Source organism: Pseudoalteromonas sp. TAB23 (assembly GCF_000498075.1).
In the GTDB taxonomy this organism is placed as follows: domain Bacteria; phylum Pseudomonadota; class Gammaproteobacteria; order Enterobacterales; family Alteromonadaceae; genus Pseudoalteromonas; species Pseudoalteromonas arctica.
In genome coordinates this window covers 1-40651 of the sequence record NZ_AUTP01000205.1, presented here as the reverse complement: position 1 = coordinate 40651, position 40651 = coordinate 1, and the positions used below count along the sequence as shown (strand labels likewise).

The 40651-nt window shown below is 40.6% G+C and carries 38 protein-coding genes, 1 pseudogene and 1 riboswitch; of the genes and pseudogenes, 21 read left to right on the top strand and 18 right to left on the bottom strand.

What is annotated here, in order from left to right; translation table 11 throughout:
- The first annotated feature begins 82 nt into the window (after window positions 1-82).
- Window positions 83-949 (top strand): archaetidylserine decarboxylase, encoded by an 867-nt coding sequence (asd, locus tag L654_RS0110830; RefSeq protein ID WP_024608018.1) that lies wholly within the window; start codon window positions 83-85, stop codon window positions 947-949.
- A gap of 395 nt (window positions 950-1344) precedes the next feature.
- Here the strand turns inward: asd and L654_RS0110825 are convergent, their stop codons facing one another.
- From L654_RS0110825 to L654_RS0110790, 8 genes are all read right to left on the bottom strand, one after another.
- Window positions 1345-2094 (bottom strand): HesA/MoeB/ThiF family protein, encoded by a 750-nt coding sequence (locus tag L654_RS0110825; RefSeq protein ID WP_024608017.1) that lies wholly within the window; start codon window positions 2092-2094, stop codon window positions 1345-1347.
- A 35-nt stretch (window positions 2095-2129) separates the two neighbouring features.
- Entirely contained in the window at window positions 2130-3665 is a 1536-nt protein-coding gene (gene thiE, locus L654_RS0110820; RefSeq protein ID WP_024608016.1) for a thiamine phosphate synthase, read from the bottom strand.
- Between the two features lie 10 nt (window positions 3666-3675).
- Entirely contained in the window at window positions 3676-4467 is a 792-nt protein-coding gene (locus tag L654_RS0110815) for a thiazole synthase (protein ID WP_010555272.1), read from the bottom strand.
- A gap of 5 nt (window positions 4468-4472) precedes the next feature.
- A complete protein-coding gene (thiS, locus tag L654_RS0110810) occupies window positions 4473-4667 on the bottom strand; it encodes a sulfur carrier protein ThiS (RefSeq protein WP_002960781.1) in 195 nt (64 codons plus the stop codon).
- Window positions 4668-4673: 6 nt separating this feature from the next.
- Window positions 4674-5684 carry an FAD-dependent oxidoreductase gene (locus L654_RS0110805; RefSeq protein WP_024608015.1) on the bottom strand — a complete coding sequence of 337 codons (1011 nt, stop codon included), beginning with the start codon at window positions 5682-5684 and terminating at the stop codon, window positions 4674-4676.
- Window positions 5685-5813: 129 nt separating this feature from the next.
- On the bottom strand, window positions 5814-7766 hold the full coding sequence (thiC, locus tag L654_RS0110800; protein WP_024608014.1) for a phosphomethylpyrimidine synthase ThiC: 1953 nt from the start codon (window positions 7764-7766) through the stop codon (window positions 5814-5816).
- 143 nt (window positions 7767-7909) lie between these two features.
- Window positions 7910-8024: riboswitch (TPP riboswitch) on the bottom strand.
- Between the two features lie 107 nt (window positions 8025-8131).
- Window positions 8132-8530 (bottom strand): META domain-containing protein, encoded by a 399-nt coding sequence (locus tag L654_RS0110795; protein WP_282569959.1) that lies wholly within the window; start codon window positions 8528-8530, stop codon window positions 8132-8134.
- 126 nt (window positions 8531-8656) lie between these two features.
- Window positions 8657-9055: an acyl-CoA thioesterase gene (locus L654_RS0110790; protein ID WP_024592343.1), complete on the bottom strand. Its 399-nt coding sequence runs from the start codon at window positions 9053-9055 to the stop codon at window positions 8657-8659.
- Between the two features lie 84 nt (window positions 9056-9139).
- Here L654_RS0110790 and L654_RS0110785 point away from each other — a divergent pair, with 84 nt between their 5' ends.
- The gene (locus L654_RS0110785) at window positions 9140-11257 is read left to right on the top strand and encodes a TonB-dependent receptor (RefSeq protein WP_024608012.1); all 2118 of its coding nucleotides are present in this window, start codon (window positions 9140-9142) and stop codon (window positions 11255-11257) included.
- A gap of 480 nt (window positions 11258-11737) precedes the next feature.
- On the opposite strand, the gene epmA is transcribed toward L654_RS0110785, so the two are convergent.
- Entirely contained in the window at window positions 11738-12712 is a 975-nt protein-coding gene (gene epmA / locus L654_RS0110780) for an elongation factor P--(R)-beta-lysine ligase (RefSeq protein ID WP_024608011.1), read from the bottom strand.
- Window positions 12713-12768: 56 nt separating this feature from the next.
- Complete coding sequence (efp, locus tag L654_RS0110775) at window positions 12769-13335, bottom strand: elongation factor P (RefSeq protein ID WP_024608010.1); 567 nt, start codon at window positions 13333-13335, stop codon at window positions 12769-12771.
- 41 nt (window positions 13336-13376) lie between these two features.
- Here efp and epmB point away from each other — a divergent pair, with 41 nt between their 5' ends.
- Window positions 13377-14390 (top strand): EF-P beta-lysylation protein EpmB, encoded by a 1014-nt coding sequence (gene epmB, locus L654_RS0110770; protein ID WP_033026995.1) that lies wholly within the window; start codon window positions 13377-13379, stop codon window positions 14388-14390.
- 8 nt (window positions 14391-14398) lie between these two features.
- On the opposite strand, the gene L654_RS0110765 is transcribed toward epmB, so the two are convergent.
- Window positions 14399-14608, bottom strand: coding sequence for a hypothetical protein (locus tag L654_RS0110765; RefSeq protein ID WP_002960797.1), 210 nt, complete (start codon window positions 14606-14608; stop codon window positions 14399-14401).
- A 71-nt stretch (window positions 14609-14679) separates the two neighbouring features.
- Between L654_RS0110765 and L654_RS0110760 the strand changes: the two genes are divergently transcribed.
- Window positions 14680-14970: a hypothetical protein gene (locus L654_RS0110760; RefSeq protein WP_007585044.1), complete on the top strand. Its 291-nt coding sequence runs from the start codon at window positions 14680-14682 to the stop codon at window positions 14968-14970.
- A gap of 47 nt (window positions 14971-15017) precedes the next feature.
- Here L654_RS0110760 and L654_RS0110755 read toward each other — a convergent pair whose 3' ends face one another.
- Window positions 15018-15509: a DUF3016 domain-containing protein gene (locus tag L654_RS0110755; RefSeq protein ID WP_010555263.1), complete on the bottom strand. Its 492-nt coding sequence runs from the start codon at window positions 15507-15509 to the stop codon at window positions 15018-15020.
- A 279-nt stretch (window positions 15510-15788) separates the two neighbouring features.
- On the opposite strand from L654_RS0110755, the gene galE reads away from it, so the two are divergent.
- Complete coding sequence (galE, locus tag L654_RS0110750; RefSeq protein ID WP_007585049.1) at window positions 15789-16805, top strand: UDP-glucose 4-epimerase GalE; 1017 nt, start codon at window positions 15789-15791, stop codon at window positions 16803-16805.
- Window positions 16806-16981: 176 nt separating this feature from the next.
- Here the strand turns inward: galE and L654_RS0110745 are convergent, their stop codons facing one another.
- Window positions 16982-17662 carry a Fe2+-dependent dioxygenase gene (locus L654_RS0110745; protein WP_024608009.1) on the bottom strand — a complete coding sequence of 227 codons (681 nt, stop codon included), beginning with the start codon at window positions 17660-17662 and terminating at the stop codon, window positions 16982-16984.
- A 77-nt stretch (window positions 17663-17739) separates the two neighbouring features.
- A complete protein-coding gene (locus L654_RS0110740; RefSeq protein WP_024608008.1) occupies window positions 17740-19920 on the bottom strand; it encodes a TonB-dependent siderophore receptor in 2181 nt (726 codons plus the stop codon).
- A gap of 217 nt (window positions 19921-20137) precedes the next feature.
- On the opposite strand from L654_RS0110740, the gene L654_RS0110735 reads away from it, so the two are divergent.
- The 6 genes and pseudogenes from L654_RS0110735 to L654_RS0110710 all read left to right on the top strand — a co-directional run bounded on the left by L654_RS0110735 (window position 20138) and on the right by L654_RS0110710 (window position 25127).
- Window positions 20138-20911: a DUF3450 family protein gene (locus L654_RS0110735; RefSeq protein ID WP_024608007.1), complete on the top strand. Its 774-nt coding sequence runs from the start codon at window positions 20138-20140 to the stop codon at window positions 20909-20911.
- Window positions 20911-22236: a MotA/TolQ/ExbB proton channel family protein gene (locus L654_RS0110730; RefSeq protein WP_024608006.1), complete on the top strand. Its 1326-nt coding sequence runs from the start codon at window positions 20911-20913 to the stop codon at window positions 22234-22236. Before L654_RS0110735 ends, L654_RS0110730 begins: the two co-directional genes overlap by 1 nt.
- Window positions 22229-22609 (top strand): MotA/TolQ/ExbB proton channel family protein, encoded by a 381-nt coding sequence (locus L654_RS0110725; protein ID WP_002960812.1) that lies wholly within the window; start codon window positions 22229-22231, stop codon window positions 22607-22609. Before L654_RS0110730 ends, L654_RS0110725 begins: the two co-directional genes overlap by 8 nt.
- Before the next feature lie 4 nt (window positions 22610-22613).
- Window positions 22614-23022, top strand: a pseudogene (locus tag L654_RS01000000125915) (biopolymer transporter ExbD).
- A gap of 1 nt (window position 23023) precedes the next feature.
- Window positions 23024-23680: an energy transducer TonB gene (locus L654_RS0110715; protein WP_024608005.1), complete on the top strand. Its 657-nt coding sequence runs from the start codon at window positions 23024-23026 to the stop codon at window positions 23678-23680.
- A gap of 19 nt (window positions 23681-23699) precedes the next feature.
- Window positions 23700-25127: a tetratricopeptide repeat protein gene (locus tag L654_RS0110710; protein ID WP_024608004.1), complete on the top strand. Its 1428-nt coding sequence runs from the start codon at window positions 23700-23702 to the stop codon at window positions 25125-25127.
- Window positions 25128-25499: 372 nt separating this feature from the next.
- On the opposite strand, the gene zapE is transcribed toward L654_RS0110710, so the two are convergent.
- Window positions 25500-26609 (bottom strand): cell division protein ZapE, encoded by a 1110-nt coding sequence (gene zapE, locus L654_RS0110705; protein ID WP_024608003.1) that lies wholly within the window; start codon window positions 26607-26609, stop codon window positions 25500-25502.
- Between the two features lie 59 nt (window positions 26610-26668).
- Here zapE and rsuA point away from each other — a divergent pair, with 59 nt between their 5' ends.
- The 3 genes from rsuA to L654_RS0110690 all read left to right on the top strand — a co-directional run bounded on the left by rsuA (window position 26669) and on the right by L654_RS0110690 (window position 29173).
- Window positions 26669-27367 (top strand): 16S rRNA pseudouridine(516) synthase RsuA, encoded by a 699-nt coding sequence (rsuA, locus tag L654_RS0110700; protein WP_024608002.1) that lies wholly within the window; start codon window positions 26669-26671, stop codon window positions 27365-27367.
- 120 nt (window positions 27368-27487) lie between these two features.
- Window positions 27488-28141 (top strand): bifunctional tRNA pseudouridine(32) synthase/23S rRNA pseudouridine(746) synthase RluA, encoded by a 654-nt coding sequence (gene rluA / locus L654_RS0110695; RefSeq protein WP_024608001.1) that lies wholly within the window; start codon window positions 27488-27490, stop codon window positions 28139-28141.
- Between the two features lie 81 nt (window positions 28142-28222).
- Window positions 28223-29173, top strand: coding sequence for a DUF3530 family protein (locus tag L654_RS0110690; RefSeq protein WP_024608000.1), 951 nt, complete (start codon window positions 28223-28225; stop codon window positions 29171-29173).
- On the opposite strand, the gene djlA is transcribed toward L654_RS0110690, so the two are convergent.
- From djlA to L654_RS0110675, 3 genes are read right to left on the bottom strand one after another with little or no spacing between them, the layout of a single operon-like run.
- Window positions 29156-30022 carry a co-chaperone DjlA gene (gene djlA, locus L654_RS0110685; protein ID WP_024600316.1) on the bottom strand — a complete coding sequence of 289 codons (867 nt, stop codon included), beginning with the start codon at window positions 30020-30022 and terminating at the stop codon, window positions 29156-29158. The genes L654_RS0110690 and djlA overlap by 18 nt on opposite strands.
- Before the next feature lie 31 nt (window positions 30023-30053).
- Window positions 30054-30710, bottom strand: coding sequence for an N-acetylmuramate alpha-1-phosphate uridylyltransferase MurU (gene murU / locus L654_RS0110680; RefSeq protein WP_024607999.1), 657 nt, complete (start codon window positions 30708-30710; stop codon window positions 30054-30056).
- Window positions 30707-31708 (bottom strand): phosphotransferase, encoded by a 1002-nt coding sequence (locus tag L654_RS0110675; RefSeq protein ID WP_024607998.1) that lies wholly within the window; start codon window positions 31706-31708, stop codon window positions 30707-30709. Before L654_RS0110675 ends, murU begins: the two co-directional genes overlap by 4 nt.
- Before the next feature lie 111 nt (window positions 31709-31819).
- Between L654_RS0110675 and lptD the strand changes: the two genes are divergently transcribed.
- From lptD to L654_RS0110640, 7 genes are all read left to right on the top strand, one after another.
- On the top strand, window positions 31820-34072 hold the full coding sequence (gene lptD, locus L654_RS0110670; RefSeq protein WP_024592325.1) for an LPS assembly protein LptD: 2253 nt from the start codon (window positions 31820-31822) through the stop codon (window positions 34070-34072).
- A 39-nt stretch (window positions 34073-34111) separates the two neighbouring features.
- Window positions 34112-35407: a peptidylprolyl isomerase SurA gene (gene surA, locus L654_RS0110665; RefSeq protein ID WP_007585086.1), complete on the top strand. Its 1296-nt coding sequence runs from the start codon at window positions 34112-34114 to the stop codon at window positions 35405-35407.
- A 2-nt stretch (window positions 35408-35409) separates the two neighbouring features.
- On the top strand, window positions 35410-36402 hold the full coding sequence (gene pdxA, locus L654_RS0110660) for a 4-hydroxythreonine-4-phosphate dehydrogenase PdxA (protein ID WP_007585088.1): 993 nt from the start codon (window positions 35410-35412) through the stop codon (window positions 36400-36402).
- Complete coding sequence (rsmA, locus tag L654_RS0110655) at window positions 36399-37205, top strand: 16S rRNA (adenine(1518)-N(6)/adenine(1519)-N(6))-dimethyltransferase RsmA (RefSeq protein WP_024607997.1); 807 nt, start codon at window positions 36399-36401, stop codon at window positions 37203-37205. The genes pdxA and rsmA overlap by 4 nt, the downstream gene beginning before the upstream one ends.
- Complete coding sequence (apaG, locus tag L654_RS0110650) at window positions 37189-37578, top strand: Co2+/Mg2+ efflux protein ApaG (protein ID WP_007585091.1); 390 nt, start codon at window positions 37189-37191, stop codon at window positions 37576-37578. The genes rsmA and apaG overlap by 17 nt, the downstream gene beginning before the upstream one ends.
- Before the next feature lie 8 nt (window positions 37579-37586).
- Complete coding sequence (locus tag L654_RS0110645) at window positions 37587-38405, top strand: symmetrical bis(5'-nucleosyl)-tetraphosphatase (RefSeq protein WP_024607996.1); 819 nt, start codon at window positions 37587-37589, stop codon at window positions 38403-38405.
- Between the two features lie 136 nt (window positions 38406-38541).
- A complete protein-coding gene (locus L654_RS0110640) occupies window positions 38542-40557 on the top strand; it encodes a methyl-accepting chemotaxis protein (RefSeq protein WP_024607995.1) in 2016 nt (671 codons plus the stop codon).
- The last annotated feature ends 94 nt before the right edge of the window (window positions 40558-40651 follow it).

Genomic DNA, 40651 nt, shown 5'->3' with positions numbered 1-40651 from the left:
CAGCTACCACCGAATTTTAGAAACAATGGCCGATGGCCGTGCAGGCGCCCGTGCGCCTCGCGTATAATTTAGGAAAAATACTGTGAGTTTAGACAAATTTAAAATCGCAATGCAGTACGCAATGCCAAAACATTTTATTTCACGCGTAGTCGGAAAATTAGCTGCTGCAAAAGCGGGTGCTTTAACAACGACTTTAATTAAACTATTTATTAAGCAATATAAAGTAGATATGAGCGAAGCCCAATACCCAGATCCGGCTCATTATAAAAGCTTTAATGAATTTTTTACTCGCCCTTTAAAAGACGGCATGCGCCCAATGGTAGAAGATAGCAATATCATCATTCATCCAGTGGATGGCGCAATCAGCCAGCTAGGCGATATTGTTGACGGACAGCTAATACAAGCTAAAGGACACGATTACAGCTTACAAGCGCTACTAGGCGGCTCACAAGATGATACAACACCTTTTTTAGGCGGTAAGTTTGCCACTATTTATTTAGCGCCTAAAGATTACCACCGTATTCATATGCCAGTTGATGGCACACTAAGCAAAATGATTTATGTGCCAGGTGATTTATTTTCAGTAAATCCACTTACAGCGCAAAACGTGCCTAACTTGTTTGCACGTAACGAACGTGTGGTAGCAATTTTTGAAACTGAGATTGGTCCGCTTGCTATGGTACTTGTTGGTGCAACAATTGTAGCCAGCATAGAAACTATTTGGGCAGGTACTGTAACGCCACCAGCAGGTAGCGATGTATTTAGTTGGAAATACCCAACCACTGGCGATAACGCTATCACGCTTAAAAAGGGTGAAGAGATGGGTCGCTTTAAATTAGGCTCTACTGTGGTACTAGCATGGGGTGCTGATAAAGCTGAAATACTGGACGATCAACTACCAGAAGTGGTTACTCGCTTAGGTACTGCGTTTGCAAAAATTAACGACTAAAATCAATCGTTAATTAGAAATCAAAAAACCGCGTTATTTAAACGCGGTTTTTTATTTTTGTAGGCGTAAAGCCTGCTTACGCGAAAAGGGCCGCTTTTAATATTTATAACTGATACTTTACTTACTTATTGGCTTCTCTAAAGCGCAGCGCCCTCTTAGCATCTTTGTGGATAAATCACTTAAAATCTTATTGCACAAAGAGAAGCAAAAGAGGAGTAAATGAGAAGACACCAAAGCATAGAAATTACGAGCTTGAAGCTTAAAATGAGAGATGGTATCTACAAGTCTGGCGCAGAAGTTTAATGCGTTGTAGACGTAGAGCTTGCTCACGTGAAAAGCGCAGCTTTTAATTCTTTAACGCTACATTTAATAATATGCACAAACTTTTTCAATACCTATTTCCCACACTCTTTACACTCTAAATCTTTAATCACTTTAAAGTGCTGTTGTTTTAAAGTGAGCGCATCGAAGGTTATAAACACACATCCCTCTGCATAGCCCAGTAATAAGTTGAGCGTAAGTTGCGCCTGCATAGAGCCTATTACACCAAGTAGCGGGCTAATTACTCCTGCGTTACTGCAATTTATAACCGGTGTAGCTTCGCTTTGTGGAAAAACACAGCCATAACATGGGCTATCACTTTGCCTAAAATCAAAGCCCATTAACTGCCCTTTGGTTGCGAGTGCAGCACCCGAAATTAACGGTGTTTTATTAGCAATACAATAACGATTAACGCAATAGCGAGTGCTAAAGTTATCAGAGCAATCAAGTACGATGTCAGCACCTTTTAGCATGTTAACTGCATTATTCTCATCTAACTTTTGGCAATGCGTTACTATGTCTATTTGATTATTAAGACTCGCTAATACTTTACCCGCTGCAGCGACCTTGTTTTGCCCTAAGTGGTTTATTTTATAAAGCACTTGGCGCTGTAAGTTTGAAAGCTCAACTTCGTCATCGTCAATTAAAATAAGCGTTCCAATGCCCGCCGCAGCTAAATACAAAAGTGCTGGGCTACCTAAACCACCAGCCCCCACTACTGTAACCGTTGAGGATTTAAGTGCTAACTGCCCTTCAAGCCCTACTTCTTCAAGTAATAAATGGCGACTGTAACGCAGGGTTTCTTTATCGCTTAGCTCATTCACGTTTACCAGCCTTGTTAGTATTGCCCTTGTTAATATTAATGTGCACTGCTTATGGCCACTTGCAGAGCACTTATAGCCTCTACGTAATTATCAGCTTCGGTAATCGCACGCACTACGGCAACACTGCCTACTCCGGTTTTAGCTACCTGCTCAGCACGGCTTAAATCAATACCGCCTATTGCCACTGTTGGATAGCTTTGCATAAGCGGTACAAATTTAATCAGCTTTTCAAGACCTTGTATTTGCCCTGTCATGTCTTTTGTTGTGGTTGGGTAAATAGCACCAAATGCCATATAACTAGGGCGATAATTATGCGCACGCAGCATTTCATAAAAGCCATGGGTAGAAAGCCCAAGCCTTAGCCCAGCGTCTTTAATAGCGGCTAAATTAGCAATGTCTAAATCCTCTTGCCCTAAATGCACACCATACGCACCATGTTTAATAGCTAGCTGCCAGTAATCGTTTATAAATACCTGTGCATTGTATTGCTTGCCCAGCTCAACAGCTTGCTTAATGAGCGCATCAAGCTCGTCTTGCGTTTTATTTTTAACGCGTAACTGCGCTGTTTTAATGCCTTGTTGTAAGCACTTTTCTAACCAATCGGTGCTATCAACAACCGCATATAAGCCCAGCGATTTACTTTCACAAGGCGCAAAATCTGCCGCCATATTAAAATCAAGCGGCACATCAAAATCTAGTTCATCACCCAGCCAGCTACCTGGCTCAATAACTTGTGGGTAGTCAGCTAAATTAGTGGGGAACGAGGTCTGAGCAACCGGTCCAATCCCCTCGCCGTAGCGTACTGACTGTTTTAGCCCTTGGTTTATATATGCTTTAGCTAAAATAAAGGCATCTTTTAATGGGTAGTCTTTAGCTAAACACGCAGCAATTACCGAAGCCATGCTACACCCGGTGCCGTGGTTATGCGGTGTTTGTATTTTTTGATTGCCTAACCAATATTCTTCACCACTTTGCGTATTACTATCAATACAATAATCAATGCAGTAGCCACTTGGGTAATCCCAATGTCCGCCTTTAATAACAACGGCTTTTGCGCCCCAGCTTAATAGCTTATTAGCCGCTTCTTTTATTGCAGCCGGGCCAATTAAATACACACCGGTTAATAACTGTGTTTCGTGGGTGTTTGGGGTTATTACATCCACCAGCGGCAGTAAACATTCTTTTATTGCGCTGACGGTGTCTTCTTCTGTTAGTAAGTCACCGCTTGAGGCAATAGCGACAGGGTCATATACAATAACGGGAGGCACAGGCCACTTAGCTTTATAGTGACTTATATGTTCGCTGATCAACTGAATTTGCTGCACATTGGCAAGCATGCCAATTTTTATCACTTTGGCTTTCATGTCTTTTTCAAGCGCTAGTAACTGCGATTCAATAATATCGGTAGACACTGCATTAATAGCCTCTACGCCTAAACTATTTTGTGCAGTAAGCGCCGTAATTGCCGTGCAGCCATGTACACCAAAACTTTGCATTGCTTTTATATCAGCTTGAATACCTGCACCGCCGCCAGAATCAGAACCGGCAATTGTCCATACTACGTTATTCATATTCTTTCCTTCACTGCTGATGCCAAAATGGCATACCCATTGTTGGGGTTGATGGGGCTGCAACGTCTTTTTCCGGCATCGCTTTTGCTTTGTATGCAAAGCGCCCCGCTTCTACTGCGGCTTTAAATGCGCGGCTCATAGTAATTGGGCAACCCGCCCCTGCAATAGCTGAATTTAATAATACCGCATCATACCCCATTTCGAGTGCTTGGCAGGCATGCGATGGCAAACCTAAACCGGCATCTACTATTAATGTGGTATCGGGTAAGCGCTCTCGAATAGTTTTTAAATTATAGCTATTTAACAAGCCTTTACCGGTGCCTATTGGCGCACCCCACGGCATAAGCACCTCACACCCTAGCTCATTTAAGCGCTGGCAAAGTACTAAGTCATCGGTGCAATAAGGCAATACTTTAAAGCCATCATTAATTAATATTTTTGTGGCTTCAAGTAGCGCAAAAGGGTCAGGCTGTAAATTGTAATCATCGCCAATCAGCTCTAGCTTAATCCAGTCGGTGGCAAATACTTCTCGGCACATTTTTGCAAGCGTTATCGCTTCTTTAACACTATGGCACCCTGCGGTATTAGGCAGTATTTTTAAGCCTGTATTTTTTATTAACTGCCAAAAGTCATCACCGGCTGCTGCACTTTGTTGGCGCCTAAGCGACACGGTTACAATTTCAGCGCCAGAGGCAACTATTGATTGGGTCATAATGTCGGGCGACGGATAAAGCGCAGAGCCTATTAATAAACGACTCTTTATTTGCTCTCCATAAATAGTTAAACAGTCTTTAGTTTGCATGAGCTTTATCCGCCTTGAATGGGTGACAGCAACTCAACACTGTCGCCTTCATTAAGTACATAGTTACTGTGCCGACTTTGTGGAATAAATTCGCCATTAACAGCCACAGCAAAAGGCGCGACTGCACCAAAACTTTGAAGTACCTCAACGAGTGCTTTGCTATTAACATTAAGTAGCTCGCCATTAATTGTAATGTTCATTTTTTCTCACTCTATTCGTGAAACTGCTTGCGCCACTAATGCCGGCGCCAACATATAACCATGTCGATACAAACCGTTAATACTAATTACATTACCAACTTGTGATACTTCTGGGCGGTTATCGCTAAATGCGGGGCGTAATCCAGTTTGAATACTAAGTAGTCGTGCTTCGGCAAACCCGCTGTGTACGGTATAAGCCGCTGAAAGTAACTCAAGAGTTGAGCGTACTGTTGCGGCACCATTGTCTTGTGACTCTATTTCAGTCGCACCAATTACATATTCACTGTTAGGTTTAGGCGCTATATAAATTGGATAACGCGGGTGCATTAAACGCACGGGCCTGATTAAACTTACCTCTGGTGCGTATAACCTTGCTACTTCGCCGCGCACACCTCTAAGCGGTTTATCATCTTGAGTATTTTTAGCACCAAGCCCACGGCAATCAATAATGTAATCGAACGGTCGATTATTTATCTTATTGTCGCTAATGGTTACGCGCTGGTTAAATACAAACTTTACTTTGCGTTTGTTGAGCTGTGCAAAGCTGGCTTTATAAAATGCTTGGTTATCTATTTGCCCTTCACAAGGTAAAAATAAGCCTTGGTTAAAACGCCCAGCAAGTTCAGGTTCAAGCATTGTAATTTGTTGGGCATTTATATGCTCGGCAGTGTGATCAGCTAGCGGTTTTATACGCTGTGCAAAGCTTTGTAAATCGCCTTTGTCCTGCTGATGCGCAATGACCAAAGTGCCTTGCTGCTGAAAAAAAACCTCACTTTCAAGTTCTGCAATAATGCTGGGCCAGCGCTTCATTGAATCAAGACCCATTAAAGCTAAATCAGCCTCACACAATACCGACTCAGCAAGCGGGGCAAGCATTGCTGCAGCGACTTTACCGGCGCTATTTGGGGTTTGCTCATCGTCTGCTTCAAACACAGTTACATTATGCAACTTACTTAGCGTAAGCGCAGCTAACCTGCCCGCTAATCCAAATCCGACAACCGCAATGTTATAAAGCATATGCGTCTCCAAAAGCAGTTATGCATAGTACAAGTAGATGAAAATTTACTTCGCACCTCTTCTATTATTTAAAGAAGCGAGGCACAAAGCCTCACCTACGTTTGTATCTAGCTTCTAGCAATAATTGTTTTATACCGCTTTGTGATAAATCTCTGAGCCTGTTTGCTTAAACTCTTCCGATTTAGCTTTCATTTCGGCTTCTACATCAACCATTTTTATTTCAATAGCGTCGCCAGCGTTATTAGGATCAATACCGCGTGTTTCTAAATCTTTAGCGTAATCGCGTACTTCTTGGCTAATTTTCATCGAACAAAATTTAGGACCACACATAGAGCAAAAGTGAGCCACTTTGCCTGATTCTTGTGGAAGGGTTTCGTCGTGATACTCGCGAGCTCGGTCTGGATCTAAACCAATATTAAATTGGTCATGCCATCTAAACTCAAAGCGTGCTTTTGATAAGGCGTTATCGCGCTCTTGCGCGCCCGGGTGACCTTTTGCTAAATCGGCGGCATGTGCAGCTATTTTGTAGGTAATTAAGCCTTCTTTAACATCTTCTTTATTTGGCAGACCTAAATGCTCTTTAGGTGTTACATAACAAAGCATTGCACAACCGTACCATGCTATTTGAGCCGCCCCAATACCAGAAGTAATATGGTCATACCCTGGTGCAATATCGGTCGTTAGCGGGCCTAAAGTATAAAAAGGTGCTTCGTCGCAATGCTTTAATTGCTCATCCATATTGGCTTTAATCATGTGCATTGGCACATGTCCAGGACCTTCAATAAATACTTGTACGTCGTGCTTCCACGCAATTTTAGTCAGTTCACCTAATGTGCGCAGCTCACTAAACTGTGCTTCATCGTTGGCGTCAGCAATCGAACCAGGGCGAAGTCCATCACCGAGTGAAAAACACACATCGTATTGTTTTAAAATTTCGCAAATGTCTTCAAAGTGCGTGTATAAAAAGTTTTCTTTATGATGCGCTAAACACCACTTAGCCATAATTGAGCCACCGCGCGACACAATACCGGTTACACGTTTAGCCGTCATTGGTACGTAACGAAGCAGTACACCGGCATGAATAGTAAAGTAATCAACGCCCTGCTCGGCTTGCTCTATAAGCGTATCGCGGAAAATCTCCCACGTTAAATCCTCAGCCACACCATTTACTTTTTCAAGTGCTTGATAAATCGGTACTGTGCCAATAGGTACAGGCGAGTTACGTACAACCCATTCGCGCGTTTCGTGAATGTAACGACCCGTTGATAAGTCCATCACGGTGTCTGCACCCCAGCGGGTAGACCACACCATTTTTTCTACTTCTTCTTCAATAGATGAACTAACCGATGAGTTACCAATATTAGCGTTAACTTTAACTAAAAAGTTACGCCCTACAATCATAGGCTCTGTTTCTGGATGGTTTATATTATTTGGTAAAATAGCGCGACCACGGGCTATTTCGTCGCGTACAAATTCTGGAGTGATAAATTCAGGAATACTCGCGCCAAACGACTCGCCTTTATGCTGCGCTGCTAATAATTCTTTACGAATTTCTGCACGTCCCATATTTTCGCGAACGGCTACGTATTCCATTTCAGGAGTAATAATCCCTTGGCGTGCGTAGTGCATTTGCGTTACGTTTTTACCAGCGATACCACGGCGAATTTTTGGAAGGTGATCAAAGCGAATATGATCCAGCCCTTCATCTGCCATACGTTGCTGCGAAAATTGCGACGTAACAGATTCAAGAACCTCGGTGTCGCCACGGCTTTCAATCCATTGTTCACGAAATTTTGGTAAGCCTTTGCGTACGTCTAGTTCAAAATTAGGATCGGTATACGGGCCCGACGTATCGTAAACACGTAGCGGATCATTTGACTCATAAACAGGGTTTTCATCTGTGCCACCAATAAACGTATCACTTAACGTAATTTCACGCATACCAACACGCACACCAGGTTGAGTGCCTTCAACGTATACTTTATGAGAATTTGGGAACGGTTGACCCGTTAAGTTATAAATATATTCAGACGCGGCAGCACGAGTTTCTCGGCGTGACGCTTTATTTGTAGTATTTGACATGACTTGCCTCATTGCTTAAGGGTTGTCTTGTCAGATATTCCGAGGAATAGAGAAAGATCGTAAAGTAGCGTACATGCTACTTTGCAGCCTAAAATAAACAAAATCACTTTATTGTGCGCATAAAAAAAGACGCACAAGCGTCCTATTTTAGGCAGCTTGTTCCCTACGCAGGTATTAACCTGATCAGGTTCACGGATCCCGCTTTCGCGATCTCAGCCAAAAACTAATTACTTAGCTTTGGCACTCCGACAAGTATTGATATATAAATTCTGTTCGTTAATTTGAAGGTGTTATCCATCAAATCTGCGCTGAGTGTACGTCAGTTAAAAACTGCCCGCAAGGGGCTGTTTTTCAAAAACTTAAAATTATTTAGGGATAAACACAAATGTTTGCTCGCCTTGCATGACTAATTGCTGGTCTTGCATTTTAAGCTCGGCACCTTGCTTTAAGGCTTGTAATAACTGCTGCTCAAACTCATCAAGGTCTTCGCCGCACGACTTGCGCGTCATTCCTAATTTACTGATGGTAAGGTTACTTTCTTCAAGCGAGCCTTCACCAAAAAATTTATTACAGCCAGCAAAGCCGTTTACTTGCAGCGCTTCAATAAAGCTCATTGATGCGTTAAACGAAGGTGGAATTGCTAAACCATCAACACGTGATAATTGCCATTGGGTGTATTTAAGCTGCTCACTGGTAACCGTCCCTGTTGATGCGCAACCAACACATAAACCGACTATAAGCATCGGTATTGCTGCTAATTTCATACTACTACTAACTAATTGTCTAATTAATGTAATTGTAACAATATTTATGCCCTTTATCCGTTAAAAATGCATGTTTTAAATGTAAATTTTTGTTCTATGATAGTTCAAAAGTTATGCGATTAAGTACTAAGTTGTAGTTTTGAATACGTTATCTATTTGCTCAGGTAAAAACGGTCTACCTTTTTCATTAACAGACGTTCCTATAACCAGTGCATTGAGCATTACTTTTTCATCCCTTTTACGTATGACCGTTTGCTTAAACGCAAATTTTAAACGACTAATACGCTGCGGCTCCACAGCCACATAAAATTCATCACCTGGTAATAGTGAATGTTTATAGTCCATTTCGCTGCGCATCACGACTAGGTTAATTTTATCTTTCGCTAATTGAGCAAAATCAATACCGTGTGCGTACAAAAATTCATGGCGAGCATGCTCTAAATAATTAAAATAAACACTGTTATTTACGATACCTTGTAAGTCACATTCGTAATCACGTACTTTGAAGTCAACTTTAAAGGTCATATTAGTAATCCTGATTATTTAACGTATAATTGCCGCGTTTATAGCACATGTGTTTAAATAATTGCTACCATACGAGTCCCTAAAATGGAGTTAAGTAACCCAATGAACTTACGTTTGTCTTTAATTACTGCCGCACTTTTACCGCTGCTTGGTGCACCAATTGCAGCTAACGCTGATGATAGCGACCTAGAAAGAATTGTTGTAACCGGCGATTTTCAGCGCGAAAGCATTCAAACTTTAAGCGCGAGTGCGAGCTTATTCAGCGAAGATGAAATTAATCAACGTGGTGCAAGTTACTTAGACGAAATGTTAGGCAGTGCCGCCAATGTAAATTTTGCATCTGGTGCATCACGTGGTCGTTACATCCAAATTCGTGGCGTGGGACTTCGTTCACAATTTGTAGACCCTATTAATCCATCTGTAGGCTTAGTTATTGATGGTATTAACTATTCTGGTCTTGGTGGCAGCTCATTATTATTTGATATAGACCAAGTAGAAATTTACCGTGGTCCACAAGGTACACGCTTTGGCGCAGACGGTATGGCCGGTATGATCCAAATGGGTTCAGCTAAAGCCACGAGCGATCCAAGTTTAAAATTACAAGTAGGTGCTGGCACATACAACACCCGCGAAGCAGGCATTGCAGCAAGCACAGGCTTAACAGATGACACTAGCGCACGCGTTAGCTACTTTCGCAGAAAGTCAGACGGTTACGTAGATAACTTGTACTTAAATGACGAAACACAAAATCAAGACGAACAAGTAGCCCGCTTTAAAATAAACAGTCAGCTTACAAAGCATTTAAATACTGAGTTAAACCTTTACTATATTGACATAAACAATGGTTACGATGCGTTTACGCTTGATAACAGCCGCAACAGTGTTGCCGATGAACCAGGCCAAGATAATCAAGAAAGCTACGCTATAGGTGTTAAGAATACTTATACGGGTTTTGACGCTTTTGATTTAAATCTAAACCTATCGGCTATTGATACCGAATTACTTTACAGCTTTGACGAAGACTGGGTATGTAACGATACAAGTGAGCCAAAGTTATGTGCTGCTGGCTTACATCCAGATGGATACAGCTCAACCGATTTATACAGCCGCGATCGCGACGATCAGTCTGTAGATTTACAGTTTAATTCTAAAACGGGTAACTGGGTTGCGGGTATTTATTACCAAAACCGTGACGTTGATTTAGAGCGCCAATACACATGGTTAGCAAGCCCGTTTTCTTCAACTTACGAAACGAGTAACGTTGCAGTATATGGTCAAGTAGCGACTCCAATTGGCCCTAAAACAACATTAATTACAGGTTTACGTGTAGAGCAATACCAAGGCGACTACACCGATAGCAATGGCTTTATACAAGACACCGACGACGTAATGGTTGGCGGTAAAATAGCACTTGAATATCAAGTGATTGATCGCACTATGATCTACACCAGCATTACGCGTGGCTACAAAGCTGGCGGTATTAACTCAGAAGCGCTTGCTAAAGCCAAAGATGAAGGCTTAAACCTAAGCGCTGATTTTTTCCAGCAACACACCAGTTTCGACCCTGAATATTTATGGAGTGGCGAATTTGGTGTTAAAGGCTCATCGCTTGATGACAAATTTACGCTTCGCTTAGCTGCATTTTACATGCACCGCGACGATATTCAGTTAAAAGCATGGCAAGTAGAAGGTCAGCAATTTACCGGTTATGTTGATAACGCAAGTTCTGGTAGCAACTACGGATTAGAAGTTGAAGGTAGTTACCAACTAACTGATAATCTATTTTTAACGGGTAGTGCTGGTTACTTAAACACTGAAATAGACGACTTTGTAACGCAGTCTGGTTTAAATCAAGACGGTCGTGAGCAAGCACAGTCACCTAAATACCAGTATGCATTTACTGCACGTTACAACTTTACTAATGCATTTTACGGCATGGTTGGTATTGAAGGTAAGGACGATTACTACTTCTCAGATAGTCATAATTCACAGGCACCAAGCAGCAACTTAGTTAACTTAAGCATTGGCTACGAAGCAGACATGTGGGCAGTTCGCGCATGGGCTCGTAACGTGTTTGACGAAACAGTCCCTACACGTGGCTTTGAATTTGGTAATGACCCACAAGATGGTTACGCAACGCATACCTATACACAATTAGGTGAGCCTCGTGTAGCAGGTGTTACCTTTACACTTAATCTGTAAAGCATAGCCGTTGGCTTTCAAATGAAAGCTTTCTGCAAGCAAATAAAAACACCGCGTTTAAATTAAACGCGGTGTTTTTATTTGTAGGTGAGGTTTTATACCTCGCTTTTTATAAAGTTAAATTACATGAGCGCGAAATAAATTCGCACCTACAGGTTTGGCGTATGTTGTTGGGGTTGATGTTTATTTGTAGGTGAGGTTTTATACCTCGCTTTTTATAAAGTTAAATTACACGAGCGCGAAATAAATTCGCACCTACAGGTTTAGCGTATGTTGTTGGGGTTGATGTTCATTGTAGGTGAGGTTTTATACCTCGCTTTTTTATAAAGTTAAATTACACGAGCGCGAAATAAATTCGCACCTACAGGTTTGGCGTATGTTGTTGGGTTTGATGTTTATTGTAGGTGAGGTTTTATACCTCGCTTTTTATAAAGTTAAATTACATGAGCGCGAAATAAATTCGCACCTACAGGCTAAGCATTACGCTCTTTGCACATCAAACGCTATTACGTCTTTAATTTTTTCTTTATTTGTTGCGAGCATTACCAACCTATCAATCCCCAGAGCAACTCCTGCGCATTGTGGTAATCCATGTTCTAGCGCTTTAATTAAACGTGTATCCATTGGTACTTGCTTTAAACCGTTGTTAGCGCGGTATGTGTTATCTTCATTAAAACGTTTAGCTTGCTCACTGGCATTTGTGAGTTCGTTAAAGCCGTTAGCCAATTCCATATTTTTGTAATAAAGCTCAAAGCGCCCTGCTACGCGTGCATCATGTTCACAAATTTGTGCAAGTGCCGCTTGAGAAGCTGGAAAATGATAAACAAAACACGGTTTTTCTTGTCCTATTGTTGGCTCCACTTTCATACAAAACAATAATTGCAGTAAGGTATCTTTATGCGTTTCATTTTGGGCTATATCAGCAAACCCCTGCTTACATGCTAATTGCTTTAATTGCTCTATGCTTGCTGTTAAAGGATCGAGGCCGAGTGCTTTTTCAAACGCTTGCTGATAGGTAAGTCTAGTTGCAGGCTCGACACCTAAAACAAGTTGCATTAGCTCATCCATTTCATCCATAAGTGCAAATTCATCAAAGCCTGGGCGATACCATTCCAGCATAGTAAATTCGGGATTATGATGGCTACCCGCTTCTTCATTTCTAAATGCTTTACAAAGCTGAAAAATAGCGCCTGAGCCTGCTGCTAACAAGCGTTTCATGGCAAACTCTGGAGATGTTTGTAAAAACAGAGGAAGCCCACCAGCATGCCCTGGACCTACAAATTTGGTATTAAAACTAGCTAAGTGCACATCGGTTACACTGGCAGCACTTAAGCTTGGCGTTTCTACTTCTAAAACATCACGTGCATAAAAAAATTCACGGATGCTACGTAATATCGCTGCGCGTTGTTTTAGTGTTTCAATGCTTGCGCTTGGGGCCCAAAGATCTGCTGACATATTTTCTCCAAAAAAAATCCCAGCGTAAGCTGGGATTTTATAAACAATGTTAAAGCTTACTTAACACGGCTTACGTATTCACCGTTACGAGTGTCTACTTTAATTACTTCGCCAATTTGTACGAATAATGGAACTCGTACCACAGCGCCTGTGCTAAGCGTTGCTGGTTTACCACCAGTACCCGCTGTATCGCCTTTAAGGCCAGGATCTGTTTCAGTGATCTCAAGCTCAACAAAGTTAGGTGGTGTAACAGCAATAGGGCTGCCGTTCCATAATGTAATTATGCATAAATCATTTTCAACTAACCATTTTACTGAATCGCCTAGTGCTTTTTCGTCAGCAGCAATTTGCTCAAATGTTTCGTTGTTCATGAAATGCCAAAATTCGCCGTCTGTGTATAGATACGCTAAATCAGTATCCATTACATCAGCACCTTCAACTGATTCACCCGATTTAAAGGTTTTTTCAAGCACCTTACCAGAGATAAGTTTACGGATACGAACACGGTTAAACGCCTGGCCTTTACCAGGTTTTACCATTTCATTTTCTAAGATACTGCAAGGCTCGCCGTCCATCATAATTTTTAGGCCGCCCTTGAACTCGTTGGTGCTATAATTCGCCATCGTTTCCTCTATTTATATTTTTTCGAGTAATCTACATGCCAATGATACAAAGAAATGAAGCAAATTTGCATAAAAACTGGCAAAAAGAATTAGCAAATGTAGTTACCTGCCCAAAAACCTTGCTTGAAATGGTCGGTTTATCGAGCCAAGTCCATGAAAACGACCTAAAAGCCCGTAGTTTATTTCCGGTACGCGTGCCTATCCCTTTTATAAAAAAAATACGCAAAGGCGATCCAAACGATCCTCTTTTGCTACAAGTTATGCCACGCCATCAAGAATTTTTGACTAAATCGGGTTTTAATAAAGATCCCCTACTTGAGCAAGATAACGACCAACCAGGCCTTTTACATAAGTACAAATCGCGTGTTTTGGTGATGTTTAAAACCGGCTGTGCTGTAAATTGTCGTTACTGCTTTAGAAGGCATTTTCCGTATCAAGAAAACCAACTCAATAAAAAAAGTCTGCTAGAAACACTGAGCTATATAAAATCAGATAGCAATATAAACGAAGTGATTTTAAGTGGTGGCGATCCACTGATGGCCAAAGACGATGCAATAAGCTGGTTTTTGGATGAGCTTGAGCAATTACCACAAATAAAACGAATGCGAATTCATAGCCGTTTGCCAGTAGTTATACCGGCGCGAGTTACCGATGAGTTATGTGAGAGATTAGCAAAATCGCCATTAAAAATTATTTTTATTAATCACATAAACCACGCCAACGAAATAGACGCTGATTTTAAAGCAGCTATGCAAAAGCTTAAACAAGCAAACGTAACGCTTTTAAACCAAGCTGTAATTTTAAAAGATGTGAACGATACGCTCGATGCGCAAATAAATTTAAGCGAAGCGTTATTTGACGCAGACGTATTACCGTATTATTTGTATTTGCTCGATAAAGTTGAAGGGGCCAGCCACTTTGATATTAACGAAGAAGACGCTATAAAAATAATGGCAGAGCTATTAAAAGCTCTGCCTGGATTTTTAGTGCCTAAATTAGTAAGAGAAATCGGTGGTCAAAAAAGCAAAACACCTATCGATCTTAAGCTAATTTAAAACAGCATTTAAACGTATATATTTACGTTGTTACCCAATGATGCTGTTACCGATTTAGCCGGTGTTTGCGCACTTGACGATTGTGCAGCACCTTCAATAAGTGCAAGAGCCGCCGCGCCATCTGCTAACTGCTGCTTTTTAGATAAAGCAGCGCTGTAAAGCTCACTGCCTTGGCCTGAGCCAGAAACAGCGGGTAAACTTGTGCCTGATATATTCATATAACAAACCTGACTTTTAAATGTAATCCAAGTATTATGTCGGCAATGCAGTGCAAAGCTTTAGGAAAACCATGGATTCTATTATTGAACAACTCAATGCCAACTTAAAAATTGTTTACCGTCAGGCACTTGATGCTGACAAAAAACTCGACGAGCTTCAACAGCAAGGTCACGGTAAGTTTAAAGCCTTATTTACTGCCGATTCTGGCTTTAGCTTTGAAGCTAAACGTTTTAAGCCTTACGTACTTGACGTAGCCGCTGATGTTGAAAGCTTATCTAACGATGGTTTTGAAGAAGAAAAACTGAAAACAACCGTTATTAAGTTACAACAAATACTCACGTTGTTAGCTACTTTTAAGTAAAGCTTAAAAATAAAAATGCCGCTATTTAGCGGCATTTTTATTTTCAGTTAATCTAAACTTGGTAATATTTGCTCACCAAACCACTCTGTTAGTAAGCGTTTTTCGTAATAAAATGATTCGTCGCGGCCCATTTTAATTTTATCCATAAAGCCCATATCTTTAAGCTCCACATCAGTATCTTTACTTAGCACTGTACCGTCGTTATCGGTTAACGAATAATTTAGCTTAATGCGTGGAAAATAAATTGGTTTTACTACACGAATTTCGTCCATACCACCATAACGCACATCACCTGCTAAATCTAAATCTGTAAACTCTACGTTTAATTTATAATCTTTTGGCAATTGCTCGGCTAGTTTAGCCATATGCTTTTCGAAACTTGCTGCCACACTTTTGTGATATGAGCTCTTTGTTTGGTTTGACGCTCGCACATCACGATAGTCATTAAAGTCATGCCATTTAACAACAGACTCACCAGCATGGGCAAGCGCAGGTAATGCGATACACATTGTTGTTGCTATTTTTTTAACTAAATTCATATCTTTCTCCAAAGAGGTAGACCAATCACAAAAGTGTAGATTGGAGTAAACCTAGCATTAGCTATTACTAGACTCATTTTAGCACTTGTTTATTAACTATAACTTAATCTTACGTATAAAGTGTTACTTGTACTGAGTAAAATGTAATCAAAAGTACTTAATTTACCGTTATTAAAAAAAGATGTTATTTAAACTATAGAAATTACAGATAAAGCATGTAAATCACCTCTATTTATGGTGAAATTAACTCAATTGATAAAAGGTACCCACGGAGCTTTCATGACTATTTTAGTAACCGGTGGCGCTGGCTATATTGGCTCGCACACTGTTTTAGAACTTTTACAGCAAGGTAACGATGTTGTTGTTATTGATAATTTAAGTAACTCATCACAAGAATCACTTGCGCGCGTAAAAAATATTACAGGCAAAGAGGCCACTTTTTACCAAGGCGATATTCTCGATAAATTCTTTTTAGATTCAGTATTTGCAAAACATACGGTTGATAGTGTTATACATTTTGCGGGCTTAAAATCAGTAGGCGAGTCGGTAGCAAAGCCCATTGAGTACTATCAAAACAATGTACAAGGTACGCTTACGCTTGTTGATGCAATGCGCGACGCAGGTGTATTTAAATTAGTATTTAGCTCGTCAGCCACAGTATACGGCGACCCTGCAAGCTTACCAATTAAAGAAGACTTCCCTGTAGGCGGTACTACTAACCCGTACGGCACATCTAAACTAATGGTTGAAATGATGCTACAAGATATCGCTAAATCAGATGAGCGCTTTGCATTTGCTATTTTGCGTTACTTTAACCCAGTGGGTGCACATGAGTCGGGCTTAATTGGTGAAGATCCTAATGGTATCCCAAATAACCTTTTACCGTTCATCGCACAAGTAGCGGTAGGTAAATTAAAGCAACTCGCTGTATTTGGTGATGATTACGACACAGTTGATGGCACAGGTGTGCGCGACTATATACACGTTGTAGATTTAGCTATAGGACATTTAAAAGCGCTTGATAAAATTGCCAGCAGTACGGGTGCATTAGTTTATAACCTAGGTACTGGTAATGGTTACTCTGTACTACAAATGGTTAATGCATTTATTAAAGCAAGCGATCAAGCTGTACCCTATCAAGTTTCACCTCGCCGCCCTGGTGATATTGCAGCGTGTTATGCAGCGCCAGAAAAAGCACTTAATGAACTTGGCTGGGAAGCAGTGCGCGGTATTGATGAAATGATGCAAGATACATGGCGTTGGCAGTCAAATAACCCTAACGGTTATAAGGGTTAAGTAAAACAAGCTTTGCGCTTACAATAAGTGCGCGGCATCAAGCCGCGCATACCGAGTATTTTAAACACCGAATTCAATTTTATGGCTGCGTCGTAGGCGTAGAGCTTGCTCACGCGAAAAGCGCAGCTTTTAATTACTTATATCTAATATCCAATATTTAATAACGAGTATCTTCGTTACGTCTGCGCCCACTGTCTTAGCAAGTTATGATAAACCCCTGTTAATTGAATAATCTCTGGGCTATCTTCTACTTTGCTGCGCAAACTTTGAATCGACATATCTAAATCAAAGAGTAAACCACGTTTTTCGTCGCTGTTAATCATGCTCTGTAACCAAAAAAATGAGGCTAATCTACGCCCATTCGTTACTGGCATTACACGATGTAAGCTCGTTGAAGGGTACAACACCATACTGCCTGCGGGCAGCTTTACGCTATGTGAGCCATAAGTGTCTTCAATAACAAGTTCACCGCCCTCATAATCTTCGGGGTCATTAATAAATAACGTCATTGATACATCTGTACGAATTTTTACTGGCGTACCCGGCACTTGTCTAATTGCATTATCTACGTGCACACCAAACGATTGCCCACCTTGATAACAGTTAAAAAGCGGAGGGAAAATTTTTGCAGGAAGCGCCGCCGACATAAACAAATTACTGCGCGCAAGTGCTGCCATTATAATGTCGCCAAGCTCTTGGCATTCAGGACTATTTTCAGGTAGCTGTAAGTTATTTTTTGCTTTGGTTGATTGATGACCTGCGGTAATACTGCCATCGGCCCACTGGGCTTTAAGCAAAACCTCATGGCAATACGCCACTTCTTCTTTCGTTAATAGCTCTGGAATTTTAACTAGCATGTGCGCCCTCTCACATTTTCATCAAATAATTAAGGGCAGAGTTAACTCTGCCCTTTTATGCCATACTTATTTTACTCTTAGAAAGAGTAGCTCGCTGTTAAGCTAAACTTACGACCATCACCCGGTACAAAGTGTCCACCACCTAACTGATCAACGTAATCTTTATCACCTAAGTTTTCACCATTAAACTGCAGGCTCAAATCTTTTGATATGTCATATGCAACCATCAGGTCAAAAATAGTATAACCTGGCGCACGAGAACGTGTTGACGTAGTGCCGTTGTAACGCTCACCTACATATTGCGCACCTAAACCAAACGATAACTTATCCGACATATCGTATGTAGTCCAAACACTTGCGCTATTTTTAGGTGTACGTGCAAGCTCGTTACCAATTTGAGTTGCGTCGTCGCCTAATGCTTTAGTTACTTCGCTATCTTGGTAAGTGTATGAAGCAATTACAGTCCACTCTTTAGTAATTAAGCCTGTTGCTGAAAGCTCTAAACCTTGTACGCGCTGTTCACCACCGAGTATTTCATCACTTGAGCTATCTGCAAATGGGTCATCAGTACGGGCATTGGTTTTTTCAGTACGGAAAAGTGCAGCATTAGTTTGCAGGCGACCATCCATTAGGCTCCATTTAGTTCCTAATTCATAACTGCGGCTTTCTTCTGCGTCTAAATCAGCTGCATTTGAACGCGTAGATACCGTTAGCCCTTCAGCCGATGGGTTAAATGAATTACCTGCGCCTAAATATACACTGCCATTTTCTGTAGGTTTATAAACTACTGCTGCATTCCAGCTAAATAAGTCGTCACTTGTAGAAATTAAAGCACTTGGGTTAGCATAATCGTTATGGTAATCCGTAGTGAAGCTATCAAAGCGAATTCCGCCCGTAACTTCCCATTGCTTGTTAAGCGTTACTGTATCAAATGCATAAATAGCTTGGTTTTTAGCTTTAGCTTCAATGCTTGTACCGTCACGGCCGTACACACCCGTAAATGCAATTGTTGCGTCAGGGTTGTATAAGTCGTTACGTATTTCATCTTCAATTAGGTTGTCTGGAGTTGTAGCGACTAATGCGTGACGTGTAAACGTTTCGTTTGCAAGTTCAACACCCACTACAACATCATGAGTAAAGCCAGCAAACTCATAGTTACCAATTAAATCAACTTGAAGTGCAGCAAGTGAATTTTCTGTATCACGTGTTTTTTCATCTGCAAAGGTAATATCAGTGTCGGTTGTAACCGAGAAATAACGCGGTGCAGTTGTTACTGATTCACGCTTAACTTTACCTAAACGACCTTGCACACGTAATGTAGTATTTTGAGAAAAATCATACTCATAACGAGCTGTTGTTGAGTAGGCTTCAATATCTTCGTAATCACGGTAAATATTACCGTAAAAGTTATCAAAATCGACAGGAGAAGGTGAGCGCGCACTATCTGCAAGTTCAGCTACAGGCGTATCACTGTAAACCCAAGGAATGCCGTAATCTGGTAAATTATCTTGGCGTTGATACTCTAGGTTTAAATCAAAACGGCTGTTTGTACCAAGTCCTGTTGCAAATGCAAACGCAACAGCATTTGTTTCATTTTCAACATGGTCGCGACCTGCAACATCACCTTTATCAGTAAGAAGGTTTATACGTAGCGCGCTTGTATCGTTTACTTGAATATTAGTATCAAAACGACCACGGTAATCGTTTTCTGTACCTAGACGTAGCGAAACGTCGTTAAAATTGTCCAACTTCGCCTTTTTACTTTCTAAATTAACACTACCACCTGTTGCGCCACGACCAGAAACTGCTGAACCTGGGCCTTTTGCAACTTCAACGGCTTCAATGTTGTAAATATCACGTGTGTAACCTGCAACATCACGAATACCATCTACAAAAATATCATTTGTTGCACTAAAACCACGAATCGACATGCTATCGCCAGTAGGTGAGCCACCCTCACCTGCAGCTAAAGAAATACCTGAAACATTACGTAAAGCATCACGTAGGCTATCTACGTTTCTATCTTTCATTACCGCTTGGTTAATTACCGTTACAGTTTTAGCTGTATCGAGTAGCGGTTGAGTGTATTTATGCGACGTTGATTTTTCTACAACATAGCTAGACTCAGTTTTAGTTTCTGCTTTGGTTACCGATAGTTCTTGAACATCCTGTGCACTTGCCCAAGTTGAAAGCGTAGCTGTAACAACCGCTGCAATTGGCTTCACGTACGCATTTCCTTTATTCGATGGCTTACTCATGGTTACTCCGTAGTTTTTATTAAGCACTTAACTATTGTTAATTTAAGGTACATATTTAATTTCGGCGAAATCCTACCACTCAAATAACGCAATGTAAACGATAACTGTTATCAATTGCATTGTTATGTGAATTCCTATATTGTATACACACTCAAAAATTAACAGTAATTACGTCCTTGTAATTACTTGTCGTAACTTTCAGGATTGTTGTTAAGTAATGCGAAGCTTAATTAAACCAATTAGCGTAGTTATCGCGCTTTGTAGCACCATGGCAGTAAAAGCCGACACTGTTAGTGAGCTAGAACAACTCGTTAATAAATGGCTACAAATAGAAAATCAAAACACAGAATTAAACACTCACTGGCTTGAACAAAAAAGCAGCATGGAGCAAACCTTAACGCTTCTAAATGCTGAGCAGCAGCAACTTAGCGAGCTTAATCAGCGAAGAAAAAAAAGCACCAGTGAGCTTGCCCAAAAACGCGAACAGCTTGTTACTCAGCAATCAGAACTTGAAAATGATCAACAGCAATTGAACGACCAACTAGCACGTATTTCTGGGCAATTACTTTCATTACAAGTGCAATTACCCCCGCCACTTTTAAGTAGTTGGAAAAACACTGGTGATTTAACCGACTCACAACTCAGTACAACTGACAAATTACAAACAGCGCTAAAAATGCTGACCCTACTTAATGATTTTCAACAACGTATTTCCATTCACGAAATGGCTATTAAACACCCTGACGGGCAAGAAGTGTGGGTAAAGCAGCTTTACTTAGGTGCAGCTCAAGCATGGTTTGTAAGCGAAGACTTAAGTTACGTAGGTATTGGTTTTCCAAGTGACTTAGGTTGGCAGTGGGAATTTGACCCAAGCATTAATGCTGAGCAAGTTGCACTGGGTATTGCTGTACAGCAAAAAAAGCGCGCTGCTGATTGGGTAACACTCCCAATATTAAGTTATGTAAATAAAAACCAGCAAGGGGCTAAATAATGGCTACTAACAGCATAATTGCAGCATTTAGCGCCACAGTGTTACTTTTTAGTGCAAATATTTCTTTTGCAGCTAGCAGTGATGATGCTAAACAAAGTATTTTAAGTGATATTAAAACAGCGCAACGCACTCTAAATAAAACTCAAAATAGTATTTCAAAAGAGCAAGCGTCCCTTGCAAAGCAAATTTTTACCAAGCAGCAATCGCTCAGTAAATTGCGCGCGCAAGCAGCCGTTAATCGCCGTCTAGCTGACGAAAATACGTTAAGCCTTGATCAGTTACAAACCCGATTAGACACTTGGCAACAGCAGCAGCAATATCAATTAAACTTACTTAGCCGTTTTGTGCGCCAAAATACCAGCAACAGTGCTAGCAGTAACGAGTCGACTAATAATCAAAACGAGTTATTAAACCGCGTTATATCGCAAATTAATAATCAAGAACAGGCACTTTACCCACACTTTAATAAGCAATCGATTGTGCTCAGTAATGGCGAATTAAGCCAAGCTAGTACTCTTCAAGTAGGGCCTGTTGCATGGTTTAGTACGCAAACACCTAAACTTATGGGCTTATTAAATTTGGATGATGAATCTAGTGCATTAAAAGTAGCGTTAGTGCAATCAACAAGTAACGATAACCCACTCGATAATACTTTAAATCAAAATGGTGCAGGCTCAACATTACTTACTTTTGATCCTAGTTTAACGCACTTAGTCACGAGCCAAGCTCAACAAGAAAGTCCGCTTGAACACTTAGAAAAAGGCGGCTTATGGGCTATCCCTATTATTTTGTTTGCCTGCTTTGCACTAACTATTGCGCTATTAAAAGCCGCACAACTACTGCGTTTAAGTAAAATTAAAATGCACTCTCAAATGCAATTACAGCAATTTTTTAAAGCTGAAAATAGCAGTGAATTTGCAGGTATGCAGCAGCAGTTATTTAACTTAACGCTGCAAAGCGAAAAAGGCCAAATACGAGACGATCAATTATTTAATCAGTTAATTCACGATAAGCATAAACTCGATAACTTTATTGGCGCTATTGCCGTTACGGCGGCAGTAGCTCCATTACTGGGCTTGTTAGGCACTGTTAGCGGCATGATCGAAACATTTAAAATGATGACCTTGTTTGGATCAGGTGACCCAGAAGTTGTATCGGGCGGTATTGCACAAGCCCTTATAACAACCGAACTGGGTTTAGTCGTGGCCATACCTGCTCTGGTATTAAATGCATTGCTATCACGTAAAGCTAAGGCGTATTACAGCCAACTAGAAGGCTTTGCATTACAGCTTAGTCAACTAGAAAAAGGAGAAAACAATGTTTGAAAAAATCGTTAGTAACCCTATATGCTGGTGTATTCTTTTACTCGCTTTATTTGTATACCAGCTGATTTTTCATGACTTACTACACCTTAAACAATACCAAGCGCAGCGCAAAGGTTACTGGCAAGAGGTTAGCTCTATTTTAACAGCAGCGCTTCCGCTACTTGGTTTATTAGGTACCATTGTTGGTTTGCTTGATACATTTAAAGTAATGGCGCTGGGCCATAACGAGTTAATGAGTGACGCCATTGGTGATGCATTACTAACAACTCAATTGGGCCTTGTGTGCGCTATTCCTGCGTGGTTAATGCAAGCGTATTTAGCGTATTCGCAGCGTAATCCTAAATTACATACATTAAGTAAGCAGTTAGGGTAACACTATGCAATCACGTTTAAAGCACAAGCTAGAGCAAGAAGCTGAGCAGCATATTGATATGTCGCCACTGCTTGATGTTGTATTTATATTGCTAATATTTTTTATTGTTACAACCGTATTTGTACGCGAAAGTGGCGTTGAAGTTGATAAACCACAAGNAAGCCGTATCGGCCAGCCGTCTTGAGCAGCAAGTTATATTTTTAGCAATAACCGACTCTCAACAAGTATTTTTTGATGGTAGCCAAATTGGTGTTGCTGGCGTGCGTAGTAGTGTCGAGCAAATGTTAAAACAGCAACAACGCCCTGTAGTTATTCAAGCTGATAAAACAGTGCCTACTGAGTTACTTGTTCAAGTAATTGACGAAGCAAAGCTGGCAGGCGCGGCGCAAGTTAACTTAGCTACGAAGCAATAATATGCACACGATTGAGTCGTCTCAAAAAACAAAAAACAATCGCCATCCACTTTTTGCATTTGGCCTTAGCCTCATTGTACTTAGTGCTGCATTACTACTTTTATGGCTTGGACAACTTGCCGAACACCATATACAAGACAAAGTGGTTGTACGTGAGATTGCCATGGTGGCACTGCCACCTCCTCCTCCGCCATCAATATCGCAACAGCAAACAAGTGAGCCAATGCAAAGCTTAGCGGTAGAGGGGGCTGGCGCGTCTATTCAAGCCGTAAAAATTAAGATCACCAGCAATTTAAGTATTGTAAAACCCGATACACCTAGCGTAAAAGTAAGCGCGCCACAATGGCAATCAATGAGTGTAAATTGGGATGCATTTAGCTTAAATCAACTCGATGGTCTCCCAACTTTGCTAACCCCCGTTAAGGCCGTTTTACCAAAAAGCTTAACCCGTCGAGGTGTTGATGTATTTACTGTAAAACTCGATGTATTTATTGATGAAAGTGGTAAGTTAAGTTTAATTGAGGTAGTACAAAATCCATACCCTGAACTTAAACCAGCTATCGACAAAATTATTAAACAAAGCCGCTTTAGTGCACCTAAAAAAGAAGGTGAAACCGTACGCGCTCGCTTTATTTGGCCAATCGAATTTAAACCTTAAGCCTATTAAAATGAAAAACATGAATGTAATTAAAACGCTAAAACCATTAACTCGCGCAGTTATCACTACTTTAATGTGCTCACTCCCTTTATTAGGTGTAAGTAGCGTGCATGCAAGCGCCGTGAGTACACCATTAAAAAGTGCGCCACTAAAAGTAACTTTATCGCCTAGCGATCCAACATGGCAGTTAGCTATAAATAATAAATTACTGGGGCCTACAGAAGTTCTTATTGAGCCGACCGAGCGCGGTTTTGCTCGCCAAGTACAACCACTATTACAAGCCGGTAATTACAGTGAAGTTGCGGCGTTATTTAAAGGCCGCGATATAAATCAAGATAGCACCGCTTTAAACTTATTACGTGCACAAGTACTGCTTTCAACAAAAGACTTTAATAACGCTGAACTAGCTTACTTAGCGTGTTTAAAAGCCTCACCTGATTTAGTAAAAGCACATCAAGGTTTGAGCCTTTTATACATGCAACAAGCAAAGTATGACAAGGCGCAAACGCACCTAGTTCACAGTATTGAACTTGGCCAAGCTGATGCACAAAGTTATGCGCAACTTGCTTATATACACGTGCAGCATAGCCAACCTTGGAGCGCAGTAGCGGCGTACCGCCAAGCGCTTATGCTAGCGCCAGAAACAAGCCAATACCAACAAGGGCTATTGTATGCGTTAATTGAATCGGGTGATTTAAATCAGGCAAATGCATTATTAAAAGAATTACTTAATAAAAGCCCTGATAAAGCTGAACTTTGGCTACAACGTGCACAAATAGCATTACAGCTTGATCACAAAAAGCAGGCGCTTGCTGCTATTGAAGTGGCCTTAAAACTCAATCCTAAAGATACCAGCAACCAGCTTTTAGCTGCCCAGTTGCATTTAAGTGAAGGCAGCACTGAACGCGCTGTTAGTTTATTAAAGCAAGGTTTAACACACGCAAATAAAAAACAGCAAATTGAGGTTATTAATACCACGATGCAAACTTTAGGCTGGCTTGTATCGGAGCAAAAATGGAATTTAGCTAAAGATCTAATAGGCAGCGCAAAAAGATTAACTAAGCAGCTACCCCGTGATGAACAAGCTCAATTTTCTGTATACAGTGCACAACTTGCTATGCAGCAAGGTAATACTACGCGCGCTCTTAAAAGCTTAAATAACGCACTTAAAATAAACCCGAATTTAGGTGATGCCCTACTTAGTTTAGCGAGTATTTATCGCAGTAAAAATCAGCTTACCCAAGCTAAACTTATCTATGTTCGTGCACAAGCCCTACCTGATTATCAACTATCGGCATGGCTTGGATTATCGCAAATAGCGATTGATTCTAAAGACTATCCGAGCGCGTTAAAGCATCTTAGAAAAGCATTACAAGCAAACCCGGAGCGCCAAGACTTAATTACTAATATTCGCGCCCTTGAGAATATAGTGCGCCAAGAAGGATAAGTTTATAAATTTTACGCGAGCAAGCCAGGCGTCTCCAGATTAAGTTTAACTCCTTGGTTAAACTGACTTGTAGCCGCGCAGCTTGCTGGCGTGTAAAAACGCAGTTTTTAAAATGGCTTAATAATTAGAAGCTACGCTTCTCACGTGAGCAAGCTCTACGTCTACCGGTAAAATTTGACGCCGTGGTTAAACTGACTTGTAGACGCACAGCTTGCTGGCGTGACGAGCAAAGCTCGTAATTTCTATGTTTTAATGTCTTCTCATTTACTTCTCTTTGTGCAATAAGTTTTTAAGTGATTTATTCACAAAGAGGCTAAAAAGAAGCTCACGCTTCTCACGTGAGCAAGCTCGTCTACAATATATATTAAAGCGTTACCAATTTTGCATTTCGACTATGCGCGATTGCGTGCGTGCATATTCAAAGCTCAGTTTTTTACCTTTATACAAATGTTCAATGTCGGTTTGAGCATTTATCACCAGCAATTTATGGCAATCGTAAAACTCATCTACTAATGCAATAAAACGCCGTGCTTCGTCGTCAAAGATGTGCTCATCAAGCGTTTGTTTTTCGCGCTGGTAGCTATCTTCTATACCGTGCACAATAATTTTACCCGTTGCTTTAACACCCATTTGCGGCACGTTCGATACATATAACACATCAAATTGCGTTGCTAAAAACATATAGTCGTTAGCACTACGAGGGCCTGAGCATAGCGCCATAAAATCTATCATCAAGGCGTTATCGGCTTTTAATAAATAAGGTAAATCGCGGCCATGTACAGTAATTGTATTGTAGGATGTTACAACCGGATACGAAGCTAAAAACTCATTTTCAAAATCGTGATTTGATAAGTTAATAAAATAGTGGCGACTGTTTTTACCGTATCTAAAGCGGTGATCGTCCTCCCCCGCCACGCTAATTATATGGCAGTGACTATTAATTAAATCGATAGTAGGTAAAAATCGCGCTCGTTGCAGGCCGTTGTAATAAAGTTGCTCTGGTTTTGCGTTCGATGTGGCCACCAGCACAACACCTTGTTCAAACAACGCATTGAACAATCTCGCCATAACCATAGCATCGCCAATGTCGCTCACAAAAAACTCGTCAAAACACAGTACACGAATGTTTTTAGCCCACTGTTTTGCAATTAGGATTAGTGGATTTTTTTGACCTTGTAGCTGCGAAAGTTGGGCATGCACTTGCGCTATAAAATGATGAAAATGCAGCCGCTGCTTTTGCTCAGTAGGTAGGTTTTTATAAAATAAATCCATCAACATAGACTTACCTCGTCCTACGGGTCCATATAAATAAACGCCTTTTATTAAGGGCGCTTTCTGCCACCATGATGTGTGAGCTTGAAGTTGCTCGGTTAGCGTATTTAAAGCTTCCACTGCATTTTGCTGCGCAGCATCAAAACACAGTTCACCCGTGTCTATTTTTGCTTGGTAAAGGCTTAAAATTTGTGTGCTGTGCACTGTCATGGTATTTCACTATCGGCTATAATCGCGCCCATTGTAGCCGACTAAAAATGTGAACCAAAATGAAATTCCCTTGCCGCCTAGATAAATTTATTAGCCACTTAGCTGAAATACCGCGCACGCAAGCCCGCGCGAGTATAAAGCGAAAAGAAGTAAGCGTTAATGGCGAAGTAATCACATCACATAATTTTCAGCTAACCCAGCAAGATGAAGTACTGCACCAAGGTACGCCTTTGGTATTTTTAGGTAAACGCTATTACATGCTAAATAAACCTGTTGGCTATGTATGTGCTAACAGTGACGAGCTACATAAAACCGTTTTTGACTTACTTGATGAGCCAAATATGAGCGACTTTCACGTGGCAGGTCGCCTTGATATAGATACTACAGGGTTAGTTATTATTACTAATGATGGCGATTGGTCACATAAAATCACGTCACCTAAAAGCAATAAATTTAAAACCTACCTAGTCGAAACTCAAGAGCCTATTACCGATGAAGCACTTGAGCAATTACGAACGGGTGTCATGCTGCATAATGAAAAAGATTTAACCCGCCCAGCTATAGCAGAGAGACTTGCTAATTACGGACTGCGTTTATCAATAAGTGAAGGTAAGTATCATCAGGTTAAGCGTATGCTTTACGCGGTAGACAACAAAGTAGTTGAGCTACATCGCGAGCAGATTGCGGGAATTACCCTAGATGAAAACTTGGCTAGCGGTGATTATCGATTATTAACAACTCAAGAAATTAAGCTATAAAAGCGCTTTAAAGGAGCCTAAGGCTTGGATTCTTAGTTGAAACAATATAGCCAAACTTTTACTTGAGCCTGTTGGCTTGCTCTACTAAAATAGCGCCCTTCAAAATCACTAAGGTCGGCCGTGTTAGTTAACTACAATCCCCCTATGAGTCCGTATTTAACAATACTTTTTCAGGATGACGACTTACTTATCGTTAATAAGCCAAGTGAGTTATTAACTGTCCCAGGTAAAGATCCTAAACATGCCGACAGCTTAATTAATCGCGTTAATCGTGTTTTTCCAACAGCACGAATAGTACACCGCTTAGATATGGCCACCTCTGGCATACTCTGCCTTGCCATGAATAAAGCCGCGCACAGACATTTAAGTATGCAGTTTCAAGAGCGCGAAACAGCCAAACGTTATATAGCACGTGTATACGGACACCTTGAATCTGAAACAGGATCAGTAGATTTACCCCTTATTTGTGATTGGCCTAATCGCCCAAAACAAATGGTTGATCACGACAGAGGTAAACCTTCGCTTACGCATTTTAAAATACTAGAGCGTGAAGAAAATGCAACCCGTGTAGAGCTAACCCCCATCACTGGTCGCTCGCATCAACTACGTGTGCATATGCTAAGCCTTGGTCACCCTATTTTAGGTGATAGACTTTACGCCCATAAAGAGGCACTTGCTGCCGCTCCTCGCTTACAATTACATGCACAAATGCTGAAGTTGAAGCACCCAACCACTGAGCAAGTACTTACTTTTGAAGCCGAGCCTGAATTTTAACTGGCTCATATACGTCGTAAATTATTAAACTTTTAGATAACTTTGCCGATACCTAACTAATTGTCATTAGTTAGGTGCGTTATGCTATTTTCACGGTTTTTAAAAGGCGCTTTTTATATACAGCTCAGCTGTGCGCTACTTTTAGCTAACCCTATCAGCGCGGCGGAACATATTGCCCCACCTAGCCTATCAAGTATTGAAAATAGCGACATTGAGCGACTTCTTCCAAGCGATGAAATAAAACCAATATTAGCGGGTGAAACAGAATTTTTAAGTCTTTATAGCGAATATATGAGCGCTGATTTTAGAGGAGTAGTATTACTTATACCCGATTGGCACTCTTCACCTACCAATAACTCAGGCATGAGTTACTTGCGTAAAGAGCTTAATAATTTAGGTTACAGCACCTACGCAATGACAGTGCCCGACATTGATTGGCAAACTAGTAAAATGGCAAAAACAACGCCCAGCGAAACCGAAGCTGCGCCGAGTAACACCGAGGAACCTGCATCACCCGACACAACAGCAAACGCCCAATCGCAGCCTGCAAAAGTAAAAGAAGAACCTCATTACGTTAATGCAATTGAAAAAGTAACCGATGACATACTTGATAACTACAAAATAAATCTCATTTCTCGCTTTAATGCGCTGTATCAAACCGCTATGGAAGATTCGAGTAATATAGTGGTTATAGCACAAGGCACGAGTGCGGGTGTGTTGTTGGAGTACTATGCAGATTTTCCAGATGAGAGACTAGATGCGTTTATCAGTTTAAGCAGTTATCTACCTAATACCAAGCGTAACGAAAGCTTGAGCCAAACGGCATCACTTGTTGCACCCGCTTTGCTTGATATTTACTACGCAAATGACAGCACAGACATTTTAATGAGCCTTAAAAATCGTCAGCGCTGGGTTAACCGAAATGCAAAGTTTGATTACCGCCAACGCAAGTTGTTTGGCCTGCGCGATCAACCCGATCAACACGCACGCCTAACAAAAGAAATAGACGGTTTTTTACGCCGACTTTTTTAAATACTCATAAGCAGCTTGAATATCTTGGCTCTTTTTAACAGCCAGCTCCATCATGTGCTTTGGTAGGCCTTGCGACACTAACTTATCAGGGTGGTGTTGCGACATAAGTTTACGGTACGCTACTTTTATATCACGCTGCGTTGCATCGCTATTTAAACCTAATAACGCCAATGCTTGCGCACGGTTCATGTTATTATTTGGCGGTACATGGTGCCCAGAACCTTCACGGTAACTACTACTTTGACCTTGGTTTTGTTGCTGCTGATTAAACTGCTGTTGTTGCTTTCTAAAGTTAAACTCTGCTTGGTAGCGCTTTAATACAAATGCAAAACGTGTTTTAGAAATACCTAACTGTTTACTTACTTCTGCTAATAATTGCTTTTCTTGTTCGGCTAATACCCCGTCAGAAAATGCCATTTGAATTTGTATTTCTAAAAACAACTGTATTAGATCGTTTCGTTTAGCAAAGCGTTCTTTAAAATCGTGTACTGTTTCTTTAAGTGAAAAGTCGCTCTCTTTACCTGACTGAAATGCATGTTGGGCTTCGCGGCGTTCTTCGCCCTTTAAGCCCATTTCATCCATAAACAAGTTAGCTGCTTTTATATGTACTTCGCTAACTCGACCATTCGACTTCGCAATGTGCCCCATAACAGCAAAGCAACTTGAAAAGAACAAAGCTTGGCGCTCATTCACGTCGTCACCACTAAATAAGCTAGAAAAACCGCCTGCTTTATCAAAGTTATTTTTTAAACTTTTATCAAATAAATGACCTAGGTATAAACCCAAAATAGCACCAAATATTTTGCCAAACATAAAGCCAAAACAAAAACCGAGAATTTTTCCCCACATCTATAATACTGCCTTCTTAAAAATTGAGTTGTTACGCCTCAAGGCGCGTGTTTAATTGGTTTAAACGCTCTGGTGTACCAATATCATCCCACTGCCCTATATAGAGCTCAGTAGAGACTAAATGTTCATTTAGCTTTTCACGTAAAATAGGCCCTAAAGGGCGAATACCTTGCGTTAATCCTTTAAAAAAATCAGCCTGATAGCGGCCAATCCCCGAAAAGGTATATTTTTGACTCTCGGCCGACAAATGGCTCAATGCAAAGTCGCCATCTGGATTGTGTGGCGGGTTTTCTATAAGCACTATGTGCGCCTCGCCGGGTTGTAAATGAAGTTGCATTAGCGCACTTACATCATAGTCGGTGTATACATCGCCATTTACTACAATGAACGAGTCACCCAACAGCGGTAACGCTTCAATAATACCGCCAGCCGTTTCAAGGCCACTTTCAACTTCTTGGCTGTAAAGTATATTTACACCAAATTGACTGCCATCTTTAAAATAGTCTTTTATTTTATCACCTTGCCACGCAAGGTTTATTACAATATCGGTAATGCCGGCAGCTTTAAGATTATTTATATGGTGCTCAATAAGTGGTTTTTGTGCCACTTTTAACATTGGCTTTGGCATATTTTGCGTGAGCGGCATCATACGCTGTCCGCGCCCTGCAGCTAAAATCATCGCTTTCATGAGCGCTCCTTTGCCAACTTTTCAGTCACTTTTGGCACTATGGTATTTTTTGTCCACTCACTCAATGCTTTAAGCTCTGGGTAATTTGCCGCTACTTCAATAATGTAATCAAGTGTCGGTAAAATATTATCTAAATAACCTGTTTTACCGTCGCGCAAATATAATCGACAAAATATACCCGCAGCTTTTAAATGGCGCTGTAATCCGGTTAAATCAAACCAATATTTAAACCCATCGAATGAAGTGTTAGCCAGTAAATTTTGAGCCGTAAATTCTTGATAAGCAAAATCAAGCAAGCTTGTTAACTCTTCTTGAGGCAGTTTAAAGTAGCAGTCGCGTAGTAGCGATACTAAATCGTAGCAAAGCGGCCCGCGTACAGCATCTTGATAATCTATAATTGCCCACTGGCCGTTACTGTTCATAATATTACGGCTATGATAATCGCGATGAACGGTAACAGTTGGCTGCTCAAGCATGGCCTTTATTAATAGCTCTGAACTTGTTTTCCACATTACGTTTTGCTCTGCGCTTAGTGGCTCATTAATAAAGTCATTCACTAACCACTGGCTAAATATATCAAGTTCTAGTGTTATAAAATCTTCGTTGTACGCTTGCATAGCAGAAGCTGCCGGCGTTTTAGCCCACTGGGCGCTTAAGCTTATTAATGCTTTATAGTGCTCGGTGCGGTTTGCATCATCAAGCATGTCAGCTAGGTGCGTACTCCCTAAATCACTCAGAACAAAAAAGCCCTGTTTCTCATCACTTGCAATAATAGTAGGAAGTAAAAAACCTTGCTCAACAAACACCTGATTTAGCGAAATGTAAGGTTCGTTATTCACTTTTTTTGGATCTGAGTCCATCACTATTAAATGCTTATTATCGTGATTTAAACGGTAATAACGGCGAAAGCTAGCATCACCCGTGATCGCGTTTAAAGTATGCGACTTGGCATTAAGGTGTGTGTTTATAAATTGTTGTAAATTCTCAAAGCGTGTCATTTTATAAGATATCTATTTTTCACTAAGTTAATTAGGTCAATTACTGTAATTGCCATTATTTTCCTTTATTATGTGTATATTATATTAAACACACAGTATTAAGGTCGATAAATGAGCAAAACCTGGGGCATATTGATGCTAAGCGTAGTTAGCGCACCATCGCTTGCCGAAACTGAACTGGCACACAACCTTTGTGGCATTTCAATGCAAACCAGAGCTTGGCAACCACTTGAAGGCCTTAACCTTGGTGAAGTTGATATTCAAGCTGATGATGTTGAGCTACTTGGCACTCAAAGCGCTGAATTTACCGGCAATGTTGATATTAACACCCTTAAGATGAGTTTGTCCGCACAAACTGCGTTGATAGACAAACAGCGTGGTTTATTAAATGCAACGGGGCCAATTACTTATCAAGATTACGTAAGTAAAGTAAACAGCACCGGATTAAATGCCGATTTAAATAATTCAGAAGTCAGTTTGTTAGGCGCCGACTACAGCCTAACCGAACAACAAGGTAAAGGCGGCGCTGAAAAGCTTACTGTTAATCAGTCTGGCCTATTACTCATGAATGCAAGCTTTACTACTTGCCCAAGTGACACCCCAGTATGGGAAATTGAAGCTGACGAAATAAACCTTTCACGCGAAGAAGGTTGGGGCGAAACATATAACGCCGTATTACGTATTCTCGATACACCGGTTTTATATTTACCTTATTTTACATTCCCGCTGGATGAACGCCGTAAATCGGGTTTACTTACCCCGACTATTTCAAGCTCTGATAAATACGGCCTTGAAACAATTACGCCGTACTATTTAAATATTGCACCTAATTTTGATGCCACTATTACGCCTCGTTATATGTCTAACAAAGGGCTACAACTACAAACCGAATTTAGATACCTAACAGAGCAACATGAAGGCTTAGTAGGAATTGAATATTTAGATAGTGATGATTCTGAGCCAGACTTAAATGAACGCTATATGTTTCATTGGCAACAGCAAAGTTATCTGGGTGAAAACTGGCGCGCAAACGTTGATGTAACCAATGTAAGCGATGATAACTACATCACCGATTTAAGCTCAAATTACGCCAGTAAAACCGATACACAGCTTTATCGTACTGGTTCACTTACTCATTTAGGTGAAACATGGCGCACCGATATTAAAGTACAAAATTTTGAAGTACTGGGCGATCACTTAGAGTCATATACTGCAATACCACAAGTTAATTTTACGCAAACTGCGCCTTGGCGTTTTGATAATTTTGACTTTAGTGTGTCAGGTGAAATTAGCCATTTTACTAATGATTCATCAGAAGTGGCCATAGACAGCGCAACTCGTGTACACGTAGAGCCAAAAGCCCGCTACAACTACGCAACGCATGCGTGGTCATTTTTATCAGAAGTGAGCTTATTGCAAACTAATTATAAGCAAAGCGGAAACTTAACAGGCACGCAATACAGCGATACCGTATCGCGTACTATTCCTAAAGTACGTTTGTATTCTCAGCTTAATTTTGAGCGTGACGCATCTTACTTTTTTGAAGATGCTATACAAACGCTAGAGCCGCAAATTCAATATTTATATACACCTAATAAAGACCAGTCAGACATTGGCTTGTTTGATACAACCAAGCTACAAGACGATTATTATGGTTTATTTAGAGACGTGCGCTTTTCGGGTGTTGACCGCATAGCAGCAGCGAATCAGTTTACTTTAGGTGCTACAACGCGCCTATTTGATAAAAAACAAGAAGAAGTATTTAATTTTAGTGCCGGCCAAATATTTTATTTAAGTGACGATGCCAAGCCAACAGAGCAAGGCTTGAACTCAGACACTAATTATAATGCACTATTTGCAGCTCAAACCATGTTACATTGGCACCGCCGTTGGTACCTCGCTGGAGGTATTCAATACGATACAGATGGCAAGCAAATGGTACAGTCAAATGTAACACTTGATTATAAAGGTGATAATAATCAGCTAGTACAATTGAACCATCGCTATGCAAATGATGTCTCAGGAAATACAATCGAGCAAGCAGGTGTATTTACAAGTATTCCTATTAGCGACGAATGGCAATTTATTGCAAGCTATCATCGAGATCTTGAAAACAACAGAAGTATCGAAGTATTGAGCGGATTACAGTATGAATCATGCTGTTGGGCTATCCAAATTACTGGGCACCGCCAAATTGAAACAGATTTAAATCAATCAATAGGCCAAGAACAAGCAACTTTTGATTCAGGTATTAGTTTGAATTTTGTATTAAAAGGACTTGGCAGTAAAAGCCGTTATGATGCACAAAAATTATTACAACAAGGTATTTTTGGCTATCGTAGACCGTATTTTCTTAGTAACTAGTATCACAACAGTACTATCAGCAAGAGTAGTAAAAAGAATATGAATTTAAAAAAATTATTAACATCAGCAGTTTTAAGTGCCAGCCTTTGTCAAAGTGCAATGGCCGCACCAGTAGAAATAGATAAAGTTATTGGCGTTGTAAACCAAGGCGTAATTTTAAAAAGCGAAGTAGACACCATTATTAATCGTGTTAAAAAGCAAGCCGAAGAACAAAACCAGCAATTACCAAAAGATGAAACTCTTCGTGTACAAGCTGTTGAGCGTTTAGTAAATCAAGCCCTTATGATACAAATGGCTGAACGTATGGGATTACAAATCTCAGACAGCCAACTCGATCAAACTCTTGCAAGCATGGCACAAGAGCAAGGCGGTACAATTGCCGATTTACGCCGTACTATTGAAGGTTCGGGCGAAAGCTTTCAAGCTTACCGTGAAGAAATTCGTAAAGAAATTACAACGCAGCAAGTAACACGTGCAAGCGTCGATCGCCGTATTTATATTAGCGAACAAGAAGTTGATAACCTTTTAAAAATTATGGAAACCCAAGGTCAAAGTGCTGAAGAGTACGACATTGGTCATATTTTAATAGATATCCCTAACGATGCGAACGCTGACGAAATTGCTGGCGCAAAAACACGCGCAGATAAAGTTATTGAGTTATTAAACGATGGCCAAGAATTTAAGCGTATTGCTATTTCATCATCAAGCGGCTCTAAAGCACTTGAAGGTGGACAGCTTGGTTACATGGGTATTAACGAAATGCCATCGCTTTTTGCTGAAGCAGTAAAAGGCCAAAAGAAAGGCGCTATTGTTGGCCCTCTTCGCTCTGGTGCTGGTTTTCATATCATTAAAGTACAAGATGTTCGTGGCCTACAAGTTGTAGAAACAACTGAAGTGCGTTCACGCCATATACTAATTAAACCTTCAATTATTTTAAGTGAAGAAAAAGCACGCTCTATGCTTGCTGGCTTTGCAAAAGACTTACGCGCAGGAACTGCCGACTTTGGGAAACTAGCTAAAGAGTACTCAGAAGATCCAGGCTCTGCACTTAAAGGTGGCGAGTACGATTGGACAGATCCAACTACCTACGTACCTGCGTTTAAAGATACATTGCTTTCTCTTAAGCAAGACGAAATAAGCGAACCGTTTAGAACACAGTTTGGTTGGCACATTGTGCAGTTACTTGGTAAACGTGTAGCTGATAAAACTGAGCTAGCCAAACGTAACCGTGCTCACGGTATGTTGTTTAACCGTAAATTTAAGGAAGAAAGTTTTAACTGGCAGCAAGAAATGCGCGAGCAAGCTCACGTTGAAATTTTCACAGCAGACCAATAAATATGACCTTAAGAATTGCTATTACGCCGGGTGAACCCGCCGGTATTGGCCCAGATTTGCTACTCACGCTTGCTCAGCAAGCGTGGGATGTTCAACTTATAGCGATTGCCGATGGCAAACTATTAAAAGAGCGTGCAAAACATTTAGGCTTAACAATAAACTTAATTAAATTTGATGATAATGCCCCCGCCATCGCAGCACCTGCTGGCAGCTTGTATATTCATCAGGTTGATTTAGGGGTTGATGTAGAACTAGGCGTACTAAACGACGGTAACGGACAATACGTGTTAGATACCTTGCGTATAGCAAGCGAAAAAAACATGGATGGCACCTTCGATGCAGTCGTTACAGGCCCGGTTCACAAAGGCATAATTAACAAAGCAGGTATTTCGTTTAGTGGGCACACTGAGTATTTTGCGCAGCAATCAAATACTGCTGATGTCGTTATGATGCTTGCAACAGAGGGCTTACGCGTTGCACTTGTAACCACGCATATTCCACTGGCGTATGTATCGCGTGCCATTACACCTGAGCGTTTAACTAAAGTAGCGGGTATTTTAAATCACGACTTACAAACTAAGTTTGGTATAGAAAAACCACGTATTTTAGTGTGTGGCTTAAACCCGCATGCCGGTGAAGATGGCCATTTAGGTCGAGAAGAAATAGAAACAATCACGCCAACGCTTGAGATACTTAGAAGCGAAGGTATGAATTTAATTGGCCCACTACCGGCCGATACCTTATTTCAAGATAAATACCTATCTGAAGCAGATGCAGTGCTTGCTATGTATCACGATCAGGGATTACCTGTGCTAAAATACAAGGGATTTGGTAAATCGGTAAATATTACCCTTGGCTTACCATTTATCCGCACATCAGTTGACCACGGTACTGCACTCGATTTAGCAGGGACTGGTACAGCTGACGTTGGCAGTTTTGAATTAGCGATCCGCGAAGCAATTAAGCTCGCCCAAGAAAAAGCACAAAATCAATGACCGATAAAGTACATTTAGGACACCGCGCTCGTAAGCGTTTTGGGCAAAACTTTTTATTTGATGAATCTATCATCGATAAAATAGTCTCTGCGATCGATCCTAAACCAGAAGACAACCTAGTAGAAATTGGCCCCGGCCTTGGCGCAATTACTGAGCCAGTAGCCGAATTAAGCGGCCATTTAACGGTTGTTGAAATAGATAAAGATTTAGCGCAACGATTAATTGAACACCCATTTTTGGGTCCTAAATTAACCGTTAACCAAGGCGATGCAATGACGTTTGACTTTGCAAGCTTGGTTCGCGATGACAAAAAATTAAAAGTGTTTGGTAATCTACCTTACAATATTTCGACACCGTTATTGTTTCATCTTTTTGAATTTTCAGATCATATTGAGCACATGCACTTTATGCTTCAAAAAGAAGTAGTAAAACGCATGGTAGCAGGCCCAGGTAGTAAAACATTTGGCCGCTTAAGCGTAATGACTCAATACTACTGTAATGCAATGCCGGTTGTTGAAGTACCACCTGAGTGCTTTAAACCAGCGCCAAAAGTTGACTCTGCGGTTATACGTTTAATACCTAAAAAGCCAGAGCAACGTACAGCAAAAAGCGTTAAAATATTAAACACAGTGTGTTTAGAAGCCTTTAATCAACGCCGTAAAACACTGCGTAACAGTTTAGGTAATTTACTAACTGCAGAAGAGCTTACTAGCATTGGCATTGATATAACGCTGCGTGCTGAGCGCTTATCTTTACAACAATTTATTGATATAGCTAACTGGATTTATGACAACAAGCAGTAATATTGGATCGCCTGTAAAGGTGTCTGTAGAAACATTTTACGTAGAAGGCCAATCTCAACCTGAGCTTGAAAAATACGTATTTGCTTACTCAGTAACGATTAAAAACCATAGTTTATGTAGTGCAAAATTACTGAGCCGCTATTGGTTAATTACCGATGCAAATGGCAAAGAAGTAGTAGTAGAAGGTGAAGGCGTTGTTGGCGAAATGCCAGACATTGGCCCAGGCGAAAGCTATAAATACACCAGCGGTGCAATTTTAGATACACCTGTAGGCACTATGCAAGGGCATTACACGTTACGCAACGAGTTTGGCTCTGAGTTTCAGGCGCCTATTAATGTGTTTCGTTTGGCTTGTCCTAACATTTTGCATTAAGCACTTAAATGGCAGATTATGCGATAGGTGATTTACAAGGGTGTTTTAGTGAATTTAACACCCTTTTGCAACGTGTTGATTTTAACCCAAGCAAAGATCACCTTTATTTAGTTGGCGACATAGTTGCCCGCGGGCCAGACTCCTTAGCCTGCTTAGACTATATTTACCAACACCAAAATAGCATGACCATCACTTTAGGCAATCACGACCTCCACATGGTTGCCTGCTACTTTCTTAACAAACCTACTAATCCAAAAGATAAACTAAACCCAATATTTGAAAGTCCAAAATTAGCGCATTACATCGCTTTTTTACAAACCCAACCATTGGCCTTAGAGCTTATAAAACATAACTGCTTTATATCTCATGCCGGATTAAACCCAGATTGGTCTATTGAAGACGCGCTAAAACAAGCACAATTTGCACAAAGCTGTTATCAATCAAACAATGCTAAAGCGTTTTTTGAACATATGTATCAGCCTCATCCGGAGCAATGGTCAAGCAATCTTGATGACTTTGCAAAATTTAGATACATAGTTAACTACTTTACCCGCATGCGATTTTTAACAAGTGATAACACACTCGAGCTTAATGCAAAGGGTGCAATAACCGATAGCCAAACACTAACACCGTGGTTTAACCACCCCAATATCGCTAAATCTAAACACGATATTATTTTTGGACACTGGGCCGCACTTGAAGGTAGGACAGGTAATCCACGGGTTCACGCCTTAGATACAGGCTGTGTATGGGGTAACACCATGACCCTAATGGAGCTAAGTACTAAAAAAGTAATTATCGAAAAATCCCATCTTTCGTCTAAATAAACTGAAAAAAAACAATACATCTGTTAGATTTATCAATTAATAGTTAAAATTAGTTAAAGTAATTGATTTTAATTACTTAACTTATTGGTACAAACGCCGATAAGTCTTAATTGAAGTACTTTTGAGTGGAAATCTTATGAACCTGACAGTAAGCCAGCGTATTTGGGGTGGTTTTATATTTATCACACTATTATTATTGATAATTGGTGGTAACTCCTTAATAAAAATTGCAAATATTGACCGTTCTACTCAAAAAGTGAACCAACTATCACTTCCAGCACTAAATAAAAGCTCAGAACTACAAGCCGAATTTATTTTAATGAGTAAAGCCGCTCAGGCGAGTTTTTACACTACCTCTGCAAATGAACTAGCCCCCATTAAAAAACAAGTTCTTGAGCAAAAGCAGTTATTCAATACTCTTCATCGCGAACTTCAAGACGTAGTAAAAAATGATGCAACGCTTAACCAAAGTAGCCAGAATGTAGAAAAAACCTACTTAAGCTTTTTAAGCACAGTTGAAAGCTTATTAGATGACAAAAGTAAACAGCTAGCATTAAACAAAACATTAAAAGCACAATTAGAAAATATAGAGCTAAGTGCAGAAGATGCCAATTCTGTCGTACTCGATATTATTGACATTGATGGGTTTGAGCAAAACCACCCTCGTGCTTATCAAGCTGCAAACAATTTAGAAAATAACTTTATGTCAGTGGTAAGTAACAGCACTGATATGCTAACCGTTAAAACGCTTAATACTCTCGATATTGTTAAAAACGAGCAAACCTATTACCTAGAAGAAGTTACACGTACCATTGCATTAATTAAACCGGCTATTGAGCAAACTCACAGCGATTTATACTCAAGCTTAAAAGAAAATGTTGATACTTTAGAAAGCAATATCAAAGGTAGTAGTGGTTTAGCTGCAAACAAAAAACGATTAATCGACTCTATTACGCTAACAGAATCAGAGCTTGCACAGTCAGAGCAAGCCACCAAAATGGCACTTAACCAAATTGACGAGTTAGTTAATCAAGCTAGTGACGTTGCGTTTAAATTACAGCAAGGCGTGCGCAGCGACGTAGACTCAGCTAATTTATGGACTTGGGTTGGTATGATTATAGCCACTCTTTTAGCTGTAGCGATTGCTATTATTACTGTTAGCCGTATTACTAAACCACTTGCTGAAGTTAACCGAATTTTAGATATTGTTGCCAGTGGCGACATGACACAACGTTTAGACGACAGCGCTAAAGACGAATTTGGCGAGCTATCTAAAAGTTGTAACACCTTAATTGATAACTTACGCAGCCTAATTAAAGGCATTATTTCGCGCTCTACTCAGCTAGCAGCAGCATCAGAACAAACATCTGCAATAACAGCGGAATCAAGCCAAGCAATTCGTAATCAACAAGCACAAGTTGAACAAGCCGCAACCGCAACAACCGAAATGAGCAGTACATCGCAAACGGTTAGCAACAGCGCTCAACAAGCACTTAGCGAAATTAAAAATGCTGATAAAGAAGCTGAGCGTGTTAAAGGTATTTCGAATAACAACAAAGCAACTATTGAGCAATTAGCACGTGAAGTAGACGACGCCTCACAAGTAATTAATAAACTACATCAAGATAGCGCATCAATAGGCAGCATTTTAGATGTAATACGCGGCATAGCGGACCAAACCAACCTACTTGCACTAAATGCCGCAATTGAAGCTGCACGTGCTGGTGAATATGGCCGAGGCTTTGCTGTTGTAGCAGACGAAGTACGCTCTCTAGCGAGTAAAACTCAAGAGTCCACTCAAGAGATACAATCAATGATTGAGTCTCTTCAAACAGGCGCAGAAGCTGCAGTAACAGCAATGAGTAAAGGTAAGCAACGTGCGGTATCGTGTGTTGAGCAAACAGACCTAGCAAGTAGCGCTCTTGATTCGATTACATTTGCGGTTTCGCAAGCTCACGATGTAAGTGAAGAGATTTCGACTGCGGCACTCGAGCAACAACAAGTAGCGCAAGAAATTAGCGAACGTCTTGAGTCGATTGTAGCCATCGCAGAGCAAACAGCCGAAGGCGCAAACCAAACTAATATTTCAAGTTCAGAAGTAGCAAAACTGGCCGAAGAGCTTCGCTTGTCGGTAGACGAATTTAAAGTTTAGGTTTACTAAAACGATTAAAAAACCCCGATGGTACTATGTACCATCGGGGTTTTTATTTATCAGGACTTTAAAAGTGAGATGTAAAACTTTACCG

What these genes read in the sequence shown, in the direction of transcription:
- thiE (WP_024608016.1), bottom strand. Translation starts at nt 3,665, where the DNA reads ATGAATAACGTAGTATGGACAATTGCCGGTTCTGATTCTGGCGGCGGT.
- L654_RS0110815 (WP_010555272.1), bottom strand. Translation starts at nt 4,467, where the DNA reads ATGCAAACTAAAGACTGTTTAACTATTTATGGAGAGCAAATAAAGAGT.
- thiS (WP_002960781.1), bottom strand. Translation starts at nt 4,667, where the DNA reads ATGAACATTACAATTAATGGCGAGCTACTTAATGTTAATAGCAAAGCA.
- L654_RS0110805 (WP_024608015.1), bottom strand. Translation starts at nt 5,684, where the DNA reads ATGCTTTATAACATTGCGGTTGTCGGATTTGGATTAGCGGGCAGGTTA.
- thiC (WP_024608014.1), bottom strand. Translation starts at nt 7,766, where the DNA reads ATGTCAAATACTACAAATAAAGCGTCACGCCGAGAAACTCGTGCTGCC.
- L654_RS0110795 (WP_282569959.1), bottom strand. Translation starts at nt 8,530, where the DNA reads ATGAAATTAGCAGCAATACCGATGCTTATAGTCGGTTTATGTGTTGGT.
- L654_RS0110790 (WP_024592343.1), bottom strand. Translation starts at nt 9,055, where the DNA reads ATGACCTTTAAAGTTGACTTCAAAGTACGTGATTACGAATGTGACTTA.
- L654_RS0110785 (WP_024608012.1), top strand. Translation starts at nt 9,140, where the DNA reads ATGGAGTTAAGTAACCCAATGAACTTACGTTTGTCTTTAATTACTGCC.
- epmA (WP_024608011.1), bottom strand. Translation starts at nt 12,712, where the DNA reads ATGTCAGCAGATCTTTGGGCCCCAAGCGCAAGCATTGAAACACTAAAA.
- efp (WP_024608010.1), bottom strand. Translation starts at nt 13,335, where the DNA reads ATGGCGAATTATAGCACCAACGAGTTCAAGGGCGGCCTAAAAATTATG.
- epmB (WP_033026995.1), top strand. Translation starts at nt 13,377, where the DNA reads ATGATACAAAGAAATGAAGCAAATTTGCATAAAAACTGGCAAAAAGAA.
- L654_RS0110765 (WP_002960797.1), bottom strand. Translation starts at nt 14,608, where the DNA reads ATGAATATATCAGGCACAAGTTTACCCGCTGTTTCTGGCTCAGGCCAA.
- L654_RS0110760 (WP_007585044.1), top strand. Translation starts at nt 14,680, where the DNA reads ATGGATTCTATTATTGAACAACTCAATGCCAACTTAAAAATTGTTTAC.
- L654_RS0110755 (WP_010555263.1), bottom strand. Translation starts at nt 15,509, where the DNA reads ATGAATTTAGTTAAAAAAATAGCAACAACAATGTGTATCGCATTACCT.
- galE (WP_007585049.1), top strand. Translation starts at nt 15,789, where the DNA reads ATGACTATTTTAGTAACCGGTGGCGCTGGCTATATTGGCTCGCACACT.
- L654_RS0110745 (WP_024608009.1), bottom strand. Translation starts at nt 17,662, where the DNA reads ATGCTAGTTAAAATTCCAGAGCTATTAACGAAAGAAGAAGTGGCGTAT.
- L654_RS0110740 (WP_024608008.1), bottom strand. Translation starts at nt 19,920, where the DNA reads ATGAGTAAGCCATCGAATAAAGGAAATGCGTACGTGAAGCCAATTGCA.
- L654_RS0110735 (WP_024608007.1), top strand. Translation starts at nt 20,138, where the DNA reads ATGCGAAGCTTAATTAAACCAATTAGCGTAGTTATCGCGCTTTGTAGC.
- L654_RS0110730 (WP_024608006.1), top strand. Translation starts at nt 20,911, where the DNA reads ATGGCTACTAACAGCATAATTGCAGCATTTAGCGCCACAGTGTTACTT.
- L654_RS0110725 (WP_002960812.1), top strand. Translation starts at nt 22,229, where the DNA reads ATGTTTGAAAAAATCGTTAGTAACCCTATATGCTGGTGTATTCTTTTA.
- L654_RS0110715 (WP_024608005.1), top strand. Translation starts at nt 23,024, where the DNA reads ATGCACACGATTGAGTCGTCTCAAAAAACAAAAAACAATCGCCATCCA.
- L654_RS0110710 (WP_024608004.1), top strand. Translation starts at nt 23,700, where the DNA reads ATGAATGTAATTAAAACGCTAAAACCATTAACTCGCGCAGTTATCACT.
- zapE (WP_024608003.1), bottom strand. Translation starts at nt 26,609, where the DNA reads ATGACAGTGCACAGCACACAAATTTTAAGCCTTTACCAAGCAAAAATA.
- rsuA (WP_024608002.1), top strand. Translation starts at nt 26,669, where the DNA reads ATGAAATTCCCTTGCCGCCTAGATAAATTTATTAGCCACTTAGCTGAA.
- L654_RS0110690 (WP_024608000.1), top strand. Translation starts at nt 28,223, where the DNA reads ATGCTATTTTCACGGTTTTTAAAAGGCGCTTTTTATATACAGCTCAGC.
- djlA (WP_024600316.1), bottom strand. Translation starts at nt 30,022, where the DNA reads ATGTGGGGAAAAATTCTCGGTTTTTGTTTTGGCTTTATGTTTGGCAAA.
- murU (WP_024607999.1), bottom strand. Translation starts at nt 30,710, where the DNA reads ATGAAAGCGATGATTTTAGCTGCAGGGCGCGGACAGCGTATGATGCCG.
- L654_RS0110675 (WP_024607998.1), bottom strand. Translation starts at nt 31,708, where the DNA reads ATGACACGCTTTGAGAATTTACAACAATTTATAAACACACACCTTAAT.
- lptD (WP_024592325.1), top strand. Translation starts at nt 31,820, where the DNA reads ATGAGCAAAACCTGGGGCATATTGATGCTAAGCGTAGTTAGCGCACCA.
- surA (WP_007585086.1), top strand. Translation starts at nt 34,112, where the DNA reads ATGAATTTAAAAAAATTATTAACATCAGCAGTTTTAAGTGCCAGCCTT.
- pdxA (WP_007585088.1), top strand. Translation starts at nt 35,410, where the DNA reads ATGACCTTAAGAATTGCTATTACGCCGGGTGAACCCGCCGGTATTGGC.
- rsmA (WP_024607997.1), top strand. Translation starts at nt 36,399, where the DNA reads ATGACCGATAAAGTACATTTAGGACACCGCGCTCGTAAGCGTTTTGGG.
- apaG (WP_007585091.1), top strand. Translation starts at nt 37,189, where the DNA reads ATGACAACAAGCAGTAATATTGGATCGCCTGTAAAGGTGTCTGTAGAA.
- L654_RS0110645 (WP_024607996.1), top strand. Translation starts at nt 37,587, where the DNA reads ATGGCAGATTATGCGATAGGTGATTTACAAGGGTGTTTTAGTGAATTT.
- L654_RS0110640 (WP_024607995.1), top strand. Translation starts at nt 38,542, where the DNA reads ATGAACCTGACAGTAAGCCAGCGTATTTGGGGTGGTTTTATATTTATC.